This is a genomic window from Actinomadura sp. 3N407 (assembly GCF_052245875.1).
Lineage (GTDB): Bacteria > Actinomycetota > Actinomycetes > Streptosporangiales > Streptosporangiaceae > Spirillospora.
Genome location: NZ_JBQQBP010000010.1, coordinates 230,687 through 288,357, shown reverse-complemented (window position 1 = coordinate 288,357; position 57,671 = coordinate 230,687). Strand labels below are relative to the sequence as shown.

Sequence of the window (57,671 nt, the reverse complement as noted above, 5' to 3'; positions counted from 1 at the left end):
GGCGTCGCGGGCGCCGACACCGGCCGTGCACGCGGTGGGCAGCAGCATGAGCGCGACGAGGAAGCCGGCGAGGCCGCCGAGCGCCCCCAGCCCGCGGACCGCGCGGGCCTTCTCCTCGCGTGTGGTGGACGCGGTGAGGACCCGGCGGGGCCGCCGAGGCCGCGCGGGACCGCCGGGGGCGCCCTCTCCTGCATCGGGGTCCCCTGCGTCATCTCCGGCCCCAGTCGGCACGCGCTTAGCGTAAACGTGCATCTCCGGCCGGACCACCCCATCATCGATGTTCCGGTCGAAATCGCCCAGATGACCGCCCGAATCAGTCGTGCGGCGCTCGTCGTTCCCAGGCTCGGACACGATCGCGAAATACCCGGGATACCGTCCGCAACTCGGACTCGGGATCAATTCCCCGATCCGCCGCCTCCCGGACCAGCTCGAAAAGCCGGACCCCCAGGTCGCTCCCCGTGCCCGTGCCGTTCCCCGCAACGCCGCCCGCCGCGCCTTCACCGGCGCCTTCCGGGGCGCCCGCGGGGGCGCCTTCGGGGCCCGCCGTGAGATCGGCCGCGAGGTCGGCCGGGGCCTTCATCCGCGCGGCGCGGCGCTGGAGCTGCGCGGCCAGCGACAGCGCGGGCTGCCCCATCGGGACGCCGTCGAGCGCCGACGCCTCCGCACCGCTCTTCTCCGTCCGCTCGGCCGCCTTGATCTGCTCCCAGTTGGCGTTGACCTCGTCGGCGCCGGAGACGGTCACGTCCCCGAACACGTGCGGATGGCGGCGGACGAGCTTGTCGACGATCGCGCCCGCCACGTCGTCGATGGTGAACGCGGTCTCATCGTCGCGTTCCGCGGCCACCACCGAATGGAACGCGACCTGCATCAGCACGTCGCCCAGTTCCTCCCGCAGCGCGCCGAAGTCGCCGGACTCGACGGTGTCGAGGACCTCGTACGCCTCCTCCAGCAGGTACGGGACGAGCGTGACGTGGGTCTGCTCGCGGTCCCACGGGCATTCGCGGCGCAGCGTGTCCATCACCGACACCAGGTCGAGCAGCCGCGCGCCGGGCAGGTCGTAGGACCCGTGCAGCACCTCCACGTCCAGCGGGTCGTCCACGACCAGGGTGCCGATCTCGCGCATCAGCGCCTCGTCGCCCTCGGGCCCGGCCACCCACAGGACGTCCCGGCTCCGCGCGTCCGCGACCAGCCGGGACGCGTCCGGCGCGTCGACGATCTCCGGGACGATCCCGGCGTCGCGGAGGGGCGCCAGCAGCGGGTGCCCTTCACGGACCCGGACGGTGGGAGCCGACCGGAGCGCGTCCCAGGCACGCCAGGACAGCAGTCCGGGCGCCACCCGGTGCGTGGTGGCGAGCAGCGTCAGCCCCATGTCAGCCCCTCGTCAGCCCCTCGTCAGCCCTCGGGTCTCAGATACCCGAATCGGGGCTGGAAAGCCGGTGCTCGACGGGGTCGACCTCGAATTTGCCGGGGTCGTAGTTCCCGTAGCGCGGGTTGATCTCGATCTCCATGTCGTCCGCGGTGCGCCGGAACAGGTCGTTCCACTTCTGCCCGGCCCGCTGCGTCGCCGGGTTGAACCGGTTGGTGAGGTCCGCCCCGAAGCGCTCCATCACCGCGATCTGCGTGGCGACCAGGCGCGCCAGGTCACGAGTGCGATCGCGGGGCAGCCCGCTCGCCAGCGTGATCGACTGGGCCCCGCCCTGCCGGTTCAGGCTCTCGACGGCGTCGTCGACCCGCGCCCCGGTGATCTCGACGCCCGTCTCCTCGGCCACCTCCTCGGCGACCCGGAAGTTGATCAGCAGGGTGAGCGCGCCCCGCAGGTCGGACTCGGAGTCGCCGGCGAGCTGCGGCGCCGGGTTCGCCGGGTTGGCGCGCAGCTCGTTGGCGGCCGGGTCCGTGCGGAACTGCTCCCGCCAGTCGCGGACGGTCTGGCTGAGAGCGGTGACGGTGATGCGGTCGCCGTCGACGAGGGCGGCGGTCCCCGGCTTCGGCGAGCCGCCGCAGCCGGCCAGCGCGCCGGCCGCCACCACGGCGGCCACCGCGACCTTCACGGACTTACCGAACACGGAACTTCCCATCTCATTGATCAATCTCGGGGATCGCGTCTGCACACTACCGCCGTGAAACGCTACCGCGCGGCGGCGGCCGGCGCGGCCTCCAGGAACAGGGCCTCCACCAGGTCGGTCGCCCATTTCAGCAGTTCCTGGTCGCGCAGCGGCCGGCCGCCGAGCGGCGCGGTCTTCGGCGCCGGCACCAGCAGGGTGTCGGTCGCCGGCTTCAGGATGCTCTTCGGGTACAGCCGCTGCAGCCTGACCTGCTTGGAGTCGGGCAGGTGCACGGGCGTGAACTTGATGAAGTTGCCCTGGACGGTGACGTCGGTGAGCCCCGCCCTGCGCGCCTTCGCCCGGAACCGCGCCACCTCCAGGAGGTTCAGCACCGCGACGGGCAGCGGCCCGAAGCGGTCCTTCAGCTCGTCGTGCACGGCGCCGATCTCGTCCTCGGACGTGATCGCGGCGATGCGGCGGTAGGCGTCGAGCCGGAGCCGCTCCCCCGGCACGTACTCGTGCGGCAGGTGCGCGTCGACGGGCAGCTCGACCCTCGTCTCGACGGCCTCGGGCTCCCCGCCGCCCTCCTTCAGGTCCCGGACGGCCTCCCCGACCATCCGCACGTACAGGTCGAACCCGACGCCCGCGACATGACCGGACTGCTCGGCGCCGAGGATGTTGCCGGCGCCGCGGATCTCCAGGTCCTTCATCGCGACGTACATGCCGGCGCCGATCTCCGTGTGCTGCGCCAGGGTCGCGAGCCGCTCGTGGGCGGTCTCGGTCAGCGGCTGCTCCGGCTGGTAGAGGAAGTACGCGTACGCCCGCTCCCGGCCGCGCCCGACCCGGCCGCGCAGCTGGTGCAGCTGCGACAGCCCGTACATGTCGGCGCGGTCGACGATCAGCGTGTTGGCGTTCGGCACGTCCAGCCCGGACTCCACGATCGTCGTCGCCACGAGGACGTCGTAGTTCCGCTCCCAGAAGTCGACCATGACGCGTTCGAGTTCCTGCTCGTTCATCTGGCCGTGCGCGATGCCGATGCGCGCCTCCGGGACGAGCTTCGCCAGGTTCGCCGCGACCTTGTTGATCGAGCGGACCCGGTTGTGCACGAAGAACACCTGCCCCTCGCGCAGCAGCTCGCGGCGGATCGCGGCGGCGATCTGCTTCTCCTCGTACGGGCCGACGAACGTCAGGACGGGGTGCCGTTCCTCCGGCGGGGTCAGGATCGTCGACATCTCGCGGATGCCGGTCAGGCCCATCTCCAGCGTCCGCGGGATCGGCGTCGCCGACATCGCGAGGACGTCCACCTGCGTCCGGAGGCGCTTCAGCTCCTCCTTGTGCTCGACGCCGAACCGCTGCTCCTCGTCGATGACGACCAGGCCGAGGTTCTTGAACCGCGTCTGCGACGACAGGATGCGGTGCGTGCCGACGACCACGTCCACCTTGCCCTCCGACAGGCCGTGCAGCGTCTCCTCGATCTCCTTGTCGGACTGGAACCGGCTGATCGGCTTCATCACGACGGGGAACGCCGCGAACCGCTCGGCGAACGTCGAGATGTGCTGCTGCACCAGCAGCGTCGTCGGCACCAGCACCGCGACCTGCTTGCCGTCCTGGACGGCCTTGAACGCGGCGCGCACCGCGATCTCGGTCTTGCCGTAGCCCACGTCGCCGCAGATCAGCCGGTCCATCGGGACGGGCCGCTCCATGTCCTCCTTCACCTCGTCGATGGCGGCGAGCTGGTCGGGCGTCTCCACGTAGGGGAACGCGTCCTCCAGTTCCCGCTGCCACGGGGTGTCGGGGCCGAACGGGTGACCGGGGCTGGCCATCCGCGCCGAGTACAGCCGGATCAGCTCCCCTGCGATCTGCCTGACGGCCTTGCGGGCGCGGGACTTGGCCTTCTGCCAGTCGGCGCCGCCGAGCCGGTGCAGGCTCGGCGCCTCACCGCCGACGTACCGTGTCAGCTCCTCCAGCTGGTCGGTCGGGACGAACAGCCGGTCGCTCTTGGCGTACTCCAGGATCAGGTACTCGCGGGTGGCGCCCTGCACCGTCCGGCTGACCATCTCCACGTACCGTCCGACGCCGTGCTGCTCGTGGACCACGTAGTCGCCGGGCTTGAGCTGCAGCGGGTCGATGCCGCCGCGCCGCCGCGACGGCATGCGCCGCGCGTCCTTGGTGGACGACTTCTGCCCCGACAGGTCGGTCTCGGTCAGCACGGCGAGCTTGACCGACTCCCAGGTGAACCCCTTCTCCAGCAGGCCGGTCGTCACGTTGACCAGCGACGGCTCGGGCGGACCGGCGATATCGGTGAGCCGCGCGCCGAGGCCCTCCTCCCCGATGAGCTGGACGAGCCGCTCGGCGGGCCCGTGCCCGGCGGTGACCAGCACGACGCGCCAGCCGCCGTCGATCCAGCCCTTGAGGTCGCCGATGACGCGCGTGGTGTCGCCCCGGTAGGCCTCCGCCGCCTGCACCCCCAGGTTCAGCGCGTCGCCCGTCTCTTCCAAGGGGGGCGACTCCCCTGACCCCTCGGTGCTCGCCTCGACGCGCATTCCAGGGTTCAGCGCCGTCACGCTCCAGCGCGGCAGGCCCAGCTCCCTGCTGTGCGCGCGGACCTCCTCCAGCGAGCGGAACGCGGCTGCGCCGAGGTCGATCGGCGCCTCGCCCCCGGCGGCCGCGTTGACCCAGCTCGCCTCCAGGAACTCCTGGCTCGTCCGGACCAGTTCGGCGGAGCGGGTGCGGATCCGCTCCGGCTCGCACACCAGCAGGGCCGACCCGTCCGGCAGCAGGTCCGTCAGCAGCTCCATGCCTTCCGCGAGGACGGGCGAGAACGCCTCCATGCCCTCGACGGTGTCGCCGTCGGCGATCCGGCCGAGGATCTCCTCAAGGGCCGGGTGCTCCTCGGCGAGCGTCTTCGCCCGCTCCCGCACCTTCTCCGTCAGCGGCAGCTCGCGGCACGCCGGCGCCCACAGCCGAGCTTGCCCCGACCAGCCGACCCCGCCGACCGCCTCGGCCTGGGCGACTTCCAGGGACCGCTGATCGGCGGCTTTGAAGTAGCGGATCTCCTCGACGGTGTCGCCCCAGAACTCCACGCGGAGCGGATGCTCCTCGGTGGGCGGGAACACGTCCAGGATGCCGCCGCGCACCGCGATCTCGCCGCGCTTCTCCACCAGGTCGACGCGGTGGTACCCGGCGTCCACCAGGTTCCGGACGGCGTCGTCCATGTCGGCGTCCTCGCCGGACGCGAGCCGCACCGGCTCAAGGTCGGCGAGCCCCGACACGATCGGCTGCAGCACCGCGCGGATCGGCGTCACGACGACGTCCAGCGTGCCGCCCTTCCCGACGTCCGGGGAGCCGTCCCCGGACGCGTCCGGGTGGACCGCGTCCGGATGGACGAGGCGGCGCAGGACCGCGAGCCGCTGCCCGACCGTGTCGGAACGCGGCGACAGCTTCTCGTGGGGCAGTGTCTCCCACGCCGGGAAGTGCGCCACGCGGCCCGGGTCGAGCAGGCTCGACAGCGCCGCCGTCAGGTCCTCGGCCTCGCGGCCGGTCGCGGTCACCGCGAGGATCGCGCCCCCGCCGCGCGCCCTGACGGTACGGCTCAGCGCCGCGGCCAGGATCGGCCACAGCGAGGCGGGCGCGACGACCTCGGTGTCCACGCGCGCCTGTTCCAGGGCGCGCTCCAGACCGGGATCGGTGCACGCAAGGTCAACAAGTCCAGAAAGCGTCATCTTCGCCCGCTAATTCGCCATTCACCCCGTGGCAGGGCAGCCCGAAAAGCCGGAATCCAAGGGGACCCCGGTACCGCGTACCAGAGTACGCGCCCGCGGCCACCGCCCGTTCAGACGATGGCGCAGGTCACGCTGGTGCACGCAGGGCGACACGACGGTTACCAAGAATGGGCAAATAGCGGACGGAGCGCAGTCGGACGATTACGCTGCGATACCGTGACCGATCTGCGTACGCCGCCGATCAACGACGGCGATCTCTTCTCAGAACGCGCTCGCCAGTACGCCCAAGAGAAGCCCCTGCAGCGGATCCACATCCTGGAGGCGGGCTGCGGCTGGGGTACGGGACTGGACCTCGGCGACCGCGAACACCACGTCACGGGGGTCGACATGGACGTCCCCGACCTGCGCGCCTACACCTGCGAGCGGCCGGACCTGGACGCCTGGCACCTCGGCGACCTGCGCACCGTGCCGCTGCCGCCGCGGGCGTACGACGTCGTCCACGCCTCGTACCTGATCGAGCGCATCCCGCACGCCGAACTGGTGCTCGACCGGTTCGTCGCCGCGCTAAAGCCCGGCGGGCTGCTGCTGGTCCACCTGCGCGACCGCAACACCGCGTTCGGCTTCCTGGACCGGGCGCTCCCGCGGTGGATGCACGCCTCGGGCCGCCGCCGGCGGCGCGACCGGCCCGGGCGGGGGCCGCGCGGCGCGCACGCCCGCGTCTCGTACGCGACCGGGGACGACGCGTCCGCGAGCGGCGCGTCGGGGGACGGTGCCTCCGGGGAGGGCACTTCCGGGAACGGCGCATCCGGGAACGGCGCCTCCGGGAACGGCGCCTCCGGGTCCCGTGCCGAACGCGGCGCCGGGCGGGACGACGCCGCGGGCACCGGGCGTGCGGCACGGCCGGCGCTCCCGGCACGGCCGGCACCCCGGCCGGTGGTCCGGACGAGCCCGCCTCCGGCGACCTACGACCGGGTCGCGTCCCGGTCCGGCATCCAGTGGTACTGCGTGATGCGCGGGCTGGTGATCTCCGAGGAGTACACCTCCCGGCAGTCCATAGACGCGCTCGGGGCCGGAACCGGCCCCGCCGAGCTGCTGTGCCGCCTGGTGTCGGCGATCAGCCGGGGACGCCTCACCGCAGACCACAGCGAGGTCACGTTCGTCATCCGCAAGCCCGAGAACCGTTTCGCCCGGGTCATCTGAGCACCCGCACCGACGGGCGAAGGTGCGTGCTCCCAGGTCGGCACAGTATTTTTCCAGCGGGAACTCCCATGCACACGGACCAGCCCGGCCACCGCGCCGGGCGGGATCGGAGATCGCGGTGACCGCCGAAGCCGGCCTTTCCGACACGCTGCGCGACCTGCCCGTCTGGACCCCGGATCCGGTGGAGCTCGCCGACCTGGAGCTGATCCTGGCCGGTGTGCACCGCCCGCTGACCGGCTTCCTCGGCTCCTTCGACACCGCCATGGTGATCGCCGGAGGCCGGCTGGCCGACGGCACCCCGTGGCCGGTCCCGGTCACCCTGTCGGTCCCGAAGGAGCTGACCGAGCACGAGCGGATCGTCCTGCAGGACCCGGAGGGCGTGCCGCTCGCCGTCCTGCGGGTGACCGAGGCGTGGCAGGACCCGACGAGCCAGGCCTGGCGGCTCGCGGGGCCGTTGGAGGCCCTCCGCGCCCCCGCGCACGGCCCGTTTCACGGCCTGCGCCGCCGCCCCGACGAACTCGCCCGCCACGACGGGAACGTGCTCGCGGTGGCGACCCGCGGATTCCTGCACCGCAAGCAGCTCGGGCAGCTCCGGCAGGTCGCCGAGCGGCTCGGCGCCGAGGTCCTCGTCCTGGCGATGCTGAGCGGCGAGCACGACGAGTCCCTCGTCCGGGCCCTGCTGGGCGTCCGCAGGGAACTGCCGGACGGCACCCAGATCATCCCCGTTCCGCTCCCCGCCCGCGGCGACGCGGGCGCTCAGGAGGAGCGCGACGTGCTGATGCACGCGCACATCGCGGCCGCGTACGGCGCCACCCACCTGCTCGCCGACCGCGAGATCGAGGGCACCGCGATCCCGGTCGTGGTGCCCGAGCCGTGGGCCTACGACGCCGACGTGGAGGTCTGGCGGCCGGTCGCGCGGATCGAGCCCGACCATGTCCAGGCGGAACTGACGCCCGAGCGGCTCGGCGAGCTGCTGGACGCCGGCGAGCCCGTCCCCGACTGGTTCACCCCGCCCGCCGTCGCCGCCGAACTGGCGCTCGCGCGGCCCCCGAAGCTCTCCCGCGGCATCACGGTGTTCTTCACCGGCCTGTCCGGCTCCGGGAAGTCCACGGTCGCGCGCGGCCTGGCCGACGCCCTGATCGAGCGCGGCGGCCGGACCGTCACGCTGCTGGACGGCGACGTCGTGCGGCGGATGCTGTCGGCGGGCCTGACCTTCTCCCGCGCCGACCGGGACCTCAACATCCGGCGGATCGGGTTCGTCGCCGCCGAGATCACCCGGCACGGGGGCACCGCGATCTGCGCGCCGATCGCGCCGTACGCGGCGACCCGAGCGGAGGTGCGCCGGATGGTGTCCGCCGTGGGCGACTTCATCCTCGTGCACGTCGCGACGCCGCTGGAGGAGTGCGAGCGCCGTGACCGCAAGGGCCTGTACGCCAAGGCGCGCGCGGGCCTGATCCCCGAGTTCACCGGAATCTCCGACCCCTACGAGGAGCCGGAGGACGCCGACCTGACCCTCGACACGTCGCGGCTGGCGCCGGACGAGGCCGTCGGCAGGGTCATCGACCTGCTGGTGGAGGGCGGCTGGGTGCGGCCCGCGTAGCGTCCCGGCCGTCCCACCGGACGTAGATCGTCCAACCTGTCCCGTTTGTACCTGCGCACCCGGGTTACGACACCCGGGTCGAGTGCCCTAGGGTATACGCAAGTTTTCCTACATAGCTGGTAGGTCATGTTGATGGACTTCGATTGGGCGATGGCGCTGGGGTCGTTCCTCGTCGCCATCATCGTCGGGCTCACCGGCATGGGCGGCGGCGCCCTCATGACGCCGATGCTCGTGACGTTCTTCGGCGTCAGCCCGCTCGCGGCCGTGTCCAGCGACCTGGTGGCCGCCGCGGTGATGAAGCCCGTCGGCAGCGCGGTCCACTACCGCCAGGGCACGATCAACATGCGGCTGGTCGGCTGGCTCTGCGCCGGCTCGGTGCCCGCCGCGTTCTCCGGCGTCCTGCTCGCGAAGGCCCTCGGCCACGGCGGCTCGGTCGAGAACGTCATCAGCATCGCGATGGGCGTCGCACTGATGATCGCGGCGGCCGGGCTCGTGCTGCGCGCCTACATGTCCCACCGGCGGCGCGCCGGAGCCCCCGAGAGCGAAGGGAAGGGGGAGGCCCCCGAGGTCGAGGTCCGCCCCCTGCCGACCCTGATGGTCGGCCTGGTCGGCGGGCTCGTCGTCGGCATCACCTCGGTCGGCTCCGGCTCCCTCATCATCGTCGCGCTGCTCGCCCTCTACCCGGCGCTCAAGGCCAACCAGCTCGTCGGCACTGACCTCCTCCAGGCCGTCCCGCTGGTGTTCGCGGCCGCCGTCGGCCACCTGCTCTTCGGCGACTTCCGGATGGAGGTCACCGCCGCCCTGCTCGCCGGCTCCATCCCCGGCGTCTACCTCGGCTCGAAGATCTCCTCGCGCGCCCCGAGCGCCCTCATCCGACGCTTCCTGGTCCTGGTCCTCGTCGCGTCCTCACTGAAGATGTTCGGCCTGGGCGCCGCCCCCCTCGGGTGGACGCTCCTCGCCCTGATCGTCGCCGCCGCGGCCGGCTGGCTCGTCCTCCGACGTACCGCCCGCAACCGGGATACGCTGCACTCTCCGGCCGTATCCCCCGGCCGATCCGGCGCGTCAGGAGAGCAGAGCAAGCGTGGACCAACGATGGCCGCATGACACCGTCGACGTCCTCGGCGTGCGGGTCAGCCGCACCGGCGTCGAGCAGTTCCGGTCGCTCGTCGCGGCGGCCGTCAAGGAGCAGACGAAGCTGACCGTCACCTTCGCCAACCCGGACTATGTGCTCAAGGCACAGAAGGACGCCGGGCTGCGCGACCTCATGAACGGCTTCGACCTCAACCTCCCCGACGGCTGGGGCGTCGTGCTGGCCGCGAAGATCTTCGGGCGTCCCGTCCCCGGCCGGATGGCGAACGACGACCTCACCGACGACCTGTTCGGGCAGCCCGCCGACGAGGGCTGGCGGGTCTTCCTGTTCGGAAACGCCCCGGGCGTCGCCGACCAGGCCGCGGCGAACGTCCAGAAGTGGTACCCCGGCCTGAACATCGCGGGCACCCAGCACGGCCACTGGGCCGACGAGCACGGCCGCCTCCCCGCCGAGACCGCCGAACGGCTCGTCGCCGAGATCAACGACGCGTCCCCCGACATCCTGCACGTCGGCCTCGGCACCCCGCTCCAGCAGCGGTTCGTCACCGAGTACCGCGACCGCCTCACCGCGCCCGTCATCATCACGTGCGGCGCCTACTTCGAGCACCTCGCCGAACGGCGCGACTACTACCCGGCCTGGGTCCTGAAGCTGCGCGTCGGCTTCCTGTACCGGCTGGCCCGCGAACCCCGCCGGCTCTGGCGCCGCTACACCATCGAACTCGGCGCCTACCTGACCCGGGTCCTTTTCCATCGCCTCCGTCACGGCAAGCAAGGCCACGACGAACAGGGCCACGGCACGCGGGGCCACGGCACGCAGGACTGACCGCACCACACGATCCAGGAAACGACGATGACGTCCCCCACTCCCTCCCCCGAGCTGCGCGCCCTCATGGAGCAGCTGTGGCCGCCGGGCGACCCGCGGACACTGGCCACCCTCGGCGACCTCCCCGGCGGCTTCGAGCCGACGGAGACCTTCGCGCCGGTGCCGAGAGCGAAGGGGGCGCGTTTCCTCGTCCCCATGACGAGCAGACGGACGGCCGCGGCCAGCCTGTCCGGCTCCGGACAGGGGTCGCGCAAGGACCGCCTCGTCCGCGCCGGCCTCGGCCTCGGCTTCTCCACCGGGCTGGCGCGGCTCCTGCTGCGGGACCGGATCACCGTGGGGATGGCGCCGGAGGCGCTGGCCGCCGACCCCGCAGGGCACGCGCTGCGGGCGCATCTGGAGACCGTCCTCAAGGTGCCCGGCCTGACCTACGGCGTCGGCGTCCGGCCGCTGCGCCCCAACAGCAAGCCGACGCTGCGGCTGTTCGACCGGACCGGCGCCCTGGCCGGCTTCGCCAAGGTCGGCTGGAACGACGCCACCCGCGCGCTGGTCCGGACCGAGGCCGAGGTCACCGCCGAGGTCACCGCCGCGCTGAGCGGAACCGGCGCCGGCGGGCGGCTGGGGGTGCCCCGGCTGCTGCATCACGGCCCGTGGCGCGACCGGCTGGTGACGGTCACCGCGCCGCTCCCCGCACGCCTGCGCGGCCACGCCGATCCCGACACGCCGCCGGGCCCGCGCGTCATGCTGGACATCGCCGAAAGCGGCGACACCGGATCCCGGCCGCTGGTCAGCTCGGCACTGTGGCGCTCACTGCGCGGCGAACTGGAGGTGCTGCGGCAGAGCCTCACCGAACCGCGGCTCGCCGACGCCCTCGGCGGCTTCCTCAAGCGCGTCGAGGCGGCCCACGGAACCGCGGAACTTCCCGTGGGCCGCTGGCACGGCGACTGGGTGCCGTGGAACCTCGGCTGGCATCAGGGGGTACCGCAGATCTGGGACTGGGAGCACAGCACCGCCGAGGCCCCGCTGGGGTTCGACCTGCTGCACTGGCGCTTCCAGGTCGCTTTCATCCTGCGTGACCGGCCCCTGGCCGACGCGGTGCGAGCGGTGCGGGACGCCGCGCGGGACGAACTCGAGCCGTTCGGCGTCCCCACGCCGCTGCGTCCCCTCGTGGGATGGCTCTACCTCGCGGAGATGACCACGCGCGCGTGCCGGCTCAGGCGGGGCGGCGGCGGATGGAACCCGAAGCTGTACCCCGGCGTCATCGAGGTCCTCGAAGAGGCCGGGTAGCGGCCGGAGAGGACACGGACCCGGGACGCGTCCCGGCGGACCCGGACACGCCCCGGCCCGCACCCACCTTCCGGTGATGCGGGCCGGGATCGTGCACCGCGGTTGCGGTCAGCCGATCTTCGCGAACTTGCGGACCTTGGTGGTGCCGATGCCCACTTCCAGGGTCTTGCCGTCCGGGGACAGCCGCGCCGTGTAGGCGGCGGTCCCCCCGGCACGGGGATCCTGGATCATGAGCTCGAAGGTGCGTCCGGCCGCCGGCTCGATCTGCCCGAGCTGCTCGGGGACGGAGCTCTCCTTGGAGTGCAGGGCGCCCGCCTTGTCCACCGTCAGGATCCAGGCACCGGTCCCGGCCTCATTGTGGCGCCACCGGCCCATCACCGGTTCGAGCCCGAAGGCCTGCCCCAGGTTCTTCGGATCCTGGGAGTCGCCCCGGCCGGTGTCGCCGACGTTCCCGGGTTCGGCGGCGACCGCGCCGCCGTCGCCGCCGCGCGCCACCGAGGAGCCCGGTGCACCGCCGTCGTCTCCCGATCCGGAGACCAGCAGATAGCCCGCCAAGACCACGACCAGGGCGGCGGCCACCGAGACACCGATGATGCCCCGGCGCCCCAGCTTCTGACCCAGCTTGTGCGCCAGGGCCTTCGGCGCCTCAAGCTTTCCGACGAGTTTCACCATGCTCCCCTCAGCGCACCAGTACCGGCGTGCTCGCGCTGCGGTTGCCCGCCCCGTCCACGGCGCGCACGAAGTAGCGGTGCTCTCCGGCGGTGGCCGAGGTGTCGGTGTAGCTGCGCGAACTCGCGATGGCGATGACCCGGTCGTCCCGGAGCACCTCGTACTTGACCGAGCCCGACCCGTCGGTGGACGCGGCCCAGGCCAGCTTCACGCCGTCGGCGCCCTTGGTGCCCTGGAGCCCGGACGGCCTGGTCGGCGGAGTGGAGTCCGTCGGGCACAGCTTGCCGAACCCGCCGAGCCACTGCGCGCCGCCGCTGCTCCAGCTGCCTTCGTTCAGGTCACCGCCGAACCACAGGCACCCGGCGTTGTCACCGATCACCTCCCACGGACCGGAGCCCGCACGGGCGTTCATCCGCGGATAGAAGTTCGGCAGGTACCGGCCGGTGCTCGCGTCCCAGGCGCCGATGTACTTGATCCGGTGCGCGTTCGTCCAGTCGTCGCCCGGGTCGGGCCAGTCGGTCGCGCCGTTGTAGACGAACCCGTTGCAGTGACAGGTCGCGTACACGATCCCGTTGACCTCGGCGATCGCCTGGAAGTCACCGCCCGGCTTGGTGATGTTGCCCGTCAGCCTGTCGAACACCGACCGGCTGTAGGACTGCAGGTCGTGCTCGGAACCGCCGATCCAGACCCGGTTGCCGGTCTCCTCGACGAGCTGCCGGTACTGCTTCTGCACCCGCGACGTGCTAGGGGTCCACTGCTGGTCGTTCAGCCCGGAGACCCGGTCGCCCGGACGGGCCGTGCCGATCACCGCGAGCTTGCGGGCGGGCTCGCCCTTGGCGTCGGTGAAGTGGCCGCCGAAGTAGACCCGGTCGCCCTGCGCGCTGACGTCCAGGTCCATGATCGTCCAGCCGAAGTGGGGCTTCCACTGTGGGTCGGGCTTGCCGTCCGACAACCTGACCCGGGCGGCCCGGCCGAGCTTGAGCACACTGCCCAGGGCGTCGCCGCCGCTGATCCGGGTGAAGCTGCCGCCGACGTAGACGAACCCGTCGTGAACGTCCATCCCCCGGACGAGCGTCTTGCCGCCGTCGGAGGAGGTCGCGTTCGCCCGCCAGCCCGGCACCACCTCGCCCGTCACCGGGTCGAGCGCGGCCAGCGCGCTGGTGTTCGCCTCGCCGTTCACGTTGGTGAACTCACCGCCGATGACGACCTTGCCGTCGGCCGCGACGATGTTCCACACCTGATCGTCGAGCGTGGGCCGGAATCCGGACTTCCACGCCCCGGTGCGGGTGTCGAAGGCGGCCAGGTACGACTGGCGGGTCTTCTCCCCGCCGCGTCCGTTCTGCACGTACTCGAACTTGCCGCCCACGTACAGGGTGTTGCCCAGGACGGCCAGGCTCTGGACTTCGAGGTTCTGCTCACCGGTGCCGTTGCCGACCACTCCGGTGACGCCCCACTGCAGCGGCGTCGTCGAGTTCGACATCAGCGGCGGGTTGGCGGCGGCCGGTGTCCCGGCGTCGGCGATCTGCTTGAAATCGGCGTTGGTGACCTTGGGCCGGATGAAGACCTGCGTGAAGGGGATGACCAGGCCACCGGAGGACCGCCAGAGGTGGTCCTGGGACCCGGTGCTGCCGCCGGGGAAGGAGCCGTAGCCGAAGCCGCTCTTCCACTGGCTCTCACGCGACCTGTAGGTCATCATCCGCTTGTAGCGGTCGAGCTGGCTGGCCCGCAGGTCACGGGTGTCGCCGCCGGCGAAGGAGTCACCGTCGAACGACCCGCCGGCCAGCTTGTGGGTGCCCGGCGTGCCCGCGTCGAACGCCCAGGACCATTCCTTGAGGTTGGCGAACTTCAGCCGCACCTCCTGCCAGTCGGTCCCGGCCGAGTTCTTGGCCCGGCGCAGCCGCACCCCGTCGTCGAGGTCCTTGACCGCGGTGCCGTTGAGCAGCCCGTTGATGGCGTCGCCCGACAGCGCGCCCGGCTTGAACGCGCCCGGACCGGAGATGCCGGTCCGGAGCTGGCTCCACCATCCCTGCCCCTCGTGCAGGAAGTCCCAGCCCTGGCGGCCGCGGCCGATGAGCACCCAGCCGCCGCCGTCGGTGGTCATGTCGCAGTAGAAGCGATCGGGGGCGGGCATCTCGGGGGTGTACAGCCAGTAGACGCCGTTGCCGCTGGAGGGCAGGGTCTTCTTGATCTCCCAGCAGGACGCCGCGGCCGACTCCGAACTGGAGCCCAGCGGCCCGGGGGCGCCGGACGCCGCCGGCCCCGGGCCGACGACCAGCCCCGCCGCCAGCGCCACCGCGAAGGCGAGCGCGAGGGGGCGGCGGCCCCGCAGGAGCCACCGCCTACGTTCTACGGTCGATTGTGCGGTCATTCACTTCTCCGTCAGGAAGAAAGATCACGGGACGCGCGATGCGCGGTGGGTCCGCGTGTTCATCTGGGAGCTCCACGCCGTGGCCGAGCCAGACTAGCGCGGAGTGGGTTCGGTGGGGGCGACCTAGTCCCGAATAACCGGCATCGTTGCCGATCCGGGACGCATCCCAACAGTTCTGAAAAAATTCGAGCCAATCGGTAAACCAAAAGGCCTGATCACGCGTCCGGTGCCCTACTTCCCGGCAGGCCCTTCTCAGCCGCCGATCCCGGCACCGTTCTCAACCGCCGTTCTCGGTCGCCGTTCTCGGTCGCCGTTCCCGGTCTTCCCGGTCTTCCGGCCTTCCCGGTGTTCCAGGTCTCCCGGTCTCCCGGTCTCCCGGTCTTTCGCGTGCTTTCTCAGCCGGCCCAGCCGAGATCCTCCCCGAGCCACTCGAACAGGGCCCGATTGTGCGGGCGGTAGAACTCGGTCAGTTCCGCGGCGGTCTCGTCCCGCATCGGCGGCGCGGGCCGGTAGTTGTGCCGGTCGACACTGGGCAGGCGGAACTCCGGCAGCCCGAGGAACCCGCAGACACGGTCGACGGCCGCCTGCTCGTCGCGGTAGAGCTCCTCCGACGACATGATCAGGAACCGTTCCCGGGGGAAGTGCTCGACCCAGCGCCGGAGCTGCGGCAGATAGACACCGCGGTCGCGGTAGCTGTGAAAATCGTGCGGCTCGCTGTAGTAGTACGGTTCGGCCGCGATCCGTTCCAGTTCGCCGGCGGTCCGTTCCGCTTCCGCCTCCAGCGCCTCCTCGAAGCCCAGGTCCTCGACGCCCTTGTTGACCGACTCCCAATAGTGGGAGTAGGCCCGCTTCACCGGGTCGCGCAGGACCACCAGCATCTTCAGGTCCGGCATCCGCTCGGCGATGCGTTCCGGAGAACGCGGGCAGTACAGGTAGTACGGGCAGGCCTCCCCCGTCAGCGGACGGACCCCGAGTTGCCGCTCCAGCCGGTCGAGCTGCGCCTCGGTGGCGAAATGCGAGCGGTACCAGGCGTCCCCCCGCTCGTAGTTCACGTAGAAGTACCAGGGGCTCTTGAGCCCGCGCGAAGGCGGATACATCGGCATCACCGCGGGATGCTCCACCAGGTAGTTCCACAGCGACGTGGTACCGCCGCGCTTCGTCCCGATCACCATGAAGTCGGGCAGATGACGCCGTCCCGAGGTACGCATCCCGTAAGCCCGGGTGGTCCCGTTCGCAACATCCTTGACCAGCCGCGGCGACAGGTCCTTCAGCCGCCCGGCGATGCCGTCCGTCATCGATTCCTCACCCTGTCCCCTCCACGTCCCCTCCATCAACAACCGCCATCAACAACCGCCATCAGCACACGCCGCCACACCCACCATCGACACACGCCGCCACACCCGCGGTCCGGGACCCGCGGTCCACACCCGCCGTCAACGCTTTCCCCGCTCCCTCAGGGCGGCGCGCAGCGCGCTCACCTGGAGGAGATTCTCGCGCCGCCACCACAGCGCCAGGCCGTAACCGGCCACGGCCACCAGGCAGTAGACGACGAAACCAGCCCGGCCGTCGCCCAGGGCCCACCGCGCCGCGATCCCGGCGCCGCCGAACCACAGCAGCGCCCAGCCCGCCAGCGCGCAGGCCGGGCCGAGCGCCAGCCGCAGCCCGAGCCTGTACCGGACCTGTACGGCGCCCAGCGACGTGTCGACCAGCCGGGCGAGCGCCCAGGCGACCGCCGCACCGATCAGCCCGTACCGCGGTACGAGCACGAACACGGCGACCGTGCCCGCCACCAGCGCGGCGCTCTTGTTCACCAGCGCCCAGGAACTCTTGCCGCCCATCAGCAGCACCGCCTGGACGTTGCCGAACATCAGCACGACCAGCATCGCCCCCGCGAGCACCGCGAGCACCCGGCCGCCCCGGGTGAACTCCTCACCGAACAGGCCGAGCACGAAAGACCCGTAGGTGGCCAGCACCAGGAATATCGGGGCCGACACCGCCAGGACCCATCCGGTGGCCACCGAGTACAGCGCCTCGGCGTCGCGCGGCTCGTCCCGGGCGAGGGCGGCGGCGATCTGCGGGGCGATGACCAGCCGCGCGGCCTGCAACGCGAGGGTGCCGCTGACCACGAAGCGCGTGGCGGTCGAGTAGACGCCCGCGTCGGCGCTGGTCAGCAGGGCCGCCACGAGCGGCACGTTGGCGTGCACCATCGCGGTCTCGAGCGTCGCCGCCAGGCCGCGCGGCCCCGAGAACGCCCAGAACCTGCGCACGGAGGCCGGGTCCTCGCGAGTCCCCGCGGAGCCTCCCGCCGCCGGGATCTTCGCCACCGGGTCCTTCGCCACCGGGTCCTTCGCCGGGGGCTCCGCGCCACCGCTCTCCAGGCCCCGCACTCTCCGCCCCAGCACCCACAGCCCGGCCATGGCCACCCCGAGCACCGGAAGCGACCAGGCCAGCATCGCCCCCGCCAGGCCCAGGCCCAGCGTGAACGTCAGCAGGATCAGCAACGGCCGGGACACCGGCAGCGCGATGTTCTGGATGACCGAGAACGCCGCGACACCGCCGAGGCCCCGGGTCCCGCCGAGGGCGACCCGGCCCAGCGCCGACACGACCAGCAGCGGCGCGGCGATCCACAACATCAGTTCCGCGGTGTCGCGGTGCTCGGCGTCGACGAACGTTCCCGCGATCCACGGCGTCAGAGCGAGCACGCCCGCGGCCGCGACCAGGCTCGCCGCCAGCACCGGCAGGTGCGCCCCGTACAGGACCCGGCGCAGCCCGTCGGTACGGCCCAGGGCCCGCAGCCGTGCCCCGGAGCGGACCAGCCCGGAATCGGCGCCCAGCATCGTGACCTCGGTGACCATCGTGAAGACCGCCACGACCACGAAGAAGACGCCCGCGCCGGCGGGGCCGAGCACCCGGGCGACCACGATGGCGAGCACGAAACCCGAGACCGCCGACGTCAGCGACCCCAGCAGCCCGATCGCCCCGCCCCGCGCGAACTCCCCCAGATCCGACCGTCTGGAGCCTGATGCGCCGGTCCGCGCGGACTCCGGCCGCATCGGTGTGTGCGTCATCCCCCCACCTGTCCACCGGACGCCGGCGGCCCGTTCGCTTCCGGGCACGCGTGGCCCGGCGCGACGACGATCCCCGGAAGCGACGACGATGCCCGGAGCGGGCAGCCTACTGGGTCCGGGACAGTCTAAGGGCCTCGGGTGGTGGTGAAATGTGGTGTCATGGTGCCCAACCTGGCCGCGGAGTCGCGGGGGGACATCGGGGGAGGAACATCCATGGAGGCGCAGCCGTCTCGCAGGCGAACGCTGCTCGGCGGCACGGCCGCCGTCGTCGCCGGGTTCACCGCGGGATTGGCGGCCGATTCGGTGCCGCCGTTCGGCCCCACGCACGCCTCGGCGCGCACCGAGGGCGCCTGGACCTATGTGCCGCCCGGCGGCTCGATCCAGGACGCGCTGGACTCGGACGCCAAGGCGATCATGCTGGGCGCCGGCGAGTACGAGATCGACCGGCCGATCCAGCCGTCCGGCTCCAGCACCGTCCGCGGCGTCGGGCAGCAGACCCGCCTGATCGCCAAAGGCGACATGCCCGCGATGATCGCCATCGGCGACGGCGGCTCGGTCGGCGGCGTCACCGTCGCCGATCTGGCGCTGGACTGCCGGGAGAAGGCCGAGACGGGGATCGACCTGAACATCTCCGGCACCAAGGAGTTCTACAAAGGCGAGCCCGACGCGATCTGCCGCCTGGACAACCTGACCGTCTTCGACCCGGTCCTGGACGGGATCGTCTACCGCGGAACCGACACCCAGTCGTGCGTGACCAGCCGGACACGGGTGCGCCGCGCCGGCCGCTACGGCTTCCGGATCCACTCGCCCGACAACTGGTGGATCGCCTGCGAGGCCACCACGCGGGAGTCGACGGGCTCCAGCGCGGGCTTCTACGTCGGCGGCCCGCTCGACCGGCCGGACGCCACCGGCGCGGCCAACAACTTCTTCGAGGCGTGCAAGGCCTGGTTCTGCCGCGACTACGGCTGGCACATCCGCAGCAACCGCTGCAAGTTCAGCACGTGCGAGTCACAGGACACGCGCAGCCACGGCTGGTTCGTCGAGACCGACCACAACCTGTTCATCGGCTGCGTGGCCGACTCGTCCGGGATGGAGAAGGTCGGCGGCGAGCCCGGGACGGCCGACGGGTTCCATCTGCTGAAGGGCGACAACACCTCCATGGTGGGGTGCCAGTCCTTCGACCGGCGGCCGTTCGACCAGGGAGTGCGCCAGCGTCACGGGTTCAGCGTGCCGCGCGGCATGGCCGAGTCCGGCCGGTTGGCCGCCTTCACCGGCTGGGACAACCTGTCCGGCGTCCTCCACGAGCGCTGACCGCTCTCCGGGCCGGCGCGCGCCGACTCCCGGAACTCCCGCAGCACGATGGCCGCCGCCACGAAGACCACCACGAGTTCGGTGTCGTCCAGCCCGTAGTAGAACATCATGCACGAGGTCATCACCGGCGGCGCGTGCAGCCACAGCATGGGTCCGGGGGCGCTGTGGGTATGCCTGACCAGCACCGCCATCCACAGGCAGAACAGCAGGAGCGCGGGGAACCCGAACGAGAACATCACGTTCCAGAACTGCCCGTGGGTCCCCGCCGGGATATCGAGCGTCTCCGAGGGTCTGGGGGCGCCGTAGCCCAGCAGCGGCGACTCCAAAGTGCGCGTGAACGCCTCCTCGTAGATCGCCAGCCGGCTGTCGTTGGTCCCGCTGTGCTCGGTACGGCTGGACAGGACGTCCTCCACGTTGGCCATGTACGCGGCGACCAGCCCGACCAGGATCGCCATCACCACTCCGGCCATCCACCGGACCTGGCCGCGCGCCCCGAACCGGAGCGCCACGTAGCAGACACCGATGCCGACGGCCAGGAACATGCCGCGGTTGAGGGTGGCGAACGCGGGGATCAGCGACGCCGGCAGCAGGACCACCACGGCCCAGCGCTTCCAGCGGCGGTCGGCCGTCCCGGTGGTCGCGTACAGCAGCGCGAACGGGGTCAGAAGCGCCAGATGGCTGCCCCACGAGTTGGTGTAAGGGAACGGAGCGCTGGGCCTCACGAACGGCTCGGCCACCCCCCAGGGCTGCTGGACCTGCGCGAACTTGGGATGGATCAGGTCGGCGACATAGTCGTTGCTGCCGATGGCCTGCGGCATCACCAGCTCCACAGGCGTGGTGAAGTTGCCGTGCGGGAACAGGACCCCGAGGAAGCCGCCGAGGACGACCCAGAACCAGAACAGCACCACCAGCCCGACGATGCGGGAGAACGGCAGGCTCCGGCGCGAGCAGTTGTAGATGTAGACCAGGAAGATCGTCGCTGAGAGGTAGTTGCCGAACCGGAAGACGAAACCGATCACGCGGCCGGCGGAGTCGAGCTGGGTGACCGCGGTGAGCATCCAGGCCAGGAACAGCAGCCACACGCCGAACCCGGCCGGGACGCGGGTGTTCGGACGCAGGACAAGGAGGGCCAGCATCGGAACCGCCGCGATCATCGCGGCGAAGGCGCCCAGTCCGAGCACCCAGAAAATGGGGAAGAACCCGAACAGCAGCGTCAGCGGCCACACGGGCAGATCCAGGCCGGCAGAGGGACGCGAGGCCTGGTCTCCGTCTTCGTCCCCCGGCCGCACGAACGACGTTACGATGTCCGACACCTCAGCACAGTCGGCACCTCATCATCTGTAGTGTCGCTCCCCGTGTATCCGGCTGAGCCACCGGCGGAGATCAGGGGTAGAGGGCAATGGGGCCTACACTTTAGCGGGGAACCCGGTCCCCCCGGCTCCGGGTGACCGGTTCACCGGCACCCGGCGGCGGGGGGACGTCCAGCCGGGCGCCCGGCCTTCGTTGGGGTCAGGGTATGTTTGCTCGTCTTGATGGACGTTCTGTTCCGGCGAGACGGCGGCCTCTTCGATGATCTAGCGATGACTGCGGAACGGGAGCGAGCATCAATGGACGGGACACCTCCGGCCGACTCGGGTGAGCTCGCCGAATACCTCACCTTGCTCCGGCGCCGCTGGCTGATCATCACCGGTTCCACCCTGGCGTTCCTCGCGCTGTCGGTCGCGGCCTTCCTGCTGATGCCACGGACCTACGAGTCCCAGTCGGTGATCCAGGTCAAGCCGATCGACCAGTCCGCCGACGACCGGGACCGCCCGCGCGAGGTCGACACCACCAGCGAGGCGCAGCGGCTGCGTTCCACCGAGGTCGCGGCCCGCGCCGCGAAGATCATGAGCACCGGCGCCACGCCCAGCGAACTGCTGGGGGCGATGGGCGTCACCGCGCTGCCCGACTCCTCGGTCCTGGAGGTCACCTGGACGGGGGCGACGCCGCAGGAGGCGCAGAAGGGCGCGCAGGCCTTCGCCCAGGCGTTCCTCGCCGACCGCCTGGAGCGCGGGCAGCAGCAGTACAAGACCGAGGCCGCGTCGCTCCGCGAGCAGATCAACAAACTGCGCCAGCACGACCAGGCCCAGACCCGGCAGATGGCCCGCGCCACCGGTGCCGAGGGTTCGGCGCTGCGCGCCGAGCGGCAGCTCACCCGCAACCAGATCTCCGCGCTGAGCGAGCGGCTCACCGCCACCAACATCGCCGCCGCCAACATCGACCCCGGCGGCATCATCACCAACGCCGAGCGGCCGGGTTCCGCGGCCACCCCCAAGGCCACCCTGTACCTGCCCGGCGGCCTGGCCATCGGGCTGCTGCTCGGGCTGGTCACGGCGGTCATCCGCGACCGCACCGACACCCGCGTCCGGGGGGCGCTGGATCTGGAGCGCCGGCTCGGCCTGCCGGTCCTCTACCAGCCGCCCAGCGGCCACAAGGCCACCGAACTGGGGCTGGTCCAGTCGCGGAGCAGGGTCGGGCAGAGCTTCCATGAGCTGGCGCACTCGATCGGCGCCACGCTCGGGCACGGCAACCACGTGATCCTGGTCACCGGCGCCACCCCCGGCGCCAGCACCAGCGTCGTGGCCGCCAACCTCGCGGCCTCGCTGGCCCGCGTGGAGTCGCAGGCGCTCCTGGTGTGCGCCGACCTCCAGTCGCAGGCCTGCGCCCACCTGCTCCAGGTCCCCGCGCAACCGGGGCTGGCCGACGCCCTGGTGAGCAAGATCAAGCTGTCCAAGATCGTGCGGAGTGCTCCGCCGCTGCCCTCGCTCTGGGTCATCCCGGCCGGGGCCGAAACCGACCTCGCCTTCGACATGCTGCAACGCGACCGGATGGGCGAGATCCTCAAGGTGCTGCGGCGCAAGGCCGACTACATCGTGGTGGAGGCGCCCTCCACGGCGGTGAGCGCCGACGCGCAGGCGCTTGCGGACCAGGCCGACGCGGTCCTGCTGGTCGTCGAGTCCGGCACCGCCCGGTACGAGCAGGTCAGGGACGGCCTGCGGCAGTTCGACCGGATGCGCACCGTGGTGCTCGGGGCCGCGGTGGTCCCGCGCCAGTCCAAGATCCCGACGGCCGAGAGACCTGCCAGGGCGATGCCGCGCACGCCCGGCCGGCGGCCGCCGAACGACGCCCAGGATCTCGACGACCATTACGAGGACCCGTCCGCCGACCACGGGGTCTCATCCACGACCGAGACGCTCACCGACAACACCATGCAGATGGCGCGGATCGAGCCGCCGCCGCTGGACCCGCCCGTCAAACGCTCGCCGAGCGGGACGATGAGCACCTCGTCCCAGCCCCCGCCCCGCAAGAGCGACCCCCTCGCCGCACCCACGGAACTCGACCCGGAGCCGACTCCGGTCAAGGACGAGTCCGACCACCCCCGCTCCTCCCGCCGCTGAGGCCGTCGACGTCAACCGCGGAGGCCCGTCGACCCCGGGGCGGGTCAGCGGCGGCCGGTGCGCAGATAGCCGTAGCGTGCCAGCATCGGCAGTGTCGCGCTCGTCACCAGCCCGCGCCGTAGCCCCGGCATCGCCGAACGCCAGGCGTCGTCGGCGCGCACCTCCACCGGCCCGGTCTTGAACCGCATCGGGTTGCCGGAGGCCGTGTGGTTCTTCGACAGCGTGGCGGTGCGCCCGTCGAGGAAGGACAGCCCCGTCTCCTCCACGGTCAGCCCGGCGAACGCGGCGATCCTCAGCAGGCCCTCCCGGGGGTCGGCGACGAACTCCTCGTACCGGACGTTCTCCACGGGGACGCCGCGGCGCGCCAGCAGCCCGAACGCGCCGTTCTCCGCGTTCCAGTGCAGCGCCACCCGGCCCGGCGACCACCGCGCCATCCATTCCTCGTCGGAGGAGGCGGTGGCCTCGGGGCGCCGGACCTGCTTGGCCCACGACTGCGCCACCCCGCGGCTGTCGCGCACCACGTGCAGGACACGCAGGTCCAGCCGGTCCGCCAGGCGAGCCCAGCGCAGGCAGAACGCCAGCGAAGCGTGCTTGCTGGAGTCGACCAGCAACTCGGCCCCGCTCACGTCGCGGACGGCCGCGTAAAGCCGCAGGTAGTACTCGACGTAACCGTCCAGGTCGGCGCGCAGCCCGCCGGGCGGCTCGCGGCGCGACAGCGCCGGGATGTGCCGGATGCGGTCGACCGGCTCGCGCAGCCGCCTGAAGTGTTCGAGGTCCACCGCGTCCCAGCCGCCGAAGGCCGCCCGCCCCACCTCGGTCCAGAACGGGCACTCCCGGAACCGCTCACCGCACCCGCAGGTCTCGCCCGCCGCGATGCCGCGCTCCCAGAGGTGCACGACCTCGCCGAGCGACACCACCCCGGGCAGTTCGCCGACGAGCCGGTCGATCAGCGTCGTGCCGCTGCGGCCCAGCCCGCCGAGATACAGCACCCGCACGGGCGCGCTCATGTCCGGTCCTCTCTGCATGGGCGGTCAGATCCCGCGGCCGCGGGCGTGGAGCGTCAGCAGGACGCGCTTCCCCGACACCGCGCCCGTGGTGACGGCGAGGGCGAACGGGACACGGCGCTCACGCCAGTTGGCGCGGAACGCGCGCGCCGACCAGCGCAGCGCGTCACGCCGACGCCCGACGGTGGCGCAGCCGAAGGCGAGTTGCCCGTACACGCGGCCGGCGGCGCCCGGCTCCTGCCCGATCTCCGGGTAGTGCTCCAGGAACCACTCCAGCGCCGCCACCTTCGTCTCCCACGCCTGCGCGTAGTACGACGTCATCCCCCACAGGACGCGGACGTAAGGCTCGTCCACGTTGACGACGGGGTGGCGGCGGGCGGCGCGCAGCGCGAGGTCCCAGTCCTCGCCCTGGCTGCCGGGGATCGTCTCGTCCACCATGCCGATGTCGATGAGGGGCTCGCGGCGCGCCACATAGGTGGACGAGTGGACGCTCATCATCCGGTCACGGATCAGCGCGTCATAGGTGACGCGACCGGTTCCGGCCAGCCGGGGCAGCTCCCGCCCATCGAAGTCGATCATGATTCCGGAGCTGCACAGCACCGCGTCCGGTTCGCCTTCGAGGGCCTTCACCTGCGCCGCGAGCTTGCCGGGAAGCCACAGGTCGTCGTCGTCGCAGAACGCGACGAGATCGGTGTCGAGGGACAGGATCCCGGAGTTGCGGGCTCCCGCGAGGCCCGGCTCCCGAGTGTTGGCGATCACCTCGACGCGGTCGCCGGCGAGCGACGCGTCCGGCTCCGCCCGGTCGAACACGACGACGGCGCGCAACTCGCCTTCGTAGTCCTGCGCGAGCACCGACTCCAGCGCGCGGCGCAGCAGCTCCGGCCGGTTGTGCGTCGGGAGGACGACTCCCACGGATAGGGGCATCGAGGGCCTGCCTTGAAGGTTCGGGGGAGGGACCGGGAGCCGGGGGAACGGGCCGCGGGGCCGCACGGGCCCCGCGGCGGCCGGTCAGCTCGCGCCGGTGATCATGCCGGCGGCGACGGTGTTGTTGGTGGCCTCGTCGACCAGGATGAAGCCGCCGGTGAGGCGGTTGCGGCCGTAGTCGTCGACGAACAGCGGCTGCGTCACGCGCAGGGAGACGCGGCCGATCTCGTTCAGGCCGAGCGCGTCCGCCTGCTCGTCGCGGTGCAGGGTGTTGACGTCCAGCCGGTAGTGCAGGTCCTTCACCAGCACCTTCGCGGTACGGGTGGTGTGCTTGATCACCAGCTTGGAGCGCGGGGTGAGGGTGCGGTCCGGGGTCATCCAGCAGACCATCGCGTCGATGTCCTGCGCCACCTCGGGACGGTTGTTCGGACGCGCGATCATGTCGCCGCGGGAGATGTCGATGTCGTCGGCGAAGCGCAGCGTCACCGACATCGGCGCGAACGCCTCGTCCACGGGACCGCGCGGGCCGTCGATCTGCGTGATGCGCGTGGTCAGCCCGGACGGCAGATGCACCACCTCGTCGCCCGGCTTGAGGACGCCGCCCGCGACCTGGCCGGCGTAGCCGCGGTAGTCGTGCAGGTCCGGGTCCGTGGACGCGTGCGGCCGGATCACGTACTGCACCGGGAACCGCACGTCGATCAGGTTCCGGTCGGACGCGATGTGCACGTGCTCCAGGTGGTGCAGCAGCGACGACCCCTCGTACCACGGCATGTTCACGCTGCGCTCCACGACGTTGTCGCCGTGCAGCGCCGAGATCGGCACGAACGTCATGTCCGTCACCGCCAGCTTGGAGGCGAACGCCGTGAACTCGTCCACGATCCGCTCGTAGACGCCGCGGTCGTAGTCGACCAGGTCCATCTTGTTGACCGCCACGACCAGGTGCGGGACCTGCAGCAGCGTGGCGAGGAACGCGTGCCGCCGCGACTGCTCCAGGATGCCCTTGCGGGCGTCCACCAGGATGATCGCCAGGTCGGCCGTGGACGCGCCCGTCACCATGTTCCGGGTGTACTGGATGTGCCCCGGGGTGTCGGCGATGATGAACTTGCGGCGCGGCGTCGCGAAGTAGCGGTACGCGACATCGATCGTGATGCCCTGCTCCCGCTCGGCGCGCAGCCCGTCGGTCAGCAGCGCCAGGTTCGTGTACTCCTCGCCCCGGTCGACGCTCGTGCGCTCCACCGACTCCAGCTGATCCTCGAAGATCGACTTTGAGTCGAACAGCAGCCGGCCGATCAACGTCGACTTGCCGTCGTCGACGCTGCCGGCGGTCGCGAACCGCAGGAGGTCCATCGTCTTCGCCCCGTGCTGTGCCTGCCCGTGCTGTGCCTGCCCGTGCTGTGCCTGCCCGTGCTGTGCCTGCCCGTGCTGTGCCTGCCCGGACTGGGGCGTCGCGGGCTCGTTCCCTGCCATCAGAAGTAGCCCTCCTTCTTGCGGTCCTCCATCGCGGCCTCGCTGGTGCGGTCATCGGCGCGGGTCTGCCCGCGCTCGGTGATCCGCGTCGCCGCGATCTCCTCGATCACCTCGTCGAGGGACGCGGCGCTCGACTTCACCGCGCCCGTGCAGGACGCGTCCCCGACCGTCCGGTACCGGACCGTCGCCTCGAACTCCGGCTCGTCGTCGCCGCGGTTGGCGAACCCGGTCTGCGCGTCCAGCAGCAGACCGTCCCGCTCGAACACCCGGCGGGTGTGGGCGAAGTAGATCGGCGGAAGCTCCAGCTCCTCCCGCCGGACGTAGTCCCAGATATCCAGCTCGGTCCAGTTCGACAGCGGGAACACCCGCACATGCTCGCCCTGCACGATCCGGGTGTTGAACAGGTTCCACAGCTCCGGACGCTGGTTCTTCGGATCCCACTGCCCGAACTCGTCCCGGAACGACACCACCCGCTCCTTCGCCCGGGCCTTCTCCTCGTCGCGCCGGGCCCCGCCGAACGCCGCGTCGAACTGGTGCTCCTCGAGCGCGTCCAGCAGCGGCGTGATCTGCAGCCGGTTCCGCGACGCGCGCCGCCCCTTCTGCTCCACCACCCGGCCGCTGTCGATCGCGTCCTGCACCGACGCCACGACCAGCCGGACGCCCAGCTCCGCGACCCGCCGGTCACGGAACTCGATCACCTCGGGGAAGTTGTGCCCGGTGTCGACGTGCATCACCGGGAACGGGATGGGGGCGGGCCAGAACGCCTTCTCGGCCAGGCGCAGCATCACGAGGCTGTCCTTGCCGCCCGAGAACAGCAGCACCGGCCGTTCGAACTCGGCCGCCACCTCCCGGAAGATATGGATCGACTCCGCCTCGAGGACGTCCAGCTGGGACAAAAGATAATCGGAACGCTGCATGGTCTGGGGCTTCTCTCCACGCTCTCTGGCAGATGCAACCGGTGGCACGCGACGGGCTCACGCCTTCCCACCGGATCCGAACGTCGGCACGCCTCGATCAAATCCCGCCCGGTCCGCGGGCGGGTCAGGGCAGGGCGCCGCGCACTTCCCGGATGCCGGTCAGCAGCGTCGGCGCCGACACGGGGTGACACACCAGGATATCCGGCAGCCGCGGGTCCTTCCGGTTGTACTCCAGAACCGACCCGTCGATCCGGGACGCGTGCGCCCGCGCGGCCAGCGCCACCGCCGCCGGCGCCGCCGAATCCCACTCGAACTGGCCGCCCGCGTGCACGTACGCGTCGACCTCGCCGAGCAGCACCGCGGAGATCTTCGCCCCCGCCGAGCCGATCGGCACCAGCTCCACATCCATGCCCTCCGAGGGGGGACGACCCTCCACACCCCCCGGGGCCGCTTCCGCGATGCGTTCGGCCAGCTGCCGGACGAACTCGGGCGGCCGCGTGCGGCTGACGGCGATGCGGAGCTTGCCCGCATCCGGCGCCGGGGCGTGCAGCGGCACCTCACGCGGCAGAGTCCCGCGGGCCGCCCCCGACCCCGCCGTCACCGGGTCGGGCTCCCCCGGATCCACCCGGACGAGCGACGCGCCGCCGGTCGCGTCCGTCCGGAGCGTCAAACCCTGCGCGGGAAGCGCCACGGCCCCGGCCGCCAGCCGCCCCCCACCGGAGGCGTCACGCTCCCACAACGCCACATGGACGGCCCAGTCGCGGCGGCCCTCCTCGGAGAACTCACGGGTGCCGTCCAGCGGATCGACGATCCACACCCGGCCGGCCGTGAGCCGCTCGGCGTCGGCGGTGTTGCGGGTCGGGGCACGGTCATCACCCCGCGACCGCTTCCCCGCGACCGAGGAACGACCCTCCTCCGACAGGACGGCGTCACCGGGACAGCGCTCCGCCAGCGCCTCCATGAGGTACTCGTGCGCCCGCAGGTCGCCCGTGTCCTTCAGGACCCGCGCATCCGCGAACCCGACCTCGTCCCGCACGCCCAGCAGCAGCCGGCCCGCCGCGCCGGCGAGCTCCGCCGCCAGCGCGTGGTCGTCCGCCGCCACTCCCACTGTCATCCCTTGATCACATTCCCGACTCGGCTGGTCTGCTCGGTCCACTTTCTCATGCGGCCCCGCCGCGCCCGCGGGCCAGGGTGCCCGTCGGTCAGGAGGGCAACAGGGCAGTGGGTCGGCAGGGCTGTACCGCAGTACCGCAGTACCGCCGTACAGCAGTACCGCGGTAGGTCAGTAGATCAGTAGGCACCGGAACCGCGGAACACCGCCGACCAGGTCTTCCACATGATCTGCAGGTCCATGGCGAGCGTCCAGTTGTCCACATAGCGCAGGTCGAGCCGCACCGACTCCTCCCACGTGAGGTCCGAACGGCCGCTCACCTGCCACAACCCCGTCAGGCCCGGCTTCACCACCAGCCGCCGGTACACGTCGCCGCCGTACTGGGCGACCTCCTCCGGCAGCGGCGGGCGCGGCCCCACCAGCGACATCTCACCGCGGACCACATTGATGAGCTGCGGCAGCTCGTCCAGCGAATACCGGCGCAGCCACCGCCCCACCCGCGTCACCCGCGGATCCTCCCGGATCTTGAAGAGCACGCCGTCGTTGTCGTTGTTCTCCAGCAGCTCGACCTTGCGGGCCTCGGCGTCCTGCACCATCGTGCGGAACTTCAGCACCGTGAACTCCCGGCCGCCGCGCCCCACCCGGGACTGCCGGAACATCACCGGACCCGCGCTCGTCACCTTGATCAGGAACGCGACGACCAGCAGCAGCGGGCTCAGCAGCACCAGCCCGCCCAGCGCCGCCGCACGGTCGAACAGGCCCTTGAACACCTTCCGGCCGCCGTCCAGCTCCGGATGCTCCACGTGCAGCAGCGGCAGCCCCGACACCGGGCGGATCGAGATCCGCGGACCCGTCACGTCCATCAGCGCCGGCGCGACCACCAGCTCCACGTCGTCCCGCTCGATCTGCCACGCCAGCCGGCGCAGCGCCACCCCGTCCATCTCCGGGCACGCCAGCACCGCCACCGAATCCGCGCCGATCCGGTTCGCCACCGCCGCCGCCTGGGAGAAGTCGCCCAGAACCGGCACACCCTCGACTTCGCTCACCGCGTCGTCGCCCGCGGCCAGAGCCGACGGCAGGCACACGGCGATGATGTCCATCCCGTGGTAGCGCTTCTTGCGCAGCAGCGTGATCAGATCCGCCACCGACGTGCGGTGCCCCACCGCGACCACACGCCGCATGCACTCGCCGTTCCACCGCTTCTTGTGCAGCCACTTGCGCAGCCGGTACCGCGCCACCAGATTCAGGAACGTCCCGAGCGGCAGCGCCATCACCACGTACCCGCGCGCCACCTCGGTCTTCGTCGCGTACGCCGCTATCGCGACCGTCGCGGTGAGGATGAACCCGGCCCGCAGCACCCGGTGGAACTCCTCGTACCCCACGCCGACGTACCGCGGCTGGTAGGCCCGGCACAGCATCAGCGTCGGCATCCACACCACCGGAAGCACCACGGTCAGCGCCACGTACGGGGCGTTCAGCTCGGTCGGCACCCCCGGAAACCGGAGCACGAACGCGATCACGCCCGCCATCAGCATGCTGATGAAGTCCAAATAGCCCGCCAGGCGGCGATAGGATCCGCTCCAGTTCTGCGACCCCGAGCGCTTGTGCTCATGGCGGATCGATGACTCGGCCTGAACCTTGTCAACGACGGCCATAGACCACTCACCAATCCCCTGTAACGCGCGCCCCAACAGCGCGATTCACACCGAAGACGGTTGAACGCCGCCTGAGGTTCACATACATCATGAACCTCACCTGAGGTGCATCCTACGATCTCTTTGCCGTGGTCACGGGCCGAACCCCGCCATGCGCACGAGAACACCGGCGAACCCGGACGGACGCGGACGAAATACCGCACGACACCGCACGTCGGCGAGATCGCCGGCCATGTGCGGAGCCGCTGTCCGGATCCGGTCAACCCGCGTGGAAGACGTTCTGCGCCGCGCCCAGCCCATCGGCGATCAACGCCTCCGCCGCGTCCGCCGCCCGATCCACCTCGAGATCCAAAACCTTCCGCTCCGCCGCCGAGAAATCCTTCAACACGAACGCCGCCGCGTCCATCCGCCCCGGCGGCCTCCCCACCCCGAACCGGACCCGCAGATACTCCCGCGTCCCCAGCGCACCCGTCACCGAACGCAGCCCGTTGTGGCCGTTGTCCCCACCGCCCCGCTTCAGGCGCACCGCACCGAACGGGACGTCCAGCTCGTCATGGACGACGATCAGCCGCTCCACCGGCACCTTGTAGAAATCGCACAGGCCCTTCACCGGCCCACCCGACACGTTCATGAACGAGCGCGGCTTCGCCAGCACCGCACGCGCACCCGCCAGCCGCCCCTCCAGCACATTCGCCCGCGCCCCGAAGATCTTCGACCGGTGCGACTTGAAATTCCCCCCGGCCCGGCCGGCCAGCACGTCCAGCACCATGAACCCCGCGTTGTGGCGGTTCTTCGCATACGACGGCCCCGGATTGCCCAGCCCGACCACCAGCCAGAGATCCCCACTCACCTGAACTCCTCCACCACGACCCCGCCAACGACCCTCGGAACCAACACGGCCCCCGCCGGTGCACGCTGAAATTGCACACCCACGGGGGCCATGAAAGAACACTACGGCCGGCTACCCGGCGAACATCGACGCCTCCGTCACTCGGCGGCGGCCTCGCCCTCGCCCTCGGCACCCTCGGCCACGGCCTCGGCGGCCTCCGCCTCGGGCTCCGGCTCCGTCGACACGCTCGCGTCGAGGATCTGCAGGATCAGAATGTCCTCGTCCGCCGCCAGCGTCGTCCCCGACGGCAGCCTCAGGTCCTTCGCCAGCACCTGGCTGTCGATCTCCAGCGCGCTGATGTCCAGCTCCACCGACTCGGGGATGTGCGTGGCCTCGGTCTCCACCGAGATCTCCACCGCGGTCTGCGCGACCTGGCCGCCCGGCACCACATCGCCGACCAGCTGCACCGGCAGTTCCACGACGACCTTCTCGCCGCGCTTCACCAGCAGCAGATCGACGTGCTCCAGGAACCCCTTGATCGGGTCCCGCTGAACGTCCTTCGGCAGCGCCAACTCCGCGCCGTTTCCGAGACCCTCGATCGTGAGCAGCACGTTCGGCGTCTTCAACGCCAGCATCAGATCGTGACCCGGCAACGAGATGTGCTGCGGGTCGGTGCCGTGACCATAGAGGACGGCGGGCACCTTGCCGGCCCGGCGGGTGCGCCGCGCGGCACCCTTTCCGAACTCGGTGCGCGGCTCGGCGGCAATGCGTACCTCGGACACGGCGAAAACTCCTCGTTGTTGCGATCCACGGCCGTCCGGCACTGGACGTCCGCTACGGACAGAGCGAATCAGGCGATGCTCGATGCGTCAGGCGCCTCGAAGATTCTTTGCGTTCCCCGGGGAATGCGGCTCCACTACCGGCACCGCACTGACGACCCAGGCATACGCGGGTTAATCAAGTCTAGCAGTACTCATTGCAGTGCCCTTGGCGGCGTGTAGCCGGCCCCCGGCCTGGAGGGCCCTCCTTCGGCGGGCACTGCGGGGCGATCGCTGCATCGCTCCGGCTCGCCTTGCGGCTCGCTGTGCGATCAGGTTTCTCGCAGGCTCGAAACCTGCCTTCGGACGCGATCGCGATGGCCCACGTCGTCGCGGGGTTGCGGCGGTGGCCGGGGTCGTCGCGTCCCTGGCGCACGACCGAGATCCCGAGGACGAGCCCCGGAAGCTCTCCGGGGGGTGGCCCGAACCTAACGATCTCGCCGGATGGCCCGGACATGGCGATCCCCCCGGGGGGGTGCCGAATCTCACGCTCCCGGGAGGTGCCCGGAGTCAGCTGTGGCCGCCGAAGAGACTTGTCACGGAGCCGTCGCTGAAGACCTCGTTGATCGCTCGGGCGACCAGGGGGGCGATCGACAGGACGGTCAGCTTGTCGAACTGCTTCTCCTCCGGGATCGGCAGCGTGTTCGTCAGCACCACCTCGGAGATCCGCGAGTTCTTCAACCGGTCCACCGCGGGGCCCGACAGCACCCCGTGCGTCGCCGCGACCACCACACGGCTCGCGCCCTGATCGAACAGCGCGTCCGCCGCCTTCAGGATCGTCCCGCCGGTGTCGATCATGTCGTCGACGATCACACAGGTGCGGCCCTCGACCGCGCCGACGACGTCGAAGACCTTCACCTCGTTCGCCACATCCGGGTCGCGCTTCTTGTGGATGATCGCCATCGGCACACCGCCGAGCCGGTCCGACCACCGCTCGGTCACCCGCACCCGCCCCGCGTCCGGCGCCACCACCGTCACCTGCGAGGTGTCCAGCCGGCTCTCGAAGTGGTGCGCCAGCAGATCCAACGCGAACAGATGATCCACCGGCCCGTCGAAGAAACCCTGGATCTGCGCCGTGTGCAGGTCGACGGCGATCAACCGGTCCGCTCCGGCGGTCTTGAACAGGTCCGCCATCAACCGGGCCGAGATCGGCTCACGACCCCGGTGCTTCTTGTCCTGCCGCGCATACCCGAAGAACGGCGCCACCACGGTGATCCGCTTGGCCGACGCGCGCTTCAACGCGTCCACCATGATCAACTGCTCCATGATCCACTGGTTGATGGGAGCGGTGTGGCTCTGGATCACGAAGGCATCGGAACCGCGGACCGACTCAAGGAACCGCACGAACGTCTCACCGTTCGCGAAGTCGTAGGCGGACGTCGGCGTGAGATCGACGTGGAGGTTGTCGGCCACCTCCTTGGCCAGGTCCGGGTGGGCTCGGCCGGTGAAGAGCATCAGCTTCTTCTGACCGCTCGCTTTGATCCCACTCACCTCTGACAACTCCCCCTCAATGGAACTTTGCTTCATGTGGGTTGTTGTCCCCACTCCCGCGCACCACAAGAGTCGGGCGCACGGATGCTCGGTTTTCGCGGAGGACGCCGCTGTCCTCCACCTCCCCGCCCCGCGGCGGGGCAGTCCTCATCGGGCGCGCCGCTACGGCGCGTCCTCCTCCCGGGCACGGCGGGCCGCCTCCGCCGCCGGCGTCCCTCGCCGCCTCCGCTCGACCCAGCCCTCGACGTTGCGCTGCCGGGCCCGCGCGACCGCCATCGCCCCCGGCGGGACGTCCTGGACGATCACCGAACCCGCCGCCGTGTAGGCACCGTCGCCCACGGTCACCGGCGCGACGATCATGTTGTCGCTGCCGACCTTCACATGCGAGCCGATCACGCTGCGATGCTTCTCGACCCCGTCGTAGTTCACGAACACCGAACTCGCCCCGATGTTGGAGCCCTCGCCGATCTCCGCGTCGCCCACGTACGTCAGATGCGGCACCTTCGTGCCCTCGCCGATGTCGGCGTTCTTCGTCTCGACGTACGTCCCGACCTTCGCCTTGCGCGCCAGCCGCGTCCCCGGCCGCAGATACGCGTACGGACCGACCGACGCCTCCGGCCCGATCTCCGCCCCCACGCACACCGCGTTGATCACGGACGCGCCCTCACCGACACGCGTGTCCGTCAGCGTGCAACCCGGCCCGACCCGCGCGCCCTCATCGAGGTGCGTCCGGCCGTGCAACTGCGTCCCGGGGAGGATCTCCGCGTCCTGGTCCGCGGTCACCTGCACGTCGATCCAGGTGGTCGCCGGATCCACGATCGTGACTCCGGCCCGCATGTGCGCCTCGAGGATCCGGTCGTTCAGCTGCCTGCGCGCCTGCGCGAGCTGGACCTTGTCGTTCACGCCCTGGGTCTCCACCCAGTCGGCCGCGAGATGCGCGCCGGCGCGGTGACCGTCCCCGCGCAGAATCGCCACCACATCGGTGAGGTACTCCTCACCCTTGGCGTTGTCGGTGGTCACGCGCTTGAGCGCGTCCGCCAGCAGCGCACCGTCGAAGGCGTACATGCCGACGTTGATCTCGTTGATGGCCCGCTGCTCTTCGGTCGCGTCCTTGTGCTCGACGATCGCCGCGACGCTTCCGTCCGCGGCCCGGACCATCCGCCCGTAACCGGTGGCGTCCGGCATCTCGGTCGTCAGGACGGTCGCCGCGTTCCCCTCGGCCTCATGCGCCTGGACGAGCGCTGTGAGCGTCTCCCCCCGCAGCAGCGGGTGATCGCCGTTCGTGACGACGACCGTCCCGTCCAGCGCGCCGGTCTGCTCCAGCGCCATCCGCACGGCGTGGCCCGTTCCGCCCTGGCGTTCCTGCACGGCCGCCTCGGCGTCCGGCGCCGCCTGGGAGAGATGCTCGACGACCTGCTCGCGCCGGTGCCCGACGACCACCACGAGCCGCTCGGGCTCCAGCTCGCGCGCGGCGGCCAGCACATGGCCGAGCATGGTGCGCCCGCATAGCTCGTGCAGCACCTTCGAGGTACGGGACTTCATCCGGGTGCCCTCGCCCGCGGCGAGGACGATGACGGCGGCCGGGCGGCTCGCAGCACTCACAAGGAGGCTCCTCGGCATCGCGGACGGGATCGGTGACGAGCGCGCCCACCTGCACCATCACGGCGTGACAGGCCCGGCGCACCCGACACGGGCAGGATACCGCCCAGCCCCCACCTGTCACCCCGCCGCCCACCCCGCCGCCCACCCCGGGGCCCGAACTCCGACATTTCCGACAGCTCCGCCGCCAGGACTTGAACCTGAATCTTTGGGACCAAAACCCACTGCGTTGCCAATTACGCTACGGCGGACCGGCAGGACTTCTCCCGCACGGGGCGCCTGCCGGAGCCACGATACCGGCCGGAGCGACACGTCCCACAACCATTACCGGGGCGCGCCCCGGCCGGCGAGGATCTTGCCGAGGAAGTCGTCGGAACGGCTGATCAGGCAACCCTCCGCAGCCTCCCTCCCCAGCATGGCTCCCACAGGCCCGCCCATCGGTGCGGCGGCGGATCTGCTGGGATTCTCGGAACCTTTCGTGCCCGGCCGGTCACCTACTGCATTGCACAAGTGGGCAGATATGTCCCAGATCGGTTTAGAACGTCTGGTACGGGCAACCCGTCCTTCGTGACGCCCGGCCACGGCCGGGGCGCGGGCGGCACACCGGCCCTCCATGAGGACGCGCCGGTTGACAGAAGGGACCGGTCGCGGATGGCGCCGCTGGTCGGCCAGGCCGACCAGCGAACCTTCGGCGCGCGCCGAGCGTTCATCCCGGGTGAGAGCCATCTCCTCACCCCTTCCGCGGCGGTCTGACAGTCCTCTGTTCCGCAAGAGAGTTTTGTGGCCGATGAGGCAGTTTCCCACTGAATTTACCGTTCGGCAGGTGCTACCTACGGTTCCGTAGGTTACGTTGGCGTAGGTAAGACTGTCTCTAGTCCGCAGGAAGTGGTGACGCATGACAACAGCTCCAGCGATGGATCCCCCTCGCCCGCAGCGGCGTCCAGAGATCGACCCCGAGCCCCAGGGCAACGCCGAACGCGTGCTCGTCGCCGTGTTCACCGGTGTGCCGTTCCTGGCATTGTTCGCGGCCGTCCCGCTGGCCTGGGGAAGCTTCCTCGGCTGGACGGACGTCGTGCTCGTAGCGGTGTTCTACGTACTGTCCGCCGGAGGGATCACGGTCGGGTACCACCGGCACTTCACCCACGGCTCGTTCAAGGCCAGACGAGGCCTGAAGATCTTCCTGGCGCTGGCGGGAAGCCTGGCCATGGAGGGGCCCGTCATCACGTGGGTCGCCGATCACCGGCGCCATCACAAGTACTCCGACAAGGAGATGGACCCGCACTCGCCGTGGCGGTTCGGCAACGACTGGAAGGCGTTGACGAAGGGGCTGGCGTGGGCGCACTACGGCTGGCTGTTCGACGCCAACCGGACGTCCAAGGAGCGGTTCGCCAAGGACCTGCTGAACGACCGGGACCTCAAGCGCATCCACCTGGCGTTCCCCGCGCTGGTGGCGGTGTCGTTCCTGCTGCCGGCGGTCATCGGGGGCCTGGTGACGATGTCGTGGGCCGGGTTCCTGACGGCGCTGTTCTGGGCCGGGTTCGTGCGGATCACGCTCGTCCACCACGTCACGTGGTCGATCAACTCGATCTGTCACACGTTCGGCAAGGAGGACTTCGACGTCCGCGACAAGTCCCGGAACGTGTGGTGGCTGGCGATTCCGTCACTGGGCGAGTCGTGGCACAACCTGCACCACTCGGACCCGACGTGTGCGCGTCACGGTGTGCTGAAGGGGCAGGTCGACATCAGCGCGCGCATCATCTGGGCGTTCGAGAAGACGGGCATGGCGTACGACGTGCGGTGGCCGAACGACGACCGGCTGGCGGCGAAACGCACCAAGCAGGCGGTTTGACCGCCACAATTGATCCCGTGACAGAACCCGCCCCCAGGCCCCGCAGAAAGCGGATGACTGGTAAGGAACGACGCGAGCAGCTCCTCGACATCGGCCGGTCGCTGTTCGCCGAACGCGGCCTGGACGGCACGTCGGTGGAGGAGATCGCCTCCGCGGCCGGTGTGTCGAAGCCCGTGGTGTACGAGCACTTCGGCGGCAAGGAAGGGCTGTACGCGGTCGTCGTCGACCGCGAGTTCGAGAGCCTGCTGAGGCTCGTCACGGAGTCGCTGAACTCGGCGATCCACTACCGCGGGAAGCTGGAGAAGGCCGCGCTGGCCCTCCTGCAGTACATCGAGGAGCATCCGGACGGGTTCCGGATCCTGGTGCGGGACTCCCACGGCGGCACGGGCACCGGCAGTTACGCGAGCCTGCTGAGCGAGATCGCCGGCGAGGTCGAGCATGTGCTCGCTCAGGAGTTCGACCGGCGCGACTACGACGACAGGTTCGCGCCGATGTACGCGCAGATGCTCGTCGGCATGGTGGCGATGACGGGCCAGTGGTGGCTGGACGTCCGGAAGCCGCGCCGTGAGGATGTGGCGGCGCATGTGGTGAATCTGGCGTGGAACGGTCTGGCGGCGCTGGAGCCGAGGCCGTCGCTGGATCCGCGGCGTCGCCGCAAGGAGCTGGAGCGCAGGGAACGGCGCGCCGAGAAGGCGGCCGCGAAGGCGGAGAAGGCCGAGGAGAAGGCCGCGGCGAAGGCGGAGAGGGCGCAGCGCAAAGGCCGGCGCGAGGTTGACGAGCTCGCCGACCCGTCAGTGTGACCGGGTGACCGGGTGACCGGGTGACCGGGTGACCGGGTGACCGGGTGACCGGATGACCGGGTGACGGCGTGCTTGGCGTGACGGGCGTGACGGCTGTCCGAGAACGTGACGTGACGGGCGGGTGCCGGATGTGGCAACCGGTGGCCGCCCGGAGTTCGTCCGGACGGCCACCGGCCAGGGGTCGCCGGCTTCGGGTTGCGAGGCCGGGATTCGCCGGAAGCCGCCCGCCCGTCCGAGTCGGCACACCGCAGGGGAACGATCAGCTTCCCTCGGCGGGCGGGCGGCGTCCCGTCTATGGGGTTGTCGGTCTGGCGATCACGAAGATCCTCCGGAACGGGAACACGGTGCCGTAGGGGGCGGCGGGGTAGGCCTGCCGGAGCGCCTCCCCGTAGGCGGCGAGGAATTCGTCGGTCTCACCCGGGTCGAGGGCGGTGAGGACGGGCCGCAGCGCGGTGCCCTTGACCCATTCGAGGACGGGGTCGTCGCCGTGGAGGACCTGCGTGTAGGTGGTCTCCCAGGCGTCGACGGCGTATCCGTGGCGGGTCAGGAGGTCGAGGTAGCCGGCCGGATCGAGGACGGGGGCGTCGCGCTGGAGGGCGCCGAGTTTGCGGCGCCATCTGTCCGAGCGGCCCAGTTCGCGCAGCAGGACGTGGCTGGGTGCGTCGAAGTTGCCGGGGACCTGGAAGGCGAGGCGTCCGCCGGGCGCGAGGGCGCCGGCCCACCGGGGCAGGAGGTCGGCGTGCCCGGGGATCCATTGCAGGACGGCGTTGCTGACGATGAGGTCGACGGATCGCTCGGGCCGCCATGCGGTGACGTCCGCGACGCGGAACCGGAGCCGTCCGGGGATTTCGCGTTCGCGGGCGCGGGCGATCATCTCGGGTGAGCTGTCGAGGGCTTCGATGGCGGCGCGGGGCCATCGGGCGGCGAGGGTGGCGGTGAGTTCGCCGGTTCCGCATCCGAGGTCGGTGACGCGGGCGGGTTCGATGTCGCCGAGGCGTGCGGTGAGTTCCGCGAACGGCCTGGCTCGCTCGTCGCCGAAGGCCCCGTACTGGGCGGGGTCCCACACGGCCGCTGCTTGTCTCGACATCAAGAGAGAGCATGCCGGAGCCATATCTTGATGTCAAGAATCCTGTGGTCCTAGGCCGGTTGACGGATGCCGCGCCGGCGGGACGTCCATAGGGTCGGTCGCATGGAACACAGTGGAGGCGGGTGGGCGCTGGTCCTCGGGCCCGGCGGGCCGGTGGGGACGGCGTGGCTGACGGGACTCGCCGCGGGGCTGCGGCTGGAGGGCGTGGATCCGGCCGCCGCGGACGTGATCGTCGGGACGTCGGCGGGCGCGATCGCCGGGGCGATGATCGCCACCGGGCGGGATCTGGCCGCGGTGGCGGAGCTTCCGCCCTCGGACGGGCCGCGGGAGGCCGCGGACGCATCGGTGATGGCCAGGGTGTTCGAGATCGCCAGTGCCTCCGACCTGGACCCCGACGAGGTCAGGCGGCGGATCGGGCGGCTGGCGCTGGAGGCGGAGGCGCTGCCGGAAGAACGTCACCGGGCGAGCATGGAGTTCCTGGTGGGCCGGTCAGCCGTTGCCGGGGAGTCTGGGGAGTCGTCCTCCCAGAACGAGACGGACGAGTGGCCTGAGGGGCGGCTGCTCATCACCGCGGTGGACGTCGAGTCGGGCAAGCCGGTCGTGTGGGACGGGACGAGCGGTGTCCCGCTGACGGCGGCCGTGGCGGCGAGCAGTGCCGCGCCGGGGTTCGCGGAGCCGGTGACCATCGGCGGCCGCCGGTACATGGACGGCGCGTTCGGCGGCGGCTCCAATGTGGGTCTGGCGAAGGGCGCCGGTGCGGTGGTGCTGGTCGAGCCGCTGGCGCACATGTCCGGCGGCGCGGGAGCCGATGTCCGGATCGTTCCCGATGAGGGGGCGCTGGAGGCGTTCGGGGAGAACGTCGGGGACCTGGCGCGATGGGCGCCGGTCTACCGGGAGGGGTTCCGGCAGGCCGCGGAGGCGGCGGAGCGCATCAGGTCCGCGGCCGGGGTTCCGGGCGGCTGATGAGCCCGCGGTCGAGGGCGACGATGACGGCGTGGGTGCGGTCGCTGACGTCGAGTTTCGCGAAGACGCGCAGGAGGTGGGTCTTGACGGTGGCCTCGGCGATGACGAGGCGGCGGCCGATCTCGGCGTTGGAGAGCCCGTCGGCGACGGCGTTCAGGACGTCGATCTCCCGCGCGGTCAGCGCCGGCCGGGCGGGCCGCCGCATCCGGGCGACGAGTCTCTCGGCGACGCGGGGGGCCAGGACGGTCTCGCCGCGGGCCGCGGCGTGGATGGCGTCGACGAGCTGGTCCCGGGTGGTGTCCTTGAGGAGGTAGCCGATGGCGCCGGCCTCGATGGCGTGCTCGATGTCGTTGTCGGTGTCGTAGGTGGTGAGGACCAGGATCCGGGTGCCGGTGGGCCCGGCGGTGATCTCGCTGGTGGCGGCGACGCCGTCGAGGACGGGCATGCGCAGGTCGAGGAGTGCCACGTCGGGGCGGAGGCGTTCGACGAGCGCGACCGCCTCGCGGCCGTCGCCCGCCTCGCCGACGACGTCGATGGTGGGTTCGGCGGCCAGCAGCGCGACGACGCCCGTGCGCATGACGGTGTGGTCGTCCACGACGATGATCCGGAGCCTGCCGTCGTCGGTCATGCCGTGTCCTCCGCGGGGATCATGGCGAGGACGCGGGTGCCGTCGCCGGGTGAGCTGGTGACGGTGAGTTCGCCGCCGAGTTCGGCGAGGCGGCGGCGCATGCCGTCGAGGCCGAAGCCGCGGGAGTCCTCGACGGCGAATCCGCGTCCGTCGTCGGTGATCTCCAGTTCGATGCCGTGCGGGTGCCGTTCGAGGACGACGCCGACGGTGCCGGCGGCGGCGTGTTTGCGGACGTTGGCGAGGGTTTCCTGGGTGCAGCGCAGGAGTGCGATGCGGGTGGTCTGGTCGCAGTCGATGTCGGGGAGGTCGGCGGTGACGGTGACGCCGGTGTCCTGGGTGAACCTGTCGAGGGTGCGGCGGAGGGTGCGGGCGACGGAGGCGGCGGTGACGCTGTCCTGGGCGGCCGAGCCGACGAGGACGCGCGCCTCGGCGAGGTTCTCGCGCGCGGTCCGTTCGATCGAGGTGAGCTGCTGGGCGCTCTTGCCGGGCGCGGTGGCGAGGCCGTTCCGGGCCGCCTCCGCAAGGACGACGATGGACGCGAAGCCCTGCGCGAGGGTGTCGTGGATCTCGCGGGCGAGCCGTTCGCGTTCGTCGGCGGCGCCCTGCCGCCGCTGAGCCTCGGCGAGCCGCCGCTGGGTGTCCTCCAGGTCGGCGGTGAGGACCCGGGTGCGTTCGTCGCGCTGCCCGACGACGTGGTACATCCAGAGCCCGAAGAGGACACCGGCCGCGTAGCCGATGAGGGCGGCGACGGAGTTGCCGGTGAGCAGTTCCCCGTCCGGTCCCTGCCGGACGGCGTCACCGGCGACGGTGGCCGCCGCGGCGGCGCCGCTGAGGGCGACCGCGCGCCGCGGGCTCCCCGCGAAGATCCAGAAGTGCGGGAGCGACACGATGAGCAGGGACGCGGCGCCGTCCGTCAGGTAGGAGACGGCGCCGGTCCCGGCGATGAGCACGGACAGGAAGGCGTACCGCCGGACCACCGGATCGCCGGGGAACGATCCCGTGATCGGGTAGCAGAGACCGAGCACGGTCAGCAGCGCCAGCGTCGACGATCGTGTCGAGTTCGGCTGGTCCCACACGCTGATGGCGGGTGGGATAAGTCCCAGGAGCACCCAGACGGCGGCGTACCACCGGCGGAGCGCCCGTGCCTGCGGCCGTTCGCTGGGCTGCTGCGCCATGCGGGTCAGCCTACGATCTGCGGGACACGCTCGTCGGAGCCGCCCAGAGCCCCGCGCATGCGGCGCGACGGCCACCAGCACCGGTCGTCCAGCAGCAGCATCAGCGCCGGCAGGATCATGACGCGGATGACGGCGGCGTCGAGCAGCACGCCCACGGCGAGTGCGAAGCCCATCTGTTTCATCGCGATGATGTGCAGCGCGGCGAAGCTGGCGAACACCGTCACCATCACGAACGCGGCGCTGGTCACCACGCTCGCGGAGCCGCCGACCCCGTCGAGGATCGCCTGCCGCGTCGGGACGCCCCGCAGCGCCGCCTCCCGGATCCGGCTGATCACGAAGACCTGGTAGTCCATCGACAGGCCGAACAGGATCACGAACAGCAACAGCGGGACCCGGGACTCGATCGAACCGGTGGAGGTGAAGTCGAGCAGCCCCTCGGCCCAGGTCTCCTGGAACACGATGGTCAGCAGACCGAGCGCCGCACCGGCCGACAGCAGGTTCAGCAGCACGCCGACCAGGCCGAGGACAACCGAGCGGAACGCCCACACCGTCATCGCGAACGTCACCAGCAGCAATGCCCCGATGATGAACGGCAGCCTGCGCTTCTGGTGCTCGGGGTAGTCGGCGTAGCGGGCCACGTCGCCGGTCACCGCGGTCTCGGCGCCGAGTTCCCCGACGGTGGCGGGCACGTACTCGCCGCGGACCCGGTCCAGGGACCGCTGCGCCGCGTCGGTGCCGGCGTGGTGCGGCACCGCGAGTTCGAGCAGGCTGATCCGCCCGTCCGGCGAGGTGCGCGGCTCGGACGTCCCGGCGAGCAGCGGATCGGCCTCGGCCCGCTCCGCGAGGTCGCGGAGCGCGGCGGTCACCTCACCGGCGCGTCCGGCGTCCGCCCTGACGACGATCTGGTGCAGGGACTTCAGTTCCGGGAACGCCGCGTTCAGCCGGTCGTAGACCCGCATGGCGGCGATCTCGCGGGGGTGGCTGTCGCGGCCCATGTCGGTCAGGTTGAGGTTCAGCAGCGGGGCGGTCAGCGCCAGCATGGCCAGCACCGACACCGCCAGCGTCACGGCGGGGCGCTTGCCGGTGGAGCGAAGGATCGCCTTCGTGATCCGCCCGGTTCCGGCCCTGGGCGCCTTCCTGGCCCGGCCGCGGCGGACGGCCCGCCGCTCCGCCCAGCCGCCCAGCTTCGCCAGCACCGCGGGCAGGACGGTCAGCGAACTGACGACCGCGACCAGCGTGACGACGATCGCGGCGGTCGCGATCGAGGAGAAGATGACGTCGTCCGCCACGTACAGCGTCGCGCTGGACAGGGCGACCGCCAGCCCGGACACCACCACCGAGCGCCCGGACGTGGCCGCGGCGATCTCCACGGTCGCCCGCGCGCTGAGCCGGCCGCCCGACCGCGCCCGCTCCTCCCGCTCGCGCTTCAGGTAGAACAGGGTGTAGTCGACGCCGACCGCCAGGCCGATCAGCAGGATCACGCTGGCGCCGACCCCGGCGTCCGGGAACACGTGCGAGGCGAGCATCGACAGGCCGATCGCCGCGATGATCGAGGAGAGCGCGAGGATCACCGGCACCACGGCCACCGCGAAGGAGCCGAACACCACCAGCAGCGTGACCAGCGTGATCGGCAGGGCGATCATCTCGGTCCGGGCGAGGTCGTCGTTGCGAAGCTCACCGATGCCCTTGCTGATGGACGGGCCGCCCGTCTCCTCGACCCGCACACCGGGGTGCGCCGCCCGCACCGCCGCCGTCTGCGCCAGCAGCGGCTCCACATGGTCTATGGCTTCGCGTTCGGCGCCCTTCATCGTCACGTCCACCCGCACCGCCGTGCCGTTCCTCGACGGCACCGGAGCGGACACCGATTCGACCTCGGGGAGTCCCTTCATCCGCGCGGCGGCGTCCCTGGCGGCCGCATCGGCCGCGGCCCGGTCGAACGCGCCGCCGGACTTCGCGGTGATCAGCACATGCTCGACGGGTTCGCGCTGCAGACCGCCCTCGGCGGCCATCGCCTCCGCCCGGCCGGCCTCGCCGATCCGGAAGTCCTCGGTCGTGGCGGCCTGGCCGCCGATCGAGATTCCGGCGCCGAGGCACAGCGCCACGAACAGGAACCACCCGGCGATCGCTCGCCAGGGATGCCCGGCGCTCCACCGGGCCATGCGCACAGGAAGGTTCGTCATGGCGTAAATGCTGGTCGCGGAGCCCTGTCGACCGGCAGGCTCGTCCGGTTGAACCTGGTGTCCACCGAACGGTGGACATCACCCCGGGACGGGCCGTGTTCGAACGTCCCGTGTTCGGACGTGCGGTGTTTCTCGATATCAAGACAGGTAGGGTGTCGGCATGCAGGATGAGGTGGACCGGCTGGTCGAGGCGTGGAACACCGAACGTCCGGACCTGGACGTCCGGCCACTGCAGGTCCTCAGCCGCGTCTCCCGGCTGGCCCGGCACCTCGACCGCGCCCGGCGGGCGGTGTTCCTGGACCATGACCTGGAGTCGTGGGAGTTCGACGTGCTCACCGCGCTGCGCCGCGCCGGGGCCCCGTACCAGCTGAGCCCGGGGCGGCTGCTGCGGGCGACGCTGGTGACGTCCGGCACCATGACGAACCGCATCGACCGGCTCGCGGCGGCGGGTCTCGTCGAGCGGCACCCCGACCCGCTCGACAAGCGCGGCGTCCTGGTCCGCCTCACCGACGCGGGCCGGACTCGGGTGGACGCCGCGTTCGCCGACCTGCTGGGCCGGGAGCAGGCGATCCTGGAGAGCCTCAGCCCCGACCAGCGCGACGTCCTCGCCGGCCTGCTCCGCACTCTCGTCATCCCGTTCGACAAGGACACCGAACGCCACTAGGCGCCACCGCTCAACGGCGCCACCACCCACCGGCGCCACCACCCACCGGCGGCATCACTCACTGGCGTCATGACGCCAGGGCGGTCTCCAGGGCGGCGGCGATGCCGCAGAGGCGTTCTTCCCCGCCCGCCGGGCCGATGAGCTGGACGGACGCGGGCAGATGCGACCCCGGCAGCGGGACCGGCAGCGCGAAGGCGGGCAGGCCCGCGACGTTGATCTGACAGGTCAGCGAGGTGAGGGTCATGTCGAATTCGTCGTCCTCTCCGGGTTCGGGGGCGACGCAGGCCAGGACGGGCAGGGCGATCGCGGCATGCCGGGTGAGGATCCCTTCCAGTTCTGCCCCGATCGCCTTGCGCATCCCGGCGGCCTGATCGAGGAGCCCGGCGGCGGCCACATCGTGCATCTGCTGAAGGCGCCGCCGGATGCGTCCGCTGAGTTCGGACGGGTCGGCGAGCAGGTGACCGTTCTGCCGCCATCCCTCGTCGCTGACGATGATGCCGTTGGCTGTGGCGGCCTCGCCATAGTGCTCGGACGTCACGTCGGTGATGGGGCCGAGGCGGCGCAGCGCGTCGTCGACGGCCGCGTCGATCGCGGGATCGATCTCGAAGGCCGGGCCGCCGAGGCGCAGGCGCGCGACGGTCATGGACGCCTCGTACGGGACGGGTGCGAAGCCGGGCTCGATGAGGCTCATCCCGAGGACGACGGCGGCGACGTCGCGTCCCATCGGCCCGACGACGTCGAGCGTGGGGGAAAGCGGATACACGCCGTCGAGCGGGACGCGCCCGCCGGTGGTCTTGAGGGCCGCGATGCCGCAGCACGCGGCGGGAATGCGAACGGAGCCCGACGTGTCGGTGCCGAACGCGACGTCGGCCTCCCCGGTCGCGACGGCGACGGCGGAGCCGCTGGACGATCCGCCGGGGACGCGGGACGGGTCGAGCGGGTTCACGGGGGTGCCCGCCCACGGGTTGACGCCGTCGGCGGCCATGCACAGCTCGTTGAGGTTGGTCTTCCCCACGACGCGGGCGCCCTGGGCGCGGGCCGAGGCGACGACGGGCGCGTCCGCGGCGGCGGGTTCGGCGCGTTCCGCGACGGCCCGGCAGCCCGCCGTGGTCGGCAGCCCGGCGACATCGATGGCGTCCTTGACCGCGAGCCGGGGCCCGTCCCCGGGCTCGTCCGTCCTGGTGATCCACGTCGTCATCCAGGGATCATCCCCGGTTCGACCTGGGAACTCCAGCCGGGGTCAGCCGATGTCCTCGGCGAGCATCAGCCACTCCTCCTCGACCCCGGCGGCCTCCGCCTGGATCTCCTTCAGCCGGCCGTCCAGCTCCTGAAGCCTGGCGTAGTCGGTGGCGTGCGCGGCGAGCTGCTCGTGGAGGGCGGCCTCCTGGCCGGCGAGTTTCTCCAGGCGGCGTTCGAGCCGGTCGAGTTCCTTGCGGGCCTTCCAGTCCTGCCCGCCGCCCTTCGGCTTGGCGGGCGCGGGCGCTGCCCTCTCCGCGGGGGTGGCAGGCCTGTCGGAGCGCGTCGGCTTGGGGGCCCTGCCGGCGGCGCGGCGTTCGAGGTACTCGTCCACACCGCCGGGCAGCATCGACACGCGGCCGTCGCCGAGGAGCGCCACGACATGGTCGGTGATGCGCTCCAGGAAGTACCGGTCGTGGCTGACGACGATGAGCGTCCCGGGCCAGCCGTCCAGGAGGTCTTCGACCTCGGTGAGGGTCTCGATGTCGAGGTCGTTCGTCGGCTCGTCCAACAGCATGACGTTCGGTTCGCCCATGAGAAGGCGGAGCAGCTGCAGGCGGCGCCGCTCACCGCCGGACAGGTCGCCGACCGGCGTCCACTGGCGGTCGCCCGGGAAGCCGAGGCGTTCGAGGAGCTGGCTCGCCGTCCATTCGCGTTTGCCGACGGTGATGCGGCGGCGGATCTCCTCCACCGCCTCCAGGACGCGGCGGGACGGATCCAGTTCCTCAAGGTTCTGCGACAGGTGCGCGAGCTGGACGGTCTTGCCCTGCACCACTTTCCCCGAGACCGGCGAGACGGAGCCGTCGAGCAGGCGCAGAAGGGTGCTCTTGCCGCTGCCGTTGACGCCGACCAGGCCGACCCGGTCACCCGGGCCGAGCCGCCACGTCATGCGCTCGAAGATGGCGCGCCGGGCGTCGCCCTCCCCGACCTCGACCGTCACGTCCTCCACGTCGTAAACCGTCTTGCCGAGCCGCGCGGTCGCGAACCGGGTCAGCTCCACCGAGTCGCGCAGCGGCGGCTCGTCGGCGATCAGGGCCTGCGCGGCGTCCACCCGGAACTTCGGCTTGGACGTGCGGGCCTGCGGGCCGCGCCGCAGCCACGCCAGCTCCTTGCGCAGCAGGTTCTGCCGCTTGGTCTCGGTGGCGGCGGCGATCCGGGCACGTTCGGCCTTCGCCAGGACGTACGCGGAGTAGCCGCCCTCGTAGCGTTCGACGCGGCCGTCGACGACCTCCCACGTCCGCTCGGTCACCTCGTCCAGGAACCAGCGGTCGTGCGTGACGACGAGCAGCGCGACCCTGCGGCCCTTCAGGTGCCGGGCCAGCCAGTCGATCGCCTCGATGTCGAGGTGGTTGGTCGGCTCGTCCAGCAGCAGCAGATCGGACTCGGGGACCAGGAGCCGCGCCAGCGCGACGCGGCGGCGCTCGCCCCCGGACATGTCCGCGAGCGGCGCGTCCAGGTCCAGGTCGGCGATCAGGCCGGCGAGGACGTCGCGGGCGCGGACGTCGCCCGCCCACTCGTGCTCGGCGCGGTCGCCCAGCACGACGGACCGGACCGTCGCGCCCTCCGGGAACTCGTCCCGCTGGGCCAGCGTGCCGAGGCGCAGGCCGCGCGCATGGGTGACGCGCCCGGCGTCGGGCTCGGTCTCACGCGCGACGACGGACACCAGGGTGCTCTTGCCGCCGCCGTTGCGGCCGACGACGCCGATGCGGTCCCCCTCGTCCAAGCCGAGGGACACGGCGTCGAGCAGCGGCTCGGGCCCGTAGGCCTTGGCGACGTTCTCAAGGTTGATCAGATTCACGACGCCACCCAGACTATTAGCCCGGGCGAGCCGATCGTGCAGACGGTCAAGGCCCGGGCGGCGGCCCGGGCGGCGGCCCCGGCGGGCCGCCCTGTCCCGGCGGCGGGCCGTATCCGGGCGGGAGGCTCTGGTTCTTCTTCCGGGCCGAGGACGTGGCGATGACGATCACTCCGACCACGACGGCGAGCACGAGGATCAGCAGGACGATTCCGCCCAGCAGGGCGCCGAACGACATCACACAGGCCTCACAGGTCCGGGGGGAACTCAGCGCACGGGGGAACTCAGCGCACGGCCGGGGGCGATGCCGGCCCGCCCTCGCTCCGCGCCCCAAGGCTAGTGGCCTGCGGCGGCCGCGCCACCACCGAACCGGGCGCGTTGCGGCGGAGGGCGCGGTCGCGGCGCACGGCCAGCAGGACGAGCGTCGCCATCATCGCGATCGCCACGAGGACCAGCAGCCCGGACAGATACGTCATCGGTCCACCTCGTCGGAGGGAATCGGTGTCACGGGTACAAGACGTTCACCGTGGGCGCGAAGTTCGCTTGTGTGACGAGCGCAGCTACCGCGCCGGCCCGCGGGCCGCCGGCACCGAGCGTCACACGACCGTCGCGCCCGGCACGGGACCGGATGCCCGCAGCACCTGCGCGGCGACGCCCGTGCCGTCCAGCGCGCCCGCGAGACCGGCCGCGTCCTCCTCCGTCTCGACGAGGAACGCGCAGGTGGGGCCGGACCCGGAGACGACCGCGCCGACCGCGCCGAGGTCACGGCCGGCGTCCAGGACGCGGCCCAGCGACGGCCGCAGCGACAGCGCGGCGGGCTGCAGGTCGTTGGTCAGGGCGGCGCCGAGGCCCTTGGCGTCACCGGTGGCGAGCGCCGTCATCAGCTCCTCCGACACGCCCGGCCAGGGCGCGGCCTCCTCCTCGGCCTCGCGGATCCGGTCGCATTCGGCGTAGACGGCGGGGGTGGACAGGCCGCCGTCGGCGGTCGCGAACACCCAGTGGAAGGTTCCGCGGGTGAGGGCGGAGGTGAGCCGCTCGCCGCGCCCGACACCGACCGCGGTGCCGCCGAGGACGGCGAACGGCACGTCGCTGCCGAGTTCCGCGCCGAGCTCCATCAGGTCGTCCCTGCCGAGGACGGGCTGCTCCCGGTCGTCCCACAGCCGGGCGCAGGCGACCAGCGCGGCGGCGGCGTCGGCGCTGCCGCCCGCCATGCCGCCCGCGACGGGGATGGCCTTGCGGATCCGGAGCGCGACGTGCGGCTCGACGTCCAGCCGCGCGGCGACGAGCCTGGCGGCCCTGACGGCGAGGTTGTCGTCATCGGCGGGGACGCCTTCGACCGCGATCCGCGAGTGCGGGGCGGCCTGGACGCGCACCTCCAGCCGCCCGGCGTGCGCGGCGGTGACCTCGTCGAACAGCGACACGGCGTGGAACACGTTGACGAGGTCGTGGTACCCGTCATCGCGGATCGGCCCCACGCCGAGCTGAAGGTTGACCTTGGCGGGGACGCGTACGGTCACTGCGCTCACGCCCGAAACCCTACGGCCTGTTGATATTCCGCGGGGACGTCCCCCGGGACTCACTCCGTCGCCGGGGTCAGCCGCCGCTGGTCACCGGAAGGTTGCGGGGGTTGAAGTAGGGGGTGGTGGCGAGTTCGCGGAGCGCGGAGGTGGCGTGCTTGTCGCCGGTCACCGAGTAGGCGTGGCGCTTGTCGCGGGCGTTTTCGGCCTGCTCGTCGGAGTTGAAGTAGACGACGGCCTTGACCTGCGGGTCCTGGAGCGTCTTGGCCGCCTCACGGAGCCATTCGGCGCGCCGCTCCCCGTAGGACTGCGGGACACCGAACTCGGCGATCATGATGGGTTTGGGACGGTCCCGCGCCCACTGCATGAACGCCTTCACGGCCTCCGACAGGTCGCGGTAGTCGGAGCCGCCGCCGGACTGGGCGTCGGCGCAGATCCAGTCGACGTGGTCGTCGCCCGGGTAGAAGGCTCCGGCGGGGCCCGCACCGCCGAAGCCGCGGGCGGTGGGGCACCACACCCAGGCGACGTTGTGGACCTGTTCCTGTTCGAAGATCTTCCGCAGATGCTTCCACGCGGCGATGAAGTCCTCGGGCGAGTGGACCTGTTTCCCGGCCGCCGACGCGTCCATGTTCCGCGACCAGCGCAGGAAGATCGGCTTGCCGAGGTCCTTGACGGCGCGGGCGCGCCGCTGGATCAGCTCGTCGTACTCGCCCTGGACGATCTTCCTGGTGTCGGCGCCGCCCCAGGTCAGCAGCAGGTAGCGGTTGCCGTCGACGACGGTCTTCTCCAGCCCTCCGGGGAAGTCGGACTTCCAGCCGCGGTAGCTGTGCACGACGTCGAGGCGCCGCCCGAGTTCCCCCTCGAAGCCGACGATCGGCGCCATGCCCGGCTTGCCCGCCTCATCGCCGGACGGTGAACCCGGCGGGGAACCGGAAGGGGACGCGGACGGCTTCCCGGACTCCTCCGGCGGCACCCAGGCCCCGAAGTAGGCGCCCTCCTTCGGCGGGACCGGCGCCACACCCGCCCGCGCCGTCGTCGTGATCGTCGGTGCCGCGCCCGCGCCGTCACCGCAGCCCGCCGCGACCGTCGCGATCATCGCCGCGGTGGCGAGCAGGGCCGTCCCCGCGATCGGCAACCTCGCTCGCGCCGTCCGCGAACGCGCCTTCACCATCGACCTCCGCTTGTACCGATCTGGTGTCCCCGGGGCGATGAGTCCGCCCAGTCCGCTCCGTAGCACGCCGGCTTCGGAACACACCGGCTTCGGAACACACCGGCTTCGGAACACACCGGCTTCCGAAACACGCTCGCTTCGAACACGCCCAGGGAGCCTCGGGATCAAAATGCCCGGACGGAAGGACCATACTCGGCAATGCGGGCGAAGGCGGCCACGTCCAGAGCCTCGCCCCGCGCGCGCGGGTCGACGCCCGCGGCGCGCAGCGCCTCCTCCGCGGCGGCCGGGGACCCCGCCCAGCCGGCGAGGGCCGCGCGCAGCGTCTTGCGGCGCTGCCCGAACGCGGCGTCGATCACCGCGAACACCTGCTCGCGGGTCGCCGTGGTCGGCGGCGGCTCACGGCGGGCGAACGCGACGAGCCCCGAGTCCACGTTCGGGGCGGGCCAGAACACCGCCCGCCCGACCGCCCCGGCCCGGCGCGCGTCGCCGAACCAGGCGAGCTTCACCGACGGCACGCCGTAGATCCTGCCGCCGGGCGGCGCCACCATCCGGTCGGCGACCTCCGCCTGCACCATGACCAGCGCGGACCGCAGCGACGGCAGGGTCGCCAGCAGGTGCAGGACGACCGGCACCGCGACGTTGTAGGGCAGGTTCGCGACGAGCGCCGTGGGGTCCGGCCCCGGCAGGTGTGTGATCTTCATCGCGTCGGCGTGCACGACCTCCAGCCGTGCCGCGTGGCCGGGGGCCCGCGCCTCGGCCGTGGCGGGCAGCTCGGCGGCCAGCGTCGCGTCGATCTCCACGGCGACGACGCGCCGTACCTCCGCCAGCAGCGCCAGCGTGAGCGACCCCAGCCCGGGCCCCACCTCGATGACGACGTCGTCCGGGCTCAGCCGGGCGGCCCGGACGATCCGCCGGACGGTGTTGGCGTCGATGACGAAGTTCTGCCCGAGCGTCTTCGTCGGCCTGATGCCCAGCCGCTCGGCCAGCTCCCGCACGTCCGCCGGCCCGAGCAGGCCCGATGTCTCCCCCACAAGACAAGTGTTCCAGCTAGGAGAACAGGAATTTGCCGCAGTTGGGCCACTGCCCCTGCCAGCGGCCGTTCACCTTCTTGTAGAGGAGCTGCGCCCGGTAGGTCTGCTCGCCCGCGCTGGCGTCGGACGGCCTGCCCTTGCCGCCGACCGACTGCCACGTGGCCATGGAGAACTGGTAGAGCCCGTAGTACCCGGCCGGGTTCACGGCCTTCGGGTTGTTGCCGGACTCGCATTTGGCCAGCCCGCGCCAGTTCAGCCCGGCGGCCGCGCCGCCGCCCGCCGACTTCGGGCCGACCGCGAGGATCCGCGTGACCGGCTTGCGCTTCACCTTCTGCGCCAGGACCTTCTTGACCTTCCTGACCTTGCCGTTCTTGCCCTTGCGCGGGACGTACGCCCACTTCACGATCTTGATGCCGGACTTGCCCTCGCGCAGCACCTTCTCGCCCCACGGCGGCACCGAGGAACTCTTCTTCCTGATCGTCTTGGCGGGCGTCTTGACGACCTTCAGCTTCGGGGCCGACAGCAGCCGCAGGATCTTCACGATGTCCCCGGCGGGCTGGTCGACCGCCGGTTTCACCAGGTCGTGCGGGCCCAGCGTGATCTTGGCCTGGTCGAGGACCTGCCGGACGGTCGTGCCGGTCGTCGTCGTCGCGGTCTTCTCACCGTCGACAACGATGACGACCTGGCGCGGGACGGGCGCGCTGGTGCGGGGCGCGTCCGCGGCGGCGGCCGTGCTCTTCGGGTCCGTCCCGCCTCCGCAGCCCGCCGCCAGCAGCGCGGCCGCCAGCAGGACGGGGACGGCGGGGGCCAGGGGACCGCGACGCACGGGTTTCCAAGACAAGGGGTTCCTCCAGGGGGGCCGGGCTCGGGGGCGCCCGCTCAACGGCCAGAGAGTAGAGCCACCCGCCCGTCCTCCGCCACCTCATCCTTCACATGAGGCCCATCGATACCCGCAAGACGCGACAAACGCGAGCAAGTCGGCGGTGGGCCGCCACCGCTACCCGCCCACGGCCCGGCGGCTCGCAACGGCCCGCCGCCCCCCGCCGCCCGCCCGCGGGAACCTCCCACCGGGACGCCACGTCACAGGGCCATGCGCCGTCACAGGGCCATGCGCCGCCGCATCCCGATCATCGACCTCGTGAGGGCGATACCTTCTACCGGAACCTTCTACCGGAACCTTCTACCGGAACCTTCTACCGGACTTCTACCGACTCCTACCGGGCTGCTACCGGCTGTTCGACACCACCCGGAGCCGGCTTCGGCTCGTCCGGGCCCGCCGAGGAGGCCAGCATGACGACATCGGAAGTCCGCGACCACGTCCCGCACCAGCCGTACCCCCGTCACCCCCATCGGTCCCCCTCTCGCTCACGACCCGCCCGTGACGGTGACGAGACACCGGCGGCCACCGCCGCCCTGCTCCCCGCCCTGCTCCCCGCCCTGCTCCCCGCCCTGCTCCCCGGCCGGCGGGTGCCGCGGGCCGTGGAGGGCGCGCCGCCGCTCCTGCGGGACGCGGCGCTCGCACTCGTCCTCATCAGGCCCCCGAGCATCGGCTGATCATGCTCCGAGGGCGTCTTGTCGCGATCACACTGGTCTCTGTGAGCGTCGCCGCCATGCTGTTCTGGCCGGTGGTCCTCACCTACACGTTCGTTTTCGGAGAGAAGGCGACCGCGTCCGTCGAGCGATGCGAGCGAGGACCTACCACCCGCACGGGAAGGCGGCTGACCTGCGTCGGAACATGGCGGACCGAGAGCGGCGGCTCCGGAGCGGGTGAGATCTACGGCCTCGACGAGGAGGACGCGGGAACCGACGTCCCCGCACGGATCGGTCCCATGGGCCCCTACGCGGGCGGCTTCACCCGGAACTGGGCGCCCTTCCTGTTCTCGCTGCCCCTGCTGGGCGTGCCGTTCATCGTCTTCTGGGCGCTGCGGGTCACCTTGGGGCACGGGCGCAAACTCGCCAAGTCCCTGCTCGCCGACCCCACCGGCGGCACCGTCCTCATCGTCTCCGGAGACAAGGCGTTCCACGCGGACGGCCTCCCCCACGCCACGCTGGGCCCGCCCGGGCCCCCGCCTCCCGGACACCGGCCGGTCGAGGCGCCGGGACGGCGTTCCCGGGACTTCCCGCGCTCCGGCTTCGACAAGGCGGCCGGGATCAACCGCGACGCGACCGAGTTCCGCGCCCTGACCGCCCCCCGCGGGCAGACGCTCGCGGTCGTCGAGCACCGCTCGTCCGAGGGCCTCGAACCCGAGGACGTGCTGCTCGATCCGTCCGGGACCGCGCTCGCCCTGATCCGCAGGGTCTCCCCCAGCCCGCGCGGCTACGAGATGCTCGACCCCGGCGGGGCGCCCATCGGCTCCGCGACGAACATCGGCGGCAAGTTCTCCAGCAGCCTGCGCGTCAACGACGCGCGGGGCACGAAGGCTGCGACCATCGCGCACACCGGGCGCCGGTGCGTCATCCGCGTGGAGAACACGGCGCCGCCGCCGTTCCGCGACATCGCCATCGTCATCGCCTTCGCCACCTTCCGCACAACGGACTGACCGGCCACGCCACACCGGCCGCGCCGCTCACCAGGGGCCGAAGACGCGCTCTCCGTTCGCGGCGATCGCGGTGCACAACTCCGCCACGTCCACGCCCTTGACCTCCGCCATCGCCCGCACCGTGTGCGGGATCAGGTACGAGGCGTTCGGCTTGCCCCGGTGCGGGATCGGGGTCAGGAACGGCGCGTCGGTCTCCACCAGCAGGAGGTCGAGCGGGGCCGCCCTCAGGGCCTCACGGAGCGGCTCGGCGTTCTTGAACGTGATGTTGCCGGCGAAGCTCATCATGTAGCCGTGGCCGGCGCAGATCTCCGCCATCGCGGCGTCGCCCGAATAGCAGTGGAAGACGACCTTGTCGGGCGCGCCCTCCTCGCTCAGGATGCCGAGCACGTCGTCGTGGGCGTCGCGGTCGTGGATGACCAGCGCCTTGCCGGTCCGCTTGGCGATCTCGATGTGCGTGCGGAAGGCGCGGTGCTGGTCGTCCTTCGGCGCCCAGTCGCGGTAGTAGTCCAGGCCCGTCTCGCCGATGGCGCGGACCTTCGGGTGCGCGGCCAGCCGCTCGACGTCGTCCAGGACGGCGCCGGAGACCCCGGTGGTCTCGTTCGGGTGGATCGCCACCGCCGCGTACACCTCGTCGAACTCGACGGCGGCCTCCACCGCGAAACGCGACGACGGCAGGTCGCAGCCGATCGTGACGATCCGGGCGATGCCCGCCGCCTTCGCCGACCTGAGCTGCTCCTGCACGGGCGTGGCGACGATGTCGAGATGGCAGTGGCTGTCGAACACGTCCACCGGCAGGCGTTCGGGAAGCGGCGGGAACGAGCGCGAGCTCTGCCCGTCCCCATTGCGGCTCACCGGTTCTCCAGCCGGGCGAGTTCCTCGTCGACCACGGACGAGTCCAGCTTCTTGAACAGCGGGACCGGCTTGGTCAGCGGGACGCCCGGTTTGATCGGCATGGACTCCCAGCGCGCCTCGGTCGCGTAGTCGCCGGTCAAGATGCGGTAGTCCGGGCCGCCCTCCTCGGAGACCGTCTTCAGCTCCGGCATGCCGCTCCACACGCCCTGCCCGCCGAGCATCTCGTACACCTTCTGCGACGAGTCCGGCAGGAACGGCGTCAGCAGCGTCTTGGCGTCGTCGACGACCTGCAGCGCGGTGTGCAGGATCGACTGGACGCGCGCCGGGTCGTCCTTCAGCTTCCACGGCGCCTGGTCCGACAGGTACCGGTTGGCGTCGCGGACGACGTCCAGCGCCTCGGTGGTCGCGTTCTTGAACCGGGACCGTTCGAGTTCGGCGCCCACCGCCCGGAACGCGTTACGGCTGCGCTCCATCAGCGCCCGGTCGGCGTCGGTGAGGTCGCCCGCCTCCGGGACCGCGCCGAAGTTCTTCGCCGCCATGTTCACCGAACGGTTGACGAGGTTGCCCCACGCGGCGACCAGCTCGTCGTTGTTGCGGCGGACGAACTCCGCCCACGTGAAGTCGGTGTCCTGGTTCTCCGGCCCGGCGACCGCGACGTAGTAGCGCAGCGCGTCCACGTCGTAACGCTCAAGGAAGTCCTGCACGTAGATGACGACCTGGCGGGACGAGGAGAACTTCTTGCCCTCCATCGTCAGGAACTCCGACGACACGACCTCCGTCGGCACGTTCAGCGCGCCGAGCGACCCGGGCGTGCCGCCCTTGTCGCCCTGGCCGCCGTAGCCGAGCAGCATCGCCGGCCAGATCTCGGCATGGAAGACGATGTTGTCCTTGCCCATGAAGTAGTACGACAGGGCGTCCGGGTCCTGCCACCAGGCGCGCCACGCCTCCGGGTCGCCGGCCCGCCGCGCCCACTCGACGGACGCGGAGAAGTACCCGACGACCGCGTCGAACCACACGTACAGCTTCTTGGCCGGGTTGTCGCGCCAGCCGTCCAGCGGGATCGGCACGCCCCAGTCGAGGTCGCGGCTGATCGCCCGCGGCTGCAGGTCGTCCAGCAGGTTCAGCGCGAACTTCAGCACGTTCGGACGCCACGCCAGCGACCCGCCCTGCTTGCCGCGCAGGTACCGGCCGAGGACCTCGGTGAACGCGGGCAGGTCGAGCATGAAGTGCTCGGTCTCGACGAACTTCGGCTTCTCCCCGTTGATCCGGGACACCGGGTTGATCAGGTCGACCGGGTCGAGCTGGTTGCCGCAGTTGTCGCACTGGTCGCCGCGCGCCCCGTCGTACCCGCAGATCGGGCAGGTGCCCTCGATGTAGCGGTCCGGGAGCGTCCGGCCGGTGGACGGCGAGATCGCGCCCATCGTCTTCTGCGGGAAGATGTAGCCGTTGTCGTACAGGCCCTTGAAGATCTCCTGGACGACCGCGTAGTGGTTCAGCGTGGTGGTGCGGGTGAACAGGTCGTAGGACATGCCGAGGCCGTGCAGGTCCTCGGCGATCACGCCGTTGTAGCGGTCGGCGAGCTCGCGGGCGGTCACGCCCTCCTTGTCGGCCTGCACCTGGATCGGGGTGCCGTGCTCGTCGGTGCCGCTGACCATCAGGACCTTGCTGCCCGCCATCCGCTGGTAGCGGGCGAACATGTCGGCGGGCAGCGCGAATCCGGAGACGTGCCCGATGTGACGGGGCCCGTTGGCGTACGGCCATGCGGGCGCGGTCAAGATGTGACGGCTTGACGAGGACATGAAATCAAGGGTAGTCGCGTCACGGTGGCCCCGGCACGCGAGTAACCTGGTCCGGCGTCCCGGCGGGACGCCCGCCCCCGTAAGAGCAGCTCTGAGTCGCACGACTCTAGAAGGCAGAAGCGAGGCATGGCCCACACGCAGGCCGACGAGCAGGGCGTCGAGCAGGCCGACGAGCCGGCGGCGGCAGGAGCGGGGGAAGACCCGAAACCCGGCGGCTCCGGCGAGCACGACGGACACGGCCAACGCGACGGACACGGCGAACGTGACGGACACGGCGAACGCGACGGACACGGCGGACCCGGGGGCCACGGGGGATCCGGCGGACGCGGGCGGCCCCTCCCAGCACGGGTGATCTCCCGGCTGCGGCGGACGCGGCGGGTGGTGTGGCTGACCCTGCTGGTGGCGGCGTCCGCGGTGCTCGTGCAGTGGGTGATCAAGACGCCGCCGCTGTACTTCGACCCGTACTACGTGTGGCTCGCCGCCCGCTCCTGGCCCGACATCCCGCTCGCGACGTGGCCGTTCGACGAGGTCCCCCACCAGGTCACCCGGATCGGCCTCGTGCTGCCCGCGCGGCTCGTCCAGGAGGTCCTCGGACCCGGCGAGGCCGCCTACTTCGCCGTCGCGGCGCTCGGCGGCTGCGCGTTCTTCGCCGGGACGTACCTGGTCGTCCGGTCGCTGTTCGGGGACGTGGCCGGGCTGGCGTCCGCGGCGATCCTGCTCGCCCACCCGTTCTTCACGCTGACGAACCCGTTCGGCCACGAGATCACCTGGTCGACCGGGGTGATGCTGCCGGACATGCCGGGCGCCGGGCTGTTCACGATCGGGATGGCGGGCCTGGTCGTCGCGAGCCGCAGAACCGGGCGGGCCCAGACCCGCATGCTGCTGGCCGCCGGGGTGTTCCTCGGCGCGTCGTTCCTGGTCCGGGAGTTCCTGGCGTTCCTGTTCCTCGCCATCCCGGTGTACCTGGCGCTGCTGCGGATCCCGTGGCGCCGCAACGTCACGGTCGGCGTGCCGATGCTCACGATCCTGGCGTTCAACCTCGTCCACAACCAGCTGGTCTGGGGGACGCCCCTCGCCGGGCTGGTGTCGGCCGCCACGCACGGCGGCCAGTCCCGCGACTACGTGACGCGCGAACTCGCGCTCCGGTCGTTCCTGCGCGCTATGCACGACTGGAACCCGCTCGGCGTCGTCTTCACGATCGCGCTGGCGCTCACGATCGTCGGCTGGGCCGTCACCCGCGACCGGCGGCTGGCGCTGGTCCTGGTGTGGTTCTTCACCCTCGCCGTCCCTCTGACGCTGTTCTCAGGCGTCCTCGACCCCAACGACATCAAGCTGCGGGCTTGGCTGCAGCGGTACTGGTTCGCGGTGCTGCCCGCGCTCCTCGCCGGCGGATTCGGGTCGCTGATCTTGATGTTCCGGATGCTGCCGTCCGGGCTCCCGTCCCGGCTGGGCCCGCGTGCCGCCGGCAGGGCCGCGGTGCCGGTGGTGGCGGGCGTGGCGGTCGCGCTGGGCGCCGCGTACGCGGTGGGCGCCGTCCGCGCCGTCCCCGACCTGCCGCGCGACAAGGCGTGGGACGAACTGCGCGGCTACCTCGGCGAGCACCGCGAGATCACGCTGATCTGCGCCGACCGGCGGCTCGCGCAGACCCTCACGTTCTACACGCGGGACGTGTGGGGCGACCCGGTGTGGCGCGGCGAGATCCGCGACTTCCCGCACTACCTGCCGAAGGTCCCGAGGAACGCGACCGAGGGCCCGATGCTCTACACGCGCTGGCGCGGCATGGAGTCACAGATCGGCGGCGGCTGGCGGCCGTCCACCGAACAGGGCTGGACTCTCATGTGGCGCTCCTCCGACAACGTCCTCCAGATCTGGAACCCGCCGCCTCCGCCTCCGGAGAACTAGCGGGACCAGGCGACCCAGTCGCCTTCGATGGTGCGGCGGCTGTCGACGACGCGC

48 protein-coding genes and 1 tRNA gene (2 of these 49 running past the window's edge) are annotated in these 57,671 nt (G+C 71.4%); 14 read left to right on the top strand and 35 right to left on the bottom strand.

Annotated elements, in window-relative coordinates; translation table 11 throughout:
- From ACTWPP_RS25740 to mfd, 4 genes are all read right to left on the bottom strand, one after another.
- A protein-coding gene (locus tag ACTWPP_RS25740) for a penicillin-binding protein (RefSeq protein WP_443106915.1) crosses the window boundary here: on the bottom strand, positions 1-231 show its start. It extends 2,268 nt beyond the left edge of the window; the window shows 231 of its 2,499 coding nt (coding positions 1-231); it begins with the start codon at positions 229-231; its stop codon lies beyond the left edge, outside the window.
- An 82-nt stretch (positions 232-313) separates the two neighbouring features.
- Complete coding sequence (locus ACTWPP_RS25735) at positions 314-1,369, bottom strand: MazG family protein (protein ID WP_443106914.1); 1,056 nt, start codon at positions 1,367-1,369, stop codon at positions 314-316.
- 37 nt (positions 1,370-1,406) lie between these two features.
- Positions 1,407-2,063, bottom strand: coding sequence for a hypothetical protein (locus tag ACTWPP_RS25730; RefSeq protein WP_443106913.1), 657 nt, complete (start codon positions 2,061-2,063; stop codon positions 1,407-1,409).
- A gap of 62 nt (positions 2,064-2,125) precedes the next feature.
- The gene (gene mfd, locus ACTWPP_RS25725) at positions 2,126-5,764 is read right to left on the bottom strand and encodes a transcription-repair coupling factor (RefSeq protein ID WP_443106912.1); all 3,639 of its coding nucleotides are present in this window, start codon (positions 5,762-5,764) and stop codon (positions 2,126-2,128) included.
- Positions 5,765-5,980: 216 nt separating this feature from the next.
- Here mfd and ACTWPP_RS25720 point away from each other — a divergent pair, with 216 nt between their 5' ends.
- From ACTWPP_RS25720 to ACTWPP_RS25700, 5 genes are all read left to right on the top strand, one after another.
- Complete coding sequence (locus ACTWPP_RS25720) at positions 5,981-6,964, top strand: class I SAM-dependent methyltransferase (RefSeq protein WP_443106911.1); 984 nt, start codon at positions 5,981-5,983, stop codon at positions 6,962-6,964.
- Between the two features lie 118 nt (positions 6,965-7,082).
- Positions 7,083-8,564, top strand: coding sequence for an adenylyl-sulfate kinase (gene cysC, locus ACTWPP_RS25715; protein WP_443106910.1), 1,482 nt, complete (start codon positions 7,083-7,085; stop codon positions 8,562-8,564).
- 132 nt (positions 8,565-8,696) lie between these two features.
- Positions 8,697-9,668 (top strand): sulfite exporter TauE/SafE family protein, encoded by a 972-nt coding sequence (locus ACTWPP_RS25710; protein WP_443106909.1) that lies wholly within the window; start codon positions 8,697-8,699, stop codon positions 9,666-9,668.
- The gene (locus ACTWPP_RS25705) at positions 9,646-10,476 is read left to right on the top strand and encodes a WecB/TagA/CpsF family glycosyltransferase (protein WP_443106908.1); all 831 of its coding nucleotides are present in this window, start codon (positions 9,646-9,648) and stop codon (positions 10,474-10,476) included. The genes ACTWPP_RS25710 and ACTWPP_RS25705 overlap by 23 nt, the downstream gene beginning before the upstream one ends.
- Before the next feature lie 27 nt (positions 10,477-10,503).
- On the top strand, positions 10,504-11,760 hold the full coding sequence (locus ACTWPP_RS25700; RefSeq protein ID WP_443106907.1) for a hypothetical protein: 1,257 nt from the start codon (positions 10,504-10,506) through the stop codon (positions 11,758-11,760).
- Between the two features lie 108 nt (positions 11,761-11,868).
- Here the strand turns inward: ACTWPP_RS25700 and ACTWPP_RS25695 are convergent, their stop codons facing one another.
- From ACTWPP_RS25695 to ACTWPP_RS25680, 4 genes are all read right to left on the bottom strand, one after another.
- The gene (locus tag ACTWPP_RS25695; protein ID WP_443106906.1) at positions 11,869-12,432 is read right to left on the bottom strand and encodes a hypothetical protein; all 564 of its coding nucleotides are present in this window, start codon (positions 12,430-12,432) and stop codon (positions 11,869-11,871) included.
- 7 nt (positions 12,433-12,439) lie between these two features.
- On the bottom strand, positions 12,440-14,797 hold the full coding sequence (locus ACTWPP_RS25690; RefSeq protein WP_443106905.1) for a fibrinogen-like YCDxxxxGGGW domain-containing protein: 2,358 nt from the start codon (positions 14,795-14,797) through the stop codon (positions 12,440-12,442).
- Between the two features lie 395 nt (positions 14,798-15,192).
- Positions 15,193-16,092 (bottom strand): sulfotransferase domain-containing protein, encoded by a 900-nt coding sequence (locus ACTWPP_RS25685; RefSeq protein WP_443106904.1) that lies wholly within the window; start codon positions 16,090-16,092, stop codon positions 15,193-15,195.
- A gap of 138 nt (positions 16,093-16,230) precedes the next feature.
- Positions 16,231-17,865, bottom strand: coding sequence for a hypothetical protein (locus tag ACTWPP_RS25680; RefSeq protein ID WP_443106903.1), 1,635 nt, complete (start codon positions 17,863-17,865; stop codon positions 16,231-16,233).
- 159 nt (positions 17,866-18,024) lie between these two features.
- On the opposite strand from ACTWPP_RS25680, the gene ACTWPP_RS25675 reads away from it, so the two are divergent.
- The gene (locus ACTWPP_RS25675) at positions 18,025-19,176 is read left to right on the top strand and encodes a hypothetical protein (RefSeq protein WP_443106902.1); all 1,152 of its coding nucleotides are present in this window, start codon (positions 18,025-18,027) and stop codon (positions 19,174-19,176) included.
- Here the strand turns inward: ACTWPP_RS25675 and ACTWPP_RS25670 are convergent.
- Positions 19,080-20,489: an O-antigen ligase family protein gene (locus ACTWPP_RS25670; protein WP_443106901.1), complete on the bottom strand. Its 1,410-nt coding sequence runs from the start codon at positions 20,487-20,489 to the stop codon at positions 19,080-19,082. The genes ACTWPP_RS25675 and ACTWPP_RS25670 overlap by 97 nt on opposite strands.
- A gap of 294 nt (positions 20,490-20,783) precedes the next feature.
- Here ACTWPP_RS25670 and ACTWPP_RS25665 point away from each other — a divergent pair, with 294 nt between their 5' ends.
- Positions 20,784-22,613 (top strand): Wzz/FepE/Etk N-terminal domain-containing protein, encoded by a 1,830-nt coding sequence (locus ACTWPP_RS25665; protein ID WP_443106900.1) that lies wholly within the window; start codon positions 20,784-20,786, stop codon positions 22,611-22,613.
- 44 nt (positions 22,614-22,657) lie between these two features.
- Here ACTWPP_RS25665 and ACTWPP_RS25660 read toward each other — a convergent pair whose 3' ends face one another.
- The 11 genes from ACTWPP_RS25660 to ACTWPP_RS25610 form a co-directional block, all read right to left on the bottom strand.
- The gene (locus ACTWPP_RS25660) at positions 22,658-23,620 is read right to left on the bottom strand and encodes a sulfotransferase (RefSeq protein ID WP_443106899.1); all 963 of its coding nucleotides are present in this window, start codon (positions 23,618-23,620) and stop codon (positions 22,658-22,660) included.
- Positions 23,621-23,644: 24 nt separating this feature from the next.
- Positions 23,645-24,529, bottom strand: coding sequence for a glycosyltransferase family 2 protein (locus ACTWPP_RS25655; RefSeq protein WP_443106898.1), 885 nt, complete (start codon positions 24,527-24,529; stop codon positions 23,645-23,647).
- A gap of 96 nt (positions 24,530-24,625) precedes the next feature.
- Positions 24,626-25,888 (bottom strand): sulfate adenylyltransferase subunit 1, encoded by a 1,263-nt coding sequence (locus ACTWPP_RS25650; RefSeq protein WP_443106998.1) that lies wholly within the window; start codon positions 25,886-25,888, stop codon positions 24,626-24,628.
- Positions 25,889-26,007: 119 nt separating this feature from the next.
- Positions 26,008-26,925, bottom strand: coding sequence for a sulfate adenylyltransferase subunit CysD (gene cysD / locus ACTWPP_RS25645; RefSeq protein WP_443106897.1), 918 nt, complete (start codon positions 26,923-26,925; stop codon positions 26,008-26,010).
- 124 nt (positions 26,926-27,049) lie between these two features.
- The gene (locus ACTWPP_RS25640; RefSeq protein ID WP_443106896.1) at positions 27,050-28,039 is read right to left on the bottom strand and encodes an inositol monophosphatase family protein; all 990 of its coding nucleotides are present in this window, start codon (positions 28,037-28,039) and stop codon (positions 27,050-27,052) included.
- A gap of 176 nt (positions 28,040-28,215) precedes the next feature.
- Entirely contained in the window at positions 28,216-29,691 is a 1,476-nt protein-coding gene (locus ACTWPP_RS25635; protein ID WP_443106895.1) for a sugar transferase, read from the bottom strand.
- 259 nt (positions 29,692-29,950) lie between these two features.
- A complete protein-coding gene (gene pth, locus ACTWPP_RS25630; RefSeq protein ID WP_443106894.1) occupies positions 29,951-30,520 on the bottom strand; it encodes an aminoacyl-tRNA hydrolase in 570 nt (189 codons plus the stop codon).
- Between the two features lie 158 nt (positions 30,521-30,678).
- A complete protein-coding gene (locus tag ACTWPP_RS25625) occupies positions 30,679-31,302 on the bottom strand; it encodes a 50S ribosomal protein L25/general stress protein Ctc (protein WP_443106893.1) in 624 nt (207 codons plus the stop codon).
- 546 nt (positions 31,303-31,848) lie between these two features.
- Positions 31,849-32,829, bottom strand: coding sequence for a ribose-phosphate diphosphokinase (locus ACTWPP_RS25620; RefSeq protein ID WP_443106892.1), 981 nt, complete (start codon positions 32,827-32,829; stop codon positions 31,849-31,851).
- A gap of 162 nt (positions 32,830-32,991) precedes the next feature.
- A complete protein-coding gene (gene glmU, locus ACTWPP_RS25615; protein ID WP_443106891.1) occupies positions 32,992-34,431 on the bottom strand; it encodes a bifunctional UDP-N-acetylglucosamine diphosphorylase/glucosamine-1-phosphate N-acetyltransferase GlmU in 1,440 nt (479 codons plus the stop codon).
- A 176-nt stretch (positions 34,432-34,607) separates the two neighbouring features.
- Positions 34,608-34,679, bottom strand: a tRNA-Gln gene (locus ACTWPP_RS25610).
- Positions 34,680-35,323: 644 nt separating this feature from the next.
- Here ACTWPP_RS25610 and ACTWPP_RS25605 point away from each other — a divergent pair.
- A complete protein-coding gene (locus ACTWPP_RS25605) occupies positions 35,324-36,277 on the top strand; it encodes an acyl-CoA desaturase (RefSeq protein WP_443106890.1) in 954 nt (317 codons plus the stop codon).
- 53 nt (positions 36,278-36,330) lie between these two features.
- Complete coding sequence (locus ACTWPP_RS25600; RefSeq protein ID WP_443106889.1) at positions 36,331-37,077, top strand: TetR/AcrR family transcriptional regulator; 747 nt, start codon at positions 36,331-36,333, stop codon at positions 37,075-37,077.
- Positions 37,078-37,369: 292 nt separating this feature from the next.
- On the opposite strand, the gene ACTWPP_RS25595 is transcribed toward ACTWPP_RS25600, so the two are convergent.
- Positions 37,370-38,164, bottom strand: coding sequence for a trans-aconitate 2-methyltransferase (locus ACTWPP_RS25595; protein WP_443106888.1), 795 nt, complete (start codon positions 38,162-38,164; stop codon positions 37,370-37,372).
- 102 nt (positions 38,165-38,266) lie between these two features.
- On the opposite strand from ACTWPP_RS25595, the gene ACTWPP_RS25590 reads away from it, so the two are divergent.
- The gene (locus ACTWPP_RS25590; RefSeq protein WP_443106887.1) at positions 38,267-39,127 is read left to right on the top strand and encodes a patatin-like phospholipase family protein; all 861 of its coding nucleotides are present in this window, start codon (positions 38,267-38,269) and stop codon (positions 39,125-39,127) included.
- Here the strand turns inward: ACTWPP_RS25590 and ACTWPP_RS25585 are convergent.
- From ACTWPP_RS25585 to ACTWPP_RS25575, 3 genes are read right to left on the bottom strand one after another with little or no spacing between them, the layout of a single operon-like run.
- Positions 39,096-39,755: a response regulator gene (locus tag ACTWPP_RS25585; RefSeq protein WP_443106886.1), complete on the bottom strand. Its 660-nt coding sequence runs from the start codon at positions 39,753-39,755 to the stop codon at positions 39,096-39,098. The two genes, ACTWPP_RS25590 and ACTWPP_RS25585, sit on opposite strands and share 32 nt — an antisense overlap.
- Positions 39,752-40,930 carry a sensor histidine kinase gene (locus tag ACTWPP_RS25580; protein ID WP_443106885.1) on the bottom strand — a complete coding sequence of 393 codons (1,179 nt, stop codon included), beginning with the start codon at positions 40,928-40,930 and terminating at the stop codon, positions 39,752-39,754. The genes ACTWPP_RS25585 and ACTWPP_RS25580 overlap by 4 nt, the downstream gene beginning before the upstream one ends.
- 5 nt (positions 40,931-40,935) lie before the next feature.
- Positions 40,936-43,110 carry an MMPL family transporter gene (locus tag ACTWPP_RS25575; RefSeq protein WP_443106884.1) on the bottom strand — a complete coding sequence of 725 codons (2,175 nt, stop codon included), beginning with the start codon at positions 43,108-43,110 and terminating at the stop codon, positions 40,936-40,938.
- A gap of 160 nt (positions 43,111-43,270) precedes the next feature.
- On the opposite strand from ACTWPP_RS25575, the gene ACTWPP_RS25570 reads away from it, so the two are divergent.
- Positions 43,271-43,774: a MarR family winged helix-turn-helix transcriptional regulator gene (locus ACTWPP_RS25570; RefSeq protein WP_443106883.1), complete on the top strand. Its 504-nt coding sequence runs from the start codon at positions 43,271-43,273 to the stop codon at positions 43,772-43,774.
- A gap of 67 nt (positions 43,775-43,841) precedes the next feature.
- Here ACTWPP_RS25570 and ACTWPP_RS25565 read toward each other — a convergent pair whose 3' ends face one another.
- The 8 genes from ACTWPP_RS25565 to ACTWPP_RS25530 all read right to left on the bottom strand — a co-directional run bounded on the left by ACTWPP_RS25565 (position 43,842) and on the right by ACTWPP_RS25530 (position 51,350).
- Positions 43,842-44,972, bottom strand: a complete 1,131-nt coding sequence (locus ACTWPP_RS25565; RefSeq protein WP_443106882.1) for an amidase — start codon at positions 44,970-44,972, stop codon at positions 43,842-43,844.
- A 42-nt stretch (positions 44,973-45,014) separates the two neighbouring features.
- Positions 45,015-46,808: an ABC-F family ATP-binding cassette domain-containing protein gene (locus ACTWPP_RS25560; RefSeq protein WP_443106881.1), complete on the bottom strand. Its 1,794-nt coding sequence runs from the start codon at positions 46,806-46,808 to the stop codon at positions 45,015-45,017.
- Between the two features lie 46 nt (positions 46,809-46,854).
- Positions 46,855-47,043, bottom strand: a complete 189-nt coding sequence (locus ACTWPP_RS25555; protein WP_443106880.1) for a hypothetical protein — start codon at positions 47,041-47,043, stop codon at positions 46,855-46,857.
- A 46-nt stretch (positions 47,044-47,089) separates the two neighbouring features.
- Positions 47,090-47,281 (bottom strand): hypothetical protein, encoded by a 192-nt coding sequence (locus ACTWPP_RS25550; protein ID WP_443106879.1) that lies wholly within the window; start codon positions 47,279-47,281, stop codon positions 47,090-47,092.
- A gap of 120 nt (positions 47,282-47,401) precedes the next feature.
- Positions 47,402-48,322, bottom strand: coding sequence for a 4-(cytidine 5'-diphospho)-2-C-methyl-D-erythritol kinase (locus ACTWPP_RS25545; protein WP_443106997.1), 921 nt, complete (start codon positions 48,320-48,322; stop codon positions 47,402-47,404).
- 76 nt (positions 48,323-48,398) lie between these two features.
- Positions 48,399-49,493 carry a glycoside hydrolase family 26 protein gene (locus tag ACTWPP_RS25540; protein WP_443106878.1) on the bottom strand — a complete coding sequence of 365 codons (1,095 nt, stop codon included), beginning with the start codon at positions 49,491-49,493 and terminating at the stop codon, positions 48,399-48,401.
- Between the two features lie 164 nt (positions 49,494-49,657).
- Positions 49,658-50,524 carry a 16S rRNA (adenine(1518)-N(6)/adenine(1519)-N(6))-dimethyltransferase RsmA gene (rsmA, locus tag ACTWPP_RS25535; RefSeq protein ID WP_443106877.1) on the bottom strand — a complete coding sequence of 289 codons (867 nt, stop codon included), beginning with the start codon at positions 50,522-50,524 and terminating at the stop codon, positions 49,658-49,660.
- 16 nt (positions 50,525-50,540) lie between these two features.
- Complete coding sequence (locus ACTWPP_RS25530; protein ID WP_443106876.1) at positions 50,541-51,350, bottom strand: transglycosylase family protein; 810 nt, start codon at positions 51,348-51,350, stop codon at positions 50,541-50,543.
- A gap of 464 nt (positions 51,351-51,814) precedes the next feature.
- On the opposite strand from ACTWPP_RS25530, the gene ACTWPP_RS25525 reads away from it, so the two are divergent.
- Together ACTWPP_RS25525 and ACTWPP_RS25520 are read left to right on the top strand one after the other, a co-directional pair.
- The gene (locus ACTWPP_RS25525) at positions 51,815-52,078 is read left to right on the top strand and encodes a hypothetical protein (protein WP_443106875.1); all 264 of its coding nucleotides are present in this window, start codon (positions 51,815-51,817) and stop codon (positions 52,076-52,078) included.
- A 41-nt stretch (positions 52,079-52,119) separates the two neighbouring features.
- Positions 52,120-53,064 (top strand): hypothetical protein, encoded by a 945-nt coding sequence (locus tag ACTWPP_RS25520; protein WP_443106874.1) that lies wholly within the window; start codon positions 52,120-52,122, stop codon positions 53,062-53,064.
- 27 nt (positions 53,065-53,091) lie between these two features.
- On the opposite strand, the gene ACTWPP_RS25515 is transcribed toward ACTWPP_RS25520, so the two are convergent.
- Both ACTWPP_RS25515 and metG read right to left on the bottom strand, forming a co-directional pair.
- Positions 53,092-53,916 carry a TatD family hydrolase gene (locus ACTWPP_RS25515; RefSeq protein WP_443106873.1) on the bottom strand — a complete coding sequence of 275 codons (825 nt, stop codon included), beginning with the start codon at positions 53,914-53,916 and terminating at the stop codon, positions 53,092-53,094.
- On the bottom strand, positions 53,913-55,715 hold the full coding sequence (metG, locus tag ACTWPP_RS25510; RefSeq protein WP_443106872.1) for a methionine--tRNA ligase: 1,803 nt from the start codon (positions 55,713-55,715) through the stop codon (positions 53,913-53,915). The genes ACTWPP_RS25515 and metG overlap by 4 nt, the downstream gene beginning before the upstream one ends.
- 126 nt (positions 55,716-55,841) lie before the next feature.
- Between metG and ACTWPP_RS25505 the strand changes: the two genes are divergently transcribed.
- A complete protein-coding gene (locus tag ACTWPP_RS25505) occupies positions 55,842-57,617 on the top strand; it encodes an ArnT family glycosyltransferase (RefSeq protein ID WP_443106871.1) in 1,776 nt (591 codons plus the stop codon).
- On the opposite strand, the gene ACTWPP_RS25500 is transcribed toward ACTWPP_RS25505, so the two are convergent.
- Positions 57,614-57,671, bottom strand: partial view of a hypothetical protein gene (locus ACTWPP_RS25500; RefSeq protein ID WP_443106870.1) — the 3' portion only. 1,988 nt of this gene lie beyond the right edge of the window; only the last 58 of its 2,046 coding nucleotides appear in the window; the start codon falls outside the window, past its right edge; the stop codon is at positions 57,614-57,616. The genes ACTWPP_RS25505 and ACTWPP_RS25500 overlap by 4 nt on opposite strands.

Bases quoted from the DNA above. Each gene is read 5' to 3' on its own strand.
- ACTWPP_RS25735 (WP_443106914.1), bottom strand. From the start codon at position 1,369: ATGGGGCTGACGCTGCTCGCCACCACGCACCGGGTGGCGCCCGGACTG.
- mfd (WP_443106912.1), bottom strand. From the start codon at position 5,764: ATGACGCTTTCTGGACTTGTTGACCTTGCGTGCACCGATCCCGGTCTG.
- ACTWPP_RS25710 (WP_443106909.1), top strand. From the start codon at position 8,697: ATGGACTTCGATTGGGCGATGGCGCTGGGGTCGTTCCTCGTCGCCATC.
- ACTWPP_RS25700 (WP_443106907.1), top strand. From the start codon at position 10,504: ATGACGTCCCCCACTCCCTCCCCCGAGCTGCGCGCCCTCATGGAGCAG.
- ACTWPP_RS25695 (WP_443106906.1), bottom strand. From the start codon at position 12,432: ATGGTGAAACTCGTCGGAAAGCTTGAGGCGCCGAAGGCCCTGGCGCAC.
- ACTWPP_RS25690 (WP_443106905.1), bottom strand. From the start codon at position 14,797: ATGACCGCACAATCGACCGTAGAACGTAGGCGGTGGCTCCTGCGGGGC.
- ACTWPP_RS25685 (WP_443106904.1), bottom strand. From the start codon at position 16,092: ATGACGGACGGCATCGCCGGGCGGCTGAAGGACCTGTCGCCGCGGCTG.
- ACTWPP_RS25680 (WP_443106903.1), bottom strand. From the start codon at position 17,865: ATGACGCACACACCGATGCGGCCGGAGTCCGCGCGGACCGGCGCATCA.
- ACTWPP_RS25675 (WP_443106902.1), top strand. From the start codon at position 18,025: ATGGTGCCCAACCTGGCCGCGGAGTCGCGGGGGGACATCGGGGGAGGA.
- ACTWPP_RS25665 (WP_443106900.1), top strand. From the start codon at position 20,784: ATGGACGGGACACCTCCGGCCGACTCGGGTGAGCTCGCCGAATACCTC.
- ACTWPP_RS25660 (WP_443106899.1), bottom strand. From the start codon at position 23,620: ATGAGCGCGCCCGTGCGGGTGCTGTATCTCGGCGGGCTGGGCCGCAGC.
- ACTWPP_RS25650 (WP_443106998.1), bottom strand. From the start codon at position 25,888: ATGGACCTCCTGCGGTTCGCGACCGCCGGCAGCGTCGACGACGGCAAG.
- cysD (WP_443106897.1), bottom strand. From the start codon at position 26,925: ATGCAGCGTTCCGATTATCTTTTGTCCCAGCTGGACGTCCTCGAGGCG.
- ACTWPP_RS25640 (WP_443106896.1), bottom strand. From the start codon at position 28,039: ATGACAGTGGGAGTGGCGGCGGACGACCACGCGCTGGCGGCGGAGCTC.
- ACTWPP_RS25635 (WP_443106895.1), bottom strand. From the start codon at position 29,691: ATGGCCGTCGTTGACAAGGTTCAGGCCGAGTCATCGATCCGCCATGAG.
- ACTWPP_RS25605 (WP_443106890.1), top strand. From the start codon at position 35,324: ATGACAACAGCTCCAGCGATGGATCCCCCTCGCCCGCAGCGGCGTCCA.
- ACTWPP_RS25600 (WP_443106889.1), top strand. From the start codon at position 36,331: ATGACTGGTAAGGAACGACGCGAGCAGCTCCTCGACATCGGCCGGTCG.
- ACTWPP_RS25595 (WP_443106888.1), bottom strand. From the start codon at position 38,164: ATGTCGAGACAAGCAGCGGCCGTGTGGGACCCCGCCCAGTACGGGGCC.
- ACTWPP_RS25590 (WP_443106887.1), top strand. From the start codon at position 38,267: ATGGAACACAGTGGAGGCGGGTGGGCGCTGGTCCTCGGGCCCGGCGGG.
- ACTWPP_RS25585 (WP_443106886.1), bottom strand. From the start codon at position 39,755: ATGACCGACGACGGCAGGCTCCGGATCATCGTCGTGGACGACCACACC.
- ACTWPP_RS25580 (WP_443106885.1), bottom strand. From the start codon at position 40,930: ATGGCGCAGCAGCCCAGCGAACGGCCGCAGGCACGGGCGCTCCGCCGG.
- ACTWPP_RS25575 (WP_443106884.1), bottom strand. From the start codon at position 43,110: ATGACGAACCTTCCTGTGCGCATGGCCCGGTGGAGCGCCGGGCATCCC.
- ACTWPP_RS25570 (WP_443106883.1), top strand. From the start codon at position 43,271: ATGCAGGATGAGGTGGACCGGCTGGTCGAGGCGTGGAACACCGAACGT.
- ACTWPP_RS25565 (WP_443106882.1), bottom strand. From the start codon at position 44,972: ATGACGACGTGGATCACCAGGACGGACGAGCCCGGGGACGGGCCCCGG.
- ACTWPP_RS25555 (WP_443106880.1), bottom strand. From the start codon at position 47,043: ATGTCGTTCGGCGCCCTGCTGGGCGGAATCGTCCTGCTGATCCTCGTG.
- ACTWPP_RS25550 (WP_443106879.1), bottom strand. From the start codon at position 47,281: ATGACGTATCTGTCCGGGCTGCTGGTCCTCGTGGCGATCGCGATGATG.
- ACTWPP_RS25540 (WP_443106878.1), bottom strand. From the start codon at position 49,493: ATGGTGAAGGCGCGTTCGCGGACGGCGCGAGCGAGGTTGCCGATCGCG.
- ACTWPP_RS25525 (WP_443106875.1), top strand. From the start codon at position 51,815: ATGACGACATCGGAAGTCCGCGACCACGTCCCGCACCAGCCGTACCCC.
- metG (WP_443106872.1), bottom strand. From the start codon at position 55,715: ATGTCCTCGTCAAGCCGTCACATCTTGACCGCGCCCGCATGGCCGTAC.
- ACTWPP_RS25505 (WP_443106871.1), top strand. From the start codon at position 55,842: ATGGCCCACACGCAGGCCGACGAGCAGGGCGTCGAGCAGGCCGACGAG.